Annotated in this window: 39 protein-coding genes and 1 pseudogene; 31 read left to right on the forward strand and 9 right to left on the reverse strand. The window is 56.0% G+C overall.

Going from position 1 to position 48,522, the window contains the following annotated elements; translation table 11 throughout:
• Nucleotides 1-317: 317 nt before the first annotated feature.
• From PEH01S_RS22695 to gyrA, 9 genes are all read left to right on the forward strand, one after another.
• Nucleotides 318-2,177 carry an ABC transporter ATP-binding protein gene (locus tag PEH01S_RS22695; RefSeq protein ID WP_127488181.1) on the forward strand — a complete coding sequence of 620 codons (1,860 nt, stop codon included), beginning with the start codon at nt 318-320 and terminating at the stop codon, nt 2,175-2,177.
• Nucleotides 2,174-4,024: an ABC transporter ATP-binding protein gene (locus tag PEH01S_RS22700; protein ID WP_127488183.1), complete on the forward strand. Its 1,851-nt coding sequence runs from the start codon at nt 2,174-2,176 to the stop codon at nt 4,022-4,024. Before PEH01S_RS22695 ends, PEH01S_RS22700 begins: the two co-directional genes overlap by 4 nt.
• 115 nt (nt 4,025-4,139) lie before the next feature.
• Entirely contained in the window at nt 4,140-4,907 is a 768-nt protein-coding gene (locus tag PEH01S_RS22705) for a sugar phosphate isomerase/epimerase family protein (protein WP_127488185.1), read from the forward strand.
• 157 nt (nt 4,908-5,064) lie between these two features.
• Nucleotides 5,065-6,474, forward strand: coding sequence for a M23 family metallopeptidase (locus tag PEH01S_RS22710; protein ID WP_127488187.1), 1,410 nt, complete (start codon nt 5,065-5,067; stop codon nt 6,472-6,474).
• A gap of 175 nt (nt 6,475-6,649) precedes the next feature.
• Nucleotides 6,650-7,606, forward strand: a complete 957-nt coding sequence (locus PEH01S_RS22715; RefSeq protein ID WP_246063038.1) for a GDSL-type esterase/lipase family protein — start codon at nt 6,650-6,652, stop codon at nt 7,604-7,606.
• 18 nt (nt 7,607-7,624) lie between these two features.
• Nucleotides 7,625-8,602, forward strand: coding sequence for an ABC transporter ATP-binding protein (locus tag PEH01S_RS22720; RefSeq protein WP_127488189.1), 978 nt, complete (start codon nt 7,625-7,627; stop codon nt 8,600-8,602).
• Nucleotides 8,595-9,587, forward strand: coding sequence for an ABC transporter permease subunit (locus tag PEH01S_RS22725; RefSeq protein WP_025852232.1), 993 nt, complete (start codon nt 8,595-8,597; stop codon nt 9,585-9,587). The genes PEH01S_RS22720 and PEH01S_RS22725 overlap by 8 nt, the downstream gene beginning before the upstream one ends.
• A gap of 54 nt (nt 9,588-9,641) precedes the next feature.
• Nucleotides 9,642-11,615 carry a DNA topoisomerase IV subunit B gene (gene parE, locus PEH01S_RS22730; protein ID WP_025852234.1) on the forward strand — a complete coding sequence of 658 codons (1,974 nt, stop codon included), beginning with the start codon at nt 9,642-9,644 and terminating at the stop codon, nt 11,613-11,615.
• Between the two features lie 14 nt (nt 11,616-11,629).
• Nucleotides 11,630-14,065 (forward strand): DNA gyrase subunit A, encoded by a 2,436-nt coding sequence (gene gyrA, locus PEH01S_RS22735; protein ID WP_127488191.1) that lies wholly within the window; start codon nt 11,630-11,632, stop codon nt 14,063-14,065.
• Here the strand turns inward: gyrA and PEH01S_RS34725 are convergent.
• Nucleotides 14,062-14,229: a hypothetical protein gene (locus tag PEH01S_RS34725; protein WP_164827989.1), complete on the reverse strand. Its 168-nt coding sequence runs from the start codon at nt 14,227-14,229 to the stop codon at nt 14,062-14,064. The two genes, gyrA and PEH01S_RS34725, sit on opposite strands and share 4 nt — an antisense overlap.
• A gap of 193 nt (nt 14,230-14,422) precedes the next feature.
• Here PEH01S_RS34725 and PEH01S_RS22740 point away from each other — a divergent pair, with 193 nt between their 5' ends.
• The 3 genes from PEH01S_RS22740 (at nt 14,423) to PEH01S_RS22745 (ending at nt 16,586) form a co-directional block, all read left to right on the forward strand.
• Complete coding sequence (locus PEH01S_RS22740) at nt 14,423-14,842, forward strand: MarR family transcriptional regulator (RefSeq protein WP_407669471.1); 420 nt, start codon at nt 14,423-14,425, stop codon at nt 14,840-14,842.
• A 151-nt stretch (nt 14,843-14,993) separates the two neighbouring features.
• Nucleotides 14,994-15,077: a putative holin-like toxin gene (locus tag PEH01S_RS35875; RefSeq protein ID WP_220389023.1), complete on the forward strand. Its 84-nt coding sequence runs from the start codon at nt 14,994-14,996 to the stop codon at nt 15,075-15,077.
• Nucleotides 15,078-15,407: 330 nt separating this feature from the next.
• Complete coding sequence (locus tag PEH01S_RS22745; RefSeq protein WP_127488195.1) at nt 15,408-16,586, forward strand: oxalate decarboxylase family bicupin; 1,179 nt, start codon at nt 15,408-15,410, stop codon at nt 16,584-16,586.
• Here the strand turns inward: PEH01S_RS22745 and PEH01S_RS22750 are convergent.
• Nucleotides 16,583-16,951: a VOC family protein gene (locus PEH01S_RS22750; protein WP_025852240.1), complete on the reverse strand. Its 369-nt coding sequence runs from the start codon at nt 16,949-16,951 to the stop codon at nt 16,583-16,585. The genes PEH01S_RS22745 and PEH01S_RS22750 overlap by 4 nt on opposite strands.
• A 274-nt stretch (nt 16,952-17,225) precedes the next feature.
• Here PEH01S_RS22750 and PEH01S_RS22755 point away from each other — a divergent pair, with 274 nt between their 5' ends.
• Nucleotides 17,226-18,497: a stalk domain-containing protein gene (locus tag PEH01S_RS22755; protein ID WP_127488197.1), complete on the forward strand. Its 1,272-nt coding sequence runs from the start codon at nt 17,226-17,228 to the stop codon at nt 18,495-18,497.
• Between the two features lie 77 nt (nt 18,498-18,574).
• Here PEH01S_RS22755 and PEH01S_RS22760 read toward each other — a convergent pair whose 3' ends face one another.
• The 3 genes from PEH01S_RS22760 to PEH01S_RS22770 form a co-directional block, all read right to left on the reverse strand.
• A complete protein-coding gene (locus PEH01S_RS22760; RefSeq protein WP_127488199.1) occupies nt 18,575-19,282 on the reverse strand; it encodes an RluA family pseudouridine synthase in 708 nt (235 codons plus the stop codon).
• Between the two features lie 3 nt (nt 19,283-19,285).
• Entirely contained in the window at nt 19,286-20,149 is an 864-nt protein-coding gene (locus PEH01S_RS22765) for a class I SAM-dependent methyltransferase (protein ID WP_127488202.1), read from the reverse strand.
• A 172-nt stretch (nt 20,150-20,321) separates the two neighbouring features.
• Nucleotides 20,322-21,449 carry a peptidylprolyl isomerase gene (locus tag PEH01S_RS22770; RefSeq protein ID WP_127488204.1) on the reverse strand — a complete coding sequence of 376 codons (1,128 nt, stop codon included), beginning with the start codon at nt 21,447-21,449 and terminating at the stop codon, nt 20,322-20,324.
• A 215-nt stretch (nt 21,450-21,664) separates the two neighbouring features.
• Between PEH01S_RS22770 and glgB the strand changes: the two genes are divergently transcribed.
• The 4 genes from glgB (at nt 21,665) to glgA (ending at nt 27,468) form a co-directional block, all read left to right on the forward strand.
• A complete protein-coding gene (gene glgB / locus PEH01S_RS22775) occupies nt 21,665-23,605 on the forward strand; it encodes a 1,4-alpha-glucan branching protein GlgB (protein ID WP_174807161.1) in 1,941 nt (646 codons plus the stop codon).
• Entirely contained in the window at nt 23,598-24,767 is a 1,170-nt protein-coding gene (locus PEH01S_RS22780; RefSeq protein WP_127488208.1) for a glucose-1-phosphate adenylyltransferase, read from the forward strand. The genes glgB and PEH01S_RS22780 overlap by 8 nt, the downstream gene beginning before the upstream one ends.
• Before the next feature lie 6 nt (nt 24,768-24,773).
• Nucleotides 24,774-25,883, forward strand: a complete 1,110-nt coding sequence (gene glgD, locus PEH01S_RS22785) for a glucose-1-phosphate adenylyltransferase subunit GlgD (protein WP_025852250.1) — start codon at nt 24,774-24,776, stop codon at nt 25,881-25,883.
• Nucleotides 25,884-26,022: 139 nt separating this feature from the next.
• Complete coding sequence (glgA, locus tag PEH01S_RS22790) at nt 26,023-27,468, forward strand: glycogen synthase GlgA (RefSeq protein WP_127488211.1); 1,446 nt, start codon at nt 26,023-26,025, stop codon at nt 27,466-27,468.
• A 78-nt stretch (nt 27,469-27,546) separates the two neighbouring features.
• Here glgA and PEH01S_RS22795 read toward each other — a convergent pair whose 3' ends face one another.
• Complete coding sequence (locus PEH01S_RS22795; RefSeq protein WP_051570582.1) at nt 27,547-27,768, reverse strand: hypothetical protein; 222 nt, start codon at nt 27,766-27,768, stop codon at nt 27,547-27,549.
• Nucleotides 27,769-28,195: 427 nt separating this feature from the next.
• On the opposite strand from PEH01S_RS22795, the gene PEH01S_RS22800 reads away from it, so the two are divergent.
• On the forward strand, nt 28,196-29,497 hold the full coding sequence (locus PEH01S_RS22800; RefSeq protein WP_127488238.1) for an Nramp family divalent metal transporter: 1,302 nt from the start codon (nt 28,196-28,198) through the stop codon (nt 29,495-29,497).
• A 122-nt stretch (nt 29,498-29,619) separates the two neighbouring features.
• The gene (locus tag PEH01S_RS22805; protein WP_127488214.1) at nt 29,620-30,297 is read left to right on the forward strand and encodes an MOSC domain-containing protein; all 678 of its coding nucleotides are present in this window, start codon (nt 29,620-29,622) and stop codon (nt 30,295-30,297) included.
• Between the two features lie 92 nt (nt 30,298-30,389).
• On the opposite strand, the gene PEH01S_RS22810 is transcribed toward PEH01S_RS22805, so the two are convergent.
• The gene (locus tag PEH01S_RS22810; protein ID WP_127488216.1) at nt 30,390-30,953 is read right to left on the reverse strand and encodes a nitroreductase family protein; all 564 of its coding nucleotides are present in this window, start codon (nt 30,951-30,953) and stop codon (nt 30,390-30,392) included.
• 188 nt (nt 30,954-31,141) lie between these two features.
• Between PEH01S_RS22810 and cls the strand changes: the two genes are divergently transcribed.
• From cls to nagA, 4 genes are all read left to right on the forward strand, one after another.
• A complete protein-coding gene (gene cls / locus PEH01S_RS22815) occupies nt 31,142-32,587 on the forward strand; it encodes a cardiolipin synthase (RefSeq protein WP_127488218.1) in 1,446 nt (481 codons plus the stop codon).
• Between the two features lie 326 nt (nt 32,588-32,913).
• Nucleotides 32,914-33,936 carry a S8 family peptidase gene (locus tag PEH01S_RS22820; protein ID WP_025852262.1) on the forward strand — a complete coding sequence of 341 codons (1,023 nt, stop codon included), beginning with the start codon at nt 32,914-32,916 and terminating at the stop codon, nt 33,934-33,936.
• 136 nt (nt 33,937-34,072) lie between these two features.
• Nucleotides 34,073-34,843 (forward strand): class I SAM-dependent methyltransferase, encoded by a 771-nt coding sequence (locus PEH01S_RS22825; RefSeq protein WP_127488220.1) that lies wholly within the window; start codon nt 34,073-34,075, stop codon nt 34,841-34,843.
• Nucleotides 34,844-34,877: 34 nt separating this feature from the next.
• Nucleotides 34,878-36,026 carry an N-acetylglucosamine-6-phosphate deacetylase gene (nagA, locus tag PEH01S_RS22830; protein WP_127488222.1) on the forward strand — a complete coding sequence of 383 codons (1,149 nt, stop codon included), beginning with the start codon at nt 34,878-34,880 and terminating at the stop codon, nt 36,024-36,026.
• Between the two features lie 39 nt (nt 36,027-36,065).
• On the opposite strand, the gene PEH01S_RS22835 is transcribed toward nagA, so the two are convergent.
• The gene (locus tag PEH01S_RS22835; RefSeq protein WP_127488224.1) at nt 36,066-37,121 is read right to left on the reverse strand and encodes a LacI family DNA-binding transcriptional regulator; all 1,056 of its coding nucleotides are present in this window, start codon (nt 37,119-37,121) and stop codon (nt 36,066-36,068) included.
• 240 nt (nt 37,122-37,361) lie between these two features.
• Between PEH01S_RS22835 and PEH01S_RS22840 the strand changes: the two genes are divergently transcribed.
• The 6 genes from PEH01S_RS22840 to PEH01S_RS22865 all read left to right on the forward strand — a co-directional run bounded on the left by PEH01S_RS22840 (nt 37,362) and on the right by PEH01S_RS22865 (nt 44,553).
• On the forward strand, nt 37,362-38,672 hold the full coding sequence (locus PEH01S_RS22840) for an ABC transporter substrate-binding protein (protein WP_127488226.1): 1,311 nt from the start codon (nt 37,362-37,364) through the stop codon (nt 38,670-38,672).
• 17 nt (nt 38,673-38,689) lie between these two features.
• Nucleotides 38,690-39,628, forward strand: a complete 939-nt coding sequence (locus PEH01S_RS22845; protein WP_127488228.1) for a carbohydrate ABC transporter permease — start codon at nt 38,690-38,692, stop codon at nt 39,626-39,628.
• A 16-nt stretch (nt 39,629-39,644) separates the two neighbouring features.
• Nucleotides 39,645-40,469: a carbohydrate ABC transporter permease gene (locus tag PEH01S_RS22850; protein WP_025852273.1), complete on the forward strand. Its 825-nt coding sequence runs from the start codon at nt 39,645-39,647 to the stop codon at nt 40,467-40,469.
• Nucleotides 40,470-40,508: 39 nt separating this feature from the next.
• Complete coding sequence (melA, locus tag PEH01S_RS22855; protein ID WP_127488230.1) at nt 40,509-41,810, forward strand: alpha-galactosidase; 1,302 nt, start codon at nt 40,509-40,511, stop codon at nt 41,808-41,810.
• Nucleotides 41,811-41,829: 19 nt separating this feature from the next.
• A complete protein-coding gene (locus tag PEH01S_RS22860; protein ID WP_127488232.1) occupies nt 41,830-42,765 on the forward strand; it encodes a carbohydrate kinase family protein in 936 nt (311 codons plus the stop codon).
• 276 nt (nt 42,766-43,041) lie between these two features.
• The gene (locus tag PEH01S_RS22865; protein ID WP_127488240.1) at nt 43,042-44,553 is read left to right on the forward strand and encodes a right-handed parallel beta-helix repeat-containing protein; all 1,512 of its coding nucleotides are present in this window, start codon (nt 43,042-43,044) and stop codon (nt 44,551-44,553) included.
• 167 nt (nt 44,554-44,720) lie between these two features.
• On the opposite strand, the gene PEH01S_RS22870 is transcribed toward PEH01S_RS22865, so the two are convergent.
• A complete protein-coding gene (locus tag PEH01S_RS22870; protein WP_246063039.1) occupies nt 44,721-46,487 on the reverse strand; it encodes a sigma-54-dependent Fis family transcriptional regulator in 1,767 nt (588 codons plus the stop codon).
• A 245-nt stretch (nt 46,488-46,732) separates the two neighbouring features.
• Between PEH01S_RS22870 and adhP the strand changes: the two genes are divergently transcribed.
• Nucleotides 46,733-47,746 carry an alcohol dehydrogenase AdhP gene (gene adhP / locus PEH01S_RS22875; protein WP_025852282.1) on the forward strand — a complete coding sequence of 338 codons (1,014 nt, stop codon included), beginning with the start codon at nt 46,733-46,735 and terminating at the stop codon, nt 47,744-47,746.
• 95 nt (nt 47,747-47,841) lie between these two features.
• Nucleotides 47,842-48,522 (forward strand): annotated as a pseudogene (adh, locus tag PEH01S_RS22880) (aldehyde dehydrogenase); the annotation flags it as partial.

The following is a 48,522-nucleotide window of genomic DNA, read 5'->3' on the forward strand; positions in this document are numbered from 1 at the left end:
TTTTGTGAAAGGGCTTTCATTTCGACGATTTCGTATTATTCGGGAGAAATAGTAGCGCTGTGCTTCCATATTGTGACGATTTGAAGGAATACTCTGGGAAAATCGAGATTATGGGGCAACCCGTATTTGCCGCCCCTTGGGGATGATGCTACACTTCTTCTCATAGCTGAAACGCTTTCGGAGCCATCATTCCGCTTCGAAAGCCATTTTTGCTTTTGCGGCCCTACAGCCGTATTCCATGAGAAAAAAATGTGTCGGCAGAGGCTTTGCGCGGAAAGGAAGCGCTCTCGCAGCAAAGCCGGAGAAGGAGGATCTCCATGGAAGTATTTAAGCAGCTGAAGGAGTTTTACTGGTCGGAACGAAGGTTTCTGTATGCCTCGATCGTTTGCTTGATGACGGCGACGGCGCTGGGACTCGTCTATCCGAATCTGCTTCGGTACTTGATCGACGAAGTGATTTCGAAAGGGCAGTTCTCGGCCGTCCCGTACTTGGCGCTTCTCGTCGCCGTCGTGATGATCGTCAAGGCGACCTTTCAGTTTCTGCACGGCGCGACCAGTGCGCGGCTCGGCAATCAGACCGCATTCAATCTGCGGGCCGCACTTTACCGGAAGCTGCAATATTTGTCGTTTCAGTATTACGACAAAGCGCGCACAGGAGATTTGATGTCGCGCCTTACAGCCGATCTGCAGGCCGTACGGGATTTTATCGGCTTCGGCTTCGTCCAGATTTTGAACGTGATCATGATGTTTGCTTTCGGCGTGATCATGATGATGTCGATCAATTGGCAGTTAACGCTTCTCACCATGATTTGCATGCCGTTCCTCGTCTACACGGCGATCCGGTTCGAGGGGAAAATTCATCCGGCGTTCCGGTCGATCCGTCAATCGATGAGCAGCATGACGACCTCCGTTCAGGAAAATATCACCGGGGTGCGGACGGTCAAATCGTTTGCGAGAGAGCCGCATGAAATTGACAAATTTGCCGAACGAAACGGAAATTACAAGGAAAACAACGTGTTGACCGCGGGCATTTGGGCCAAATATTTTCCTCTGATGGAGCTGTTCGCCAACCTGAGCGTAGTCATTCTGCTCGGAGTCGGCGGCTGGATGGTCATCAACGAAAACATTTCGCTCGGGGAGCTTGTCGCCTTTTTCAGCTTGATCTGGTACATCATCGGTCCGATGTGGGGGATCGGTTTTCATATCAACAACTTCACGCAATCGAAAGCGGCCGGCGAACGGCTGATCGAGGTGCTGCATCAATACGAACACGTGAAAAATAAAGAACATGCGCTTGTTTTGCAGCCGGATCTGGTACAGGGCCACGTCCGGTTCGACAACGTGACGTTTGCGTATACGGATAAGCAGCCGGCGCTCGCCGGCTTCAATCTCGATGCGCCCGCCGGTTCGGTCATCGGTTTGCTTGGCGGTACAGGCTCCGGGAAATCGACCGTCATTCAGCTCCTTCTGAGGGCCTACAATGTGAAGGACGGCCGGATCACGCTCGATGGAACGGACATCCGCGACATTTCGCTGGAAAGTCTGCGCAGTCAAATGGCAATCGTATTCCAGGAGACGTTTCTGTTTTCCTCGAGCATTAAAGGCAACATCGGTTACGGTGTCAGCGACGTGACGATGGAAGAGGTCATTCAGGCGGCCAAGCTGGCCAAAGCGCACGATTTCATCATGGAGCTGCCGATGGGCTATGATACGATCGTCGGCGAACGCGGCCTCGGGTTGTCCGGCGGACAAAAACAGCGGATTGCGATTGCGCGGGCGCTGTTGAAAAATCCGAAAATTTTAATTCTCGACGATGCCACAAGCGCCGTAGACATGGAAACCGAGCACGAGATTCAACGAGGCTTTGAAGAGGTGATGAAGGGCCGTACGACATTTATTATCGCGCACCGCATCTCTTCGCTGAAGCATGCGGATGAGATTTTGGTGCTGGATGAGGGCCGCATCGTGCAGCGAGGCACCCACGCCGAGCTCATGAAGCAGGAGGGGCCGTACCTCGAAACGTACAAAATTCAATTTGCCGATCAGCCGGACGATATCGATGCCGACACGGAGTCGGCACACAGCGCGGCCGCTTCTGCAGAACAAGTGAAGCACGACGAGGCAGCGGCGGAAATGGCTGCCGCCTCTCAAGTCAACGTAAGGGGGCTCGCACATTGAGCGGACAACGGAACAATCCATCCGGCGGTTCGAAGCCCGGGGGCGAGGAACTGCTGAAATCCCGGTTCGTCTATCAAGACGACGAGGAGCTTGACAAAGGGTTCGATTGGGTTCAGGTCAAGCGCGTCGGCAAATATATGAAGCCGTATGCGAAGCAAATGGCGCCGGTCATTCTGCTTATGATGGCCGTCGGCGCACTGACGAAGCTGCTGAATCCGCTTCTGATCGCCTTCGCGATCGACAACGCGCTGAAGCAGAAGGACGGCCGGCTGCTCGCGCTCTGCGTAGGGGCCATGTTCGTGCTGTATGTCATTCAGTGGCTGGCGAACAACTATCGGATCCGATATACGAACGAGATCGGCCAGCGGATCATCTACGATTTGCGCCACGATCTGTTCAGCCATATTCAGCGGCTGTCGTTCCGGTTTTTCGACAAACGTCCGGCCGGCTCCATTCTCGTTCGCGTGACGAACTATGTGAACTCGCTTCAAGACTTGCTGACGAACGGCGCCGTCAACCTGATGATCGACTGTGTGCAGCTGATCGGCATCATCTTCATCCTATTATTTTATAATGTCAAGCTGGGCGCAGCGATCATTGTCACGGTTCCGATCATGTTCCTGATTTCGACACGGCTGCGCGTGAAAATTCGCCGTGCCTGGCAGGTCGTCCAGACGAAGACGTCGCGCATTAACGCTCATTTGAACGAGTGCATCCAAGGCATCAAGGTGACACAGGCGTTCACGCAGGAAAAGCAGAACATCGCTTATTTCGAGCAAATGAATCAGGATAACCATAAATCGTGGAACCGCGCATCGACCTTGAACCAGTCGTTTAACCCGATCATCGAGGTCACCGGGGCGGTCGGCTACTTTATTTTGTTCCTGCTTGGCGCTTATTTCATCCAAAGCGGGGAAATGACCGTCGGCTTGTTCGTAGCCTTCGCCTCTTATATCGGCAGCTTCTGGGAGCCGATCAACCGGCTTGGCCAAATGTATTCGCAGATGCTCATTGCGATGGCTTCGTCGGAGCGAATCTTCGAATTTATCGATGAGCAGCCGAACGTGGCGGAGAAGGAAACGGCCCGGCCTCTGCCAACGATTCGCGGAGATATCGACTTCAAGCAGGTGGAATTCGAATATGAGCCCGGACGGCATGCGCTTCAACGGATCGACCTGAACGTGAAGGCGGGTCAATCGATCGCGCTCGTCGGCCATACCGGTTCGGGCAAAAGCACGATCATCAACCTGCTTTGCCGCTTTTATGATGTAACGGGCGGCAGCATTGTTATCGACGGACACGATATCCGCGACGTGACGATTCAAAGCTTGCGTTCGCAGATCGGAATCGTGCTTCAAGATACGTTCATTTTCTCCGGAACGATTCGTGGCAACATCCGATTCGGGCGACTCGATGCGACCGACGAGGAAGTGGAAGCGGCGGCCAAGGCTGTCCGCGCGCACGAGTTTATCGTGAATTTGCCGAACGGCTACGATACCGAGGTGCAGGAGAGAGGGAACGTGCTGTCGATGGGGCAGCGCCAGCTGCTCTCGTTTGCCCGGGCGCTTTTGGCGGACCCGCGCATTCTCATTCTGGATGAGGCGACGGCCAGCATCGATACGGAGACGGAGCTGAAAATTCAAGAAGCGCTCAAGACGCTGATGGCAGGACGGACGTCCTTCATTATCGCTCACCGGTTGTCGACGATTCGTCATGCCGATCATATTCTCGTATTGGATCACGGACGGATTATGGAGCAGGGCAATCATGAGGAGCTGATGCGCCACCAAGGCATTTATCACGGACTAATTCAAGCGCAGTACCGCTTTTTGAAAGAAACGGGTTAACAGATGTTGGCGGGTGTGATATGATTGTTAACGTGAACATAACTCATCGGAAGCGCATTTGGCTGGCATGATTCTGCTTCATGCGCTCTCTCCATCCAAAGGAGCTGACATCGTTTTGAAAAACAAGTTTGCGGCACAATTGTATACGTTGCGTAACGAGCTGGAGCAGGATTTTCCGGGCGTGCTGCGGGAATTGAAGCGTATGGGCTGGAGCGGCGTGCAAATTTCCGGACTGCGGGGCTATACCGCAGAAGAAATCGCCGCCGTGCTGAAGGAGACGGGGCTAGGCACCGCAGGAATGCATGTCAGCTACGAAGCGCTGCAAAACGAGCTTGAAACGATCGTCGAGCAGGCCAAGCTTTTTGGTACGCGCGACCTGATCTGCCCGGCCATCGCTGCCGACCTGCGCAACGAAGAAGGATATCGGGCGGTACGCGCCAAGCTGAACGAAGTGGCGGCCAAGCTCGCTCCGCTCGGCTTCCGGCTGAGCTATCATAACCATGCGTTCGAGTTCGAGACGACCGTTAACGGAGGTTCGGCGCTCGAATATTTGCTTGAGCCGTCCAAGGACAATGCCGTGCTGGCCGAAGTCGACGTGTATTGGGTGAAAAAGGGCGGCCTCGATCCGCTGTCGTTTATCAGACCTTATGCCGGCCGCATGCCGATCATTCACTTGAAGGATATGTCGAATGACGAGCGCCAGACGTTCGCCGAAGTGGGTACGGGCGTCATCGATTTTATCCCGATTCTGCAATGGGGCGAAGCGAGCGGTATCGAATGGTACGCGGTGGAGCAGGACGTTTGTCCGGGCAACCCGTTGGACAGTCTGCAAATCAGCTTAACCAACCTTCATCGCATGGCCGATCGACTGGCGTCCAAGTAAACGGATCGCGATACCCTCGTCGTTTTTGCGCAGGCAGAAACGTCGGGGGTTTTTTGTTTTTTTGTCTACTCGCCGTACCTTTGACATATACATGGGGAAGTGAACTTGTTCGCCGGTCCGAACAATCGAAACGATCCGTTACGGGGAGGGAAGGACGTTGAAAAAGCGCATCGTTACACCCGGCTTGCTGCTGGAGCTGGTGCAATGGGGAACGGCCTTTGCGGTCATCGTCGCCGTCTTGATCTCGGGCCGCTGGTTCGCGAAGGTACAGCCGGTCTATCGGTTTGACGTATTTTTGGACGATCAGCATGTCGGGACCGTCAGCGATCCGGAAATTATCAAGCAGTGGAAGGCGGCCCGGTACGAAGAAGTTGGCCGGCAGTACGAACATGCTCGCGTTACGTCCAATCTGGAGCGGCTTCGGTTCGAAGGAAACAAAACGTTCCAAGGCGCATTCGACAATGATGCGGTGATCGCCGCGCTGAACGATAAGCTAGTTTTTGCCTTGTTTGCCACCGAGATTCGGATCGACGGCACGACGGTCGGCATCGTCAAGGACGCAAATACGGCCGCAGCCCTTTTGGATCAGGTGAAGGCGCCTTTTTTGCACGAGTCCAAGGAGGTTGCGGTATTGTCTAATGCGGGCCCCGGAAACCCGCCGAAGGTAACCACGTCCGCCGAATTTACGCAGGACGTGCAGCTAGTCGACACAGCCGTCGCTCCGGGCAAGGTGGAGCCGGGCGAGGCCGTGCTGAACCGGATTTTAAGCGGCGCCGCCCAGCCTCTCACGTATACGGTGCAGAAAGGAGACTGTATCTCGCTCATCGCGCAGAAGTTTCAAGTCGCTGCCGATGTGATCCGGGCGAACAACCCGGGGATTAAGAAGGATTTGATCCGCGTCGGACAGACGCTTAAGCTTTCGGTCCAACAGCCGCTCTTATCGGTCAAGACCGTCGAGACGCGCACCGAGCAGGTCCGGATAGCGAGCGGCATCGTCTACGAGAAAGACAGCGGGCTGCAAGCGGGGGTCATCCAGATCGTCAGCAACGGCAAGCCCGGCTGGAAGCAGGTGACCTACGAGTCCGTCCGCGTGAACGGGGTGCCCGCAAGCCAGTCGGTAGTTGACGAAACGATAATTGAATTGCCGGTACGGACGGTTGTGAAGCAAGGGACGAAGGTGATTCCCGGCACAGGTACGGGCAAGTTCGCCCTGCCGGTGCTGCAGCCCAAAGTAACGAGCGAGTTCGGACGGCGCTGGGGGAAAAATCATAACGGTACGGATTTCGTTTCGGAGCAAAAGGCGATTATGGCCGCCGATCACGGGAAAGTAACGTTTGCCGGCTGGAAATCGGGTTACGGCAATTGCATCGTCATTGATCACCGGAACGGGTACGAGACGCTGTACGGGCATCTTAGCAAAGTCGGAGTCCGCGAAGGGGACGGCGTCAAAAAAGGCGATAACATCGGCGTGATGGGCAGCACGGGTAATTCGACCGGCGTCCATCTGCATTTCGAGATCATCAAGAACGGCCAACAGCAAAATCCGCTAAAATATTTAAGCGTCTGACTTGCCGTTTGACGCTTTTTCTTCGCGTGTCGCTTGCCTCTATTTAACCTCTCCTTCAATCCTCTCTTCTCCTCAAAGTTTGCAAATCGCGCGGCAAACCGCTACTCTAAAATGTATAGTTACTGAAGGGAACAGTCCTTGCAAGCTAAAGCTGCCGAAACTGGGGGGAGAACGCATGAAATCCACGCGATGGTTGTGGCGGACCGTCGGCATTGCCGCGCTGTTGTCGACAGTGCTGTGCGCTGTCGGATTCGCCTACGGCATCAATCAGATTATTTTTCCGAAGCCCGTTGCGCACGACGCAACAGAGACCCCGCAGCAGCCCGCTGCGAAACCGAAAACGGACAATTGGGAAGCAAAGGAGCAGATCCGCATCGTGGCGCTGGGAGATTCGCTGAGCGCAGGTACCGGCGATTTGTCGGGCAAAGGATATGTCGGCGGCGTAAGGGACAAGCTGGAGAAGCAGCTGGGCAAGCCGGTGTTCGTTTACAACAATTTTGCGATTCCGGGCTATCGGACGGCCGATGTGCTTAGAGATTGGGACCGGAAATCCGACATCGCCAAGTCGCTCGCCGACGCCGATCTGGTGCTGCTGACGATCGGCGGCAACGATTTGTTCCAGGGCGGCTCAGGCATCTTTGGTTCGGGCGACGGAACGAACGGGACGCCCGGCGCGGAAGGTACAGGCGACAGCACGACAGGCGCGGACCCTGCAAAAGGACAGCCGCCGCAAGGCACCGAGACGCCGAAAAGCACCCCCGGCTCGCCGGATCAGGAAGCCGGCGCGGGCTTCAATCCGAACGCGGCGGCGGAGCGTATCCCGGACGCAATGAAGCGTCTGGAGCAAATTTTCGACCGGGTCAGCAAAGCCAGTCCGCAGGCGCGGATTTTTTACGTCGGACTGTATCATCCGTTCCTCGATCTAGACCCTGAGCGCGAAGGAGCTCCGGTCATCCGGCAATGGAACGCGGCGGCGTTCGATTTGGCGAACCGGTACCCGAACATCACGCTGGTGCCCACGTATGATTTGTTCGAGTTGAATTTGAGCAAATATTTATATACGGACCATTTTCATCCGAACCAGGACGGCTACGACCGGATTGCGGATCGGATCGTCGATATTTTGAGGTAGCAGGGAGGACGGGAAAGCATGACTCAGGCCGGGGAACAGCATCGGAAAGGAAGAGACGCGGACATTGTTCTGGCGGTCGATAACGTAAAGAAAAGGATCGGCAAGCGGCTGATCATCAAAGGCATTTCGTTCGAGGTGCGAGCCGGGGAGATTTTCGGCTTTCTCGGACCGAACGGCTCGGGAAAAACGACGACGATCCGCATGCTGGTGGACTTGATCAAGCCGACGGAAGGCTCGATCCGCATCTGCGGCTACGACGTGCACAAGGAGCATAACGAAGCGCTGCAATATGTCGGTTGTATCGTGGAAAATCCGGAGCTGTATTCGTACCTCAGCGGATGGGAAAACCTGGAGCATTTTGCCCGGATGCTGCCGGGCGTGGGCGAGAAGCGAATCCGCGAAGTGGTGGACATCGTCGGCATGGATGCCCGCATCCACGACAAAGTTAAAACGTACTCGCTTGGGATGAGGCAGCGTTTGGGCATCGCCCAAGCGCTTCTGAACGATCCGAAACTGCTCATTTTGGACGAGCCTACCAACGGTCTCGATCCGCAAGGGATTAAGGAGCTGCGCGAATTTATACGCCAGCTGGCGGAAACCGGGCTCAGCCTGTTCATTTCCAGCCATCTGCTCAGCGAAATTCAGCAAATGTGCGACCGCGTCGCCATCATCAGCCACGGCGAGGTGATTACGGTCGGCGAGGTATCGTCGCTTGTGGACGAATCGGTCAGCACGGTGGTCTGGAGCGCGCTTCCGGCGGAGACTGCGCTAAACGTTCTGCAGTCGCATCCCGAGGTGCAGTCGGTATCGTTCACGGATGAGGCCGGGACGGAAGCCGGGGTGGCGAAGCTGGCTGCTCTGCAAAAGCCGGAGTCGATTCCGGAGCTGTCGAGGAAGCTTATGGAAGCGGGCGTTGCGCTCCACGGCATCGAAATCAAGCATCCGACCCTGGAAGATTTATTCCTGAAGCTGACGGAGGGTGAGCGCATTGGTTAGTTTGTATCCGCTGATCAAGAACGAATGCATCAAAATGATCAAGAAAAAGCGGCTGCTCGTCGTGCTGCTTATTTTGGCCGCGATCATTCCGATGTTCACCTATGCGCAAATGAAGGTGGCGGAGAACAACCGGAAGCAGTTCGGGACGACCGACTGGCGGGTCGAGCAGCGGCAGAAGATTGTCGACTATACCCGCAGTCTCAGCAGCGGACGCGTGCCCGAGGAATGGAAGCAGTGGCGCCGCGTCGAAGTGAAGCTGGCCCAGTACTATTTGGATAAAGATGTGAATCCGGCCGAGCCGAACGGGGTAACCTTTACTAGAGAGTTCGTCAAAAATGCCGTAAATCTGTTCATTCCTCTCATGGTTATGGTCGTTGCCGCCGATATGGTTTCCGGGGAGCATACGACGGGGACGATCAAGCTGCTGCTGACGCGTCCGGTCCAGCGCTGGAAAATTCTCCTGAGCAAGCTGCTAAGTTTGATCTTGTTCACCTCGTTCATCGTGATTGCGACAGGAATTTTATGTTATCTTATCTCCGGCGTCGTCTTCGGATACGGAGGCTGGGACATGCCGGTCTTCTTCGGGTTTCAGGTGAAGGGGACGGAGGTCGACTTCTCGTTCGTCCGTCCGGTAGACCAGTGGCTGTACCTGATCATGGAGTTCGGGCTGGTCTGGTATGCGGCGCTTATCGTCGCGGTGATGACGCTGATGATCTCGGTGCTCGTGCGCAGCACGGCGGCGGGAATGGGCATCATGCTGGCGCTGCTCATCTCGGGCACGATCTTGACAAATATGGTATCCTCGTGGGAAGCGGCCAAATATTTGTTTATGGTCAATTTGAACTTGACAACGTATCTCAGCGGGACGCTTCCGCCCATCAAAGGCATGGATTTGCCGTTCTCCTTGGCGGTGTTAACCGTATGGGGAATCGCTTCAGTGATCGTCTCGTTTGCGGTATTCACGAAAAAAGATGTATTGAACTAATCCGTTCAAATGTTATAATGTTGCGGAGACATAGGTGTTTTTAGGGAGGCTGCGATGGCGGATCAACTCGATTTGTTTGGAAAAACGACAGCAGCGCCGGCGGACTACGGTGCAGACGATATCCAGGTGCTCGAAGGACTGGTGGCGGTGCGCAAGCGGCCGGGGATGTATATCGGCAGTACCAGCACGTCCGGGCTTCACCATCTGATTTGGGAAATCGTCGATAATGCCGTGGATGAGCATCTGGCCAAGCATTGTACGCAAATCGACGTGACGATCCATAAGGATCAGTCCGTAACGGTGTACGACAACGGCCGCGGCATTCCGACCGGCATGCACAAAACGGGGATTCCCACACCGCAGGTGGTGTTTACGATGCTTCATGCCGGCGGCAAGTTCGGCGGCGGGGGATATAAAAAGTCCGGCGGCCTGCACGGCGTAGGCGCTTCCGTGACGAATGCGCTGTCTGAATGGCTTGAAGTGGAAATTTACCGCGAAGGCAAAACACACCGCCAGCGGTTTGAATATTGGGTGGACGAACAAGGCAGGGAGCACGTCGGAGAGCCGGTCACCGGTCTGGAAGTGATCGGTACGACGCGCAAAACCGGAACAAAGGTGACGTTTAAGCCCGACAAACGCGTTTTTCAGGGCGGAACGACCATCAATTTCGATACGCTCTACGAGCGGCTGCAGGAAATCGCCTTTTTGAACTCCGGGCTGAAGGTCACGCTGACCGATCAGCGCGCGGATAAGCAGGAGGAGTTTCAATACGAAGGCGGCGCCAGCCAGTTCGTGCAGTTTTTGAACGAGGAAAAGACGGTGCTGCACGACGTCATCCACTTCGTGGCGGAGAAGGACGAAATCGAAGTTGAAGTGGCGATGCAGTATAACGACGGCTACACGGAGACGCTCGTTTCCTTCGTCAACTCGATTCCGACGCGCGGCGGGGGAACGCACGAAACGGGCTTCAAAACCGCCTATACCCGCGTCATGAACGACTATGCGCGCAAGAACGGGATGCTCAAGGAGAAGGAAAAAAACTTGGACGGGCAGGACCTGCGCGAAGGCATGATGGCGGTCATCAATATCAAGATGGGCGAGGTCGAATTCGTCGGCCAGACGAAAGACCAGCTCGGCAGCGCTTCGGCGCGGAGCGCGGTCGATTCGGTCGTCTCCGATAAGATGGCGGTATTTCTCGAAGAAAATCCGCAGGTCGCGCAGATGATCATGAAGAAGGCGATCCAGTCGGCTAAAGCGCGCGAGGCGGCGAGAAAGGCGCGGGAAGAGGTGCGCAGCGGCAAGAAGGGCAAGAGCGAAAGCTCGAACCTCGGCGGCAAGCTGACGCCGGCGCAATCGAAGGATTACACCCGCAACGAGCTGTTCATCGTCGAAGGGGATTCCGCCGGCGGGTCGGCGAAGCAGGGGCGCGATTCGAAGCATCAGGCGATTTTGCCGCTCAAGGGCAAGCCGATGAACCCGGAGAAAGCCAAGCTGCTCGATATTATGAAAAACGACGAATATAAGGCGATCATCGCCGCGATCGGCGCCGGAGTCGGCCCGGAATTCGACGAGTCGGAAAGCAATTATGCGAAGATTATTATTATGACCGACGCCGATACCGACGGCGCGCATATTCAAGTGCTGCTTCTGACGTTCTTTTACCGGTACATGAAGCCGCTCATCGACGCGGGCAAGGTATATATCGCCCAGCCTCCGCTGTTCAAGGTGACGAAAAAAGCGGGCAAGAACACCGTAGTCCGCTACGCTTGGACCGACGAGCAGCTGCAGGCGCTAACCAAGGAGCTCGGCAAAAATATCGAGCTGCAGCGTTACAAAGGACTCGGAGAGATGAACCCCGACCAGCTCTGGGAAACGACGATGGACCCGGCGACGCGCACGCTGCTGCAGGTGCAGATCGAGGATGCGGCCAAAGCCGAGCGGCGAGTATCTACGCTGATGGGAGATAAAGTCGATCCGCGGAAGCGCTGGATCATCGAGAACGTGGACTTCACGGAATTTGAAGAATAAACGGGGGGCCTTTTGTGAGTATCCTGGAAAATTTTTTGCCGGCCTTTCTGGAAGAGGTTGTAGGCGACCGGTTCGGCCGGTATTCCAAATATATCATTCAAGACCGCGCGATCCCGGACGTGCGGGACGGGCTGAAGCCGGTGCAGCGGCGTATTCTGTACGCCATGTACGATTCGGGGAACACGCCGGATAAGCCGTACCGCAAATCGGCGAAGACGGTCGGGGACGTGATGGGCAATTATCATCCGCACGGCGACGCCTCGATTTACGAAGGCATGGTGCGGATGGCGCAGCCTTGGAAAATGAGCCATGTCCTGGTCGACGGACACGGCAACTGGGGCTCGATGGACGACGACCCGCCGGCTGCGATGCGGTATACCGAGGCGCGGCTGTCCGAAATCGCGATGGAGCTGCTGCGGGATATCGAGAAGCGGACGGTTCAGTTCAAGGACAACTTCGACAACACGACGAAGGAGCCGGTCGTGCTGCCCTCGCGGTTTCCGAATTTGCTCGTTAACGGCGTCAGCGGCATTTCGTCCGGCTTTGCGACGGAAATTCCGCCGCACAGCCTGCGCGAGGTGGTCAATGCCTGCATTGCGTTGATTGATAAGCCGGACAGCACGCTGGAGGATTTGATGGGCGTCATCAAGGGCCCGGATTTTCCGACCGGCGGCATTATTATGGGCTCGGAGGGAATACGCGACGCGTACCGGAGCGGCCGGGGCCGCATCTATGTGCGGGCGCGCACGGCGATCGAGGACCTGCGCGGCGGACGCCAGCAGATCGTCATCACCGAAATTCCTTATCAGGTTGTGAAATCCCGTCTGGTGACGGCGATGGAGAATATCCGTCTGGAGAAAAAGATCGAAGGCATTGCAGAGGTCCGCGACGAAAGCGGACGCGAGGGTCTTCGGATTGTCGTCGAGCTGAAAAAGGACGCGGATGCGCAGGGGATTTTGGCCTATTTGCTTAAGAAAACCGACCTGCAGGTAGCCTACAACTTCAACATGGTCGCCATCGTCAACAAGACGCCGAAGCAGCTCGGGCTGCGCGATATGCTGGAGGCCTACATCGACCATCAGAAAGAAGTGGTCACCCACCGCTCGCGATTCGAGCTGGAGAAGGCGGAAGACCGCGCCCATGTGCTCGAAGGGCTGGTCAAGGCGCTCAATATTCTGGACGAGGTTATCGCCGCGATCAAAGCGTCGAAAAACCGCCAGGACGCCCAGAACAACCTCGTCGCCAAGTTCGGCTTTACCGAGCGGCAAGCCGATGCGATTTTAACCTTGCAGCTGTATCGTTTGACGAATCTGGAGATTCATTCTTTGGAAAAAGAATGGAAGGACGTTCAGAAAACGATCGCGTACCTGAAAGGGATTCTTGGCAGCGAGAAGAAGCTTTTGGCTGTCATCAAGGATGAAATGTCGCAAATCCGCGACAAGTACGGCATCGACCGGCGGTCGGACATTCAGGACGAAGTGGAAGAGCTTAAAGTCAATCTGGAAGTCATGGTGACGGCCGAAGACGTATTCGTTACGCTTTCCAGCGAAGGCTATATCAAGCGTACGGGCAAGCTGTCGTTCATCCGCTCCGGCGGCGAAATTGACAAGACGGGACTGAAGGAAGGCGACTATCTCCGCTATCTGCTCGATGTCAATACGTTGGAGAGCCTGCTTATTTTCACGCAGAAAGGGCAGTACTTCCTGCTTCCGGTGCATCAAATTCCGGAGTACAAATGGAAGGAAAACGGCACGGCCATTGTCAACGTCATTCCGATATCCAAGGACGACCGCATTATACACGTGCTGCCGGTCAAGGATTTCGAGGAGCCGGGCAAGTCGCTTGTGTTTGTTACGCGCAAAGGGCAGGTCAAACGGACCGAGCTGAAGGAATATTTTACGAACCGTTCGACCGGTATCGTCGCTTGCAAGGTGGGCGATCAGGACGCGGTGATCGATGTATTGCTCAGCACGGGCTCAAAGGAGCTGCTGCTGGTGACGAAACAGGGGATGGCCATCCGCTTCAAGGAGGACGAAGTGAATCCGATGGGACGCGCCGCTGCCGGGGTTCGCGGCATTCAGCTGAAGGACGACGATGAGGTCGTTGCCGCCGATTGGATCGACGGGGACGAAGGAGAAGTCGTCGTCATGACGGAGCTTGGATATGCGAAGCGTTCGCTAGTCGCGGATTATCCCGTTCAGGGACGCGGGGGCAAAGGGATTATTACGTTCGAATTCAAGGAAGGCAAGCGGGTAAAGCCGAACGGATCGGAGCTGAAAGGCGCTTTTGTTGTTAAAGAGCCGTTCGACCTGACCGCCATCCTCAGTACGGGCGGAAGAGTGACGCTTTCGACCGAGCGGACGCCGATCGATGACCGCAAATCTACAGGGAAATGCGTCGTACCGGTCAATAAAAATGAAACGGTAACGGACATTTTGAAGATTACTTAATCATAGCTGGTGTACTGCGGCTCGAGCTTTTCGAGCAGCTCCAGCATCAATTGCAGAACGGCCCATACCGGCATCGAATCGTCCAGCTTTTCGAGCCAGTCTGGGTCGTTTATGATTCCTTTGAGCAATGCGGTTTCTCCGATTTTGCGCTTCCAGTCTTCCATTCCTTCCACTCCTTGTCTTCCATGGATTGACAAGCTCCGCGTATAGGCGAACGTCCCATGTGCAGTATATGTTGAACTCCGTCAAAAGGTACCCGATTTTATCGTTTTATGTCCTAAAATATTCATGGGGTTAACCTTTAAAAAGACGGAGGTCAATGCTATAATTAGGGAAAAGATTGGTCTTTCGGGAGTGATGATCGTGATAACTCAGGAATTTGCCAAGCTGTGGTGGAAATTGTCCAAAGATTTGCGTACGCATATGGAAACGGAGCTTGCTCCGACGCTGACGGAAGGGCAGCTTACGGTGCTCGAAAGGCTGCTCGCCTCCGAGCAGGACCGCATGAAGCCTTCGGATTTCATCGAGTTTTTGGCGACGACGCCCGCGGCGATTACGACGCTGCTTGACCGGATGGAAAAGAGCGGGTTAATCGCAAGAGAGCGGGACGAGAAGGACCGCCGGATCGTGTGGGTATTGGTAACGGAGAAAGGACGCTTCGAATGCGAACGCGGCGTGCAAATCCGCGAACGCTTTTTGCAGCAATATTTGAGCCGCATTTCCTCGCACAATCAGCAATTGCTTGTATATTTGCTGGGCAAGGTTGCCAATGCTTAACGGTTTGGCAACCTTAAAATACGAAAATATGTTCTCATTTATCGTGTCGTATGGTATAATGTGGATGCAATAGGAAAAGGCACTCAAGGACGGTTGGCACACCCCTGCCATGAATGGGTTCGCATCAGCGAATCCGGAAGGAGGTGATGCCATGGAAGTAAAGGATGCCGTAACGTTGATGTTCATGTTCGGCATGTTTATTCTCGCTTTACTTTCCTACTTAAAAAAGAAGTAGACCTCCCTTGAGCCTTGGAACCCGAGAGGTCTACCGCTTGGTTATTCCTTGCGCCGATCGCCTTGAGGGCAATCTATTGTAGCGAGGTCGCGGATGCTGGAACATTCGCGGCCTCTCTGGTTTGCAGGCAATAACTTTTTTGGTAAATCCATCATACCATATTCCCGCTTGCTTTGAAAAGACGTTCGGCGATTTTGTACAACCTTGTCGGATAGCGGCGCTTGGCCTTTTTCCAGCTTCGGCATATATGCGCGAACGCCGCTCATAGACTTATATACTGGGGCAAACGAACGTCGACGGATTCGATTCGGAAGCAAAGGAGTGTGTTCGATGGATAGACGAACTTCGGAGCATCGCGGCTATGCGTATGTGCCGCAGCCGATTAGGGAGGATGGGGCAGGCGCAACCGATCCTGGACCGCGGGATGTGCTGCGGGATCTGGAGAATCCGAACATGCTGGTTCCTCCGGTAACCGACGCCGGCACGGTTCCGAATCTGAAATTTTCATTCTCCGATACCCACATGCGGCTGGAGCATGGCGGATGGTCCCGGGAAGTGACGGTAAGAGAGCTGCCCGTATCGACAACGATCGCGGGGGTTAATATGCGGTTGACGCCGGGAGGCGTGCGGGAGCTGCATTGGCATAAAGAGGCGGAATGGGCGTTCGTCATCATCGGCAGAGCGCGCATCACTGCGGTCGATCAGAACGGGCGGAATTTTATTGCCGATGTGGGCGCCGGTGATCTGTGGTATTTTCCTCCCGGCATCCCGCATTCGATCCAGGGGCTGGAGGAAGGCTGCGAGTTTCTGCTCGTGTTCGATAACGGCAGCTTCTCCGAGAACGATACGTTCACCATCTCCGATTGGCTGGCGCATACGCCAAAGGACGTGCTGGCCGCGAACTTCGGCGTGCCCGAAGGCGCTTTTGCCCATATTCCGAAACAGCAGCGCTACATGTACCAGGCCCCGGTCCCGGGTCCGATCCCGACGCAGCAGGTTCCCGATCCGTACGGTACCGTCCCGCAGAGCTTCACGTACAGGCTGCTTGCGCAGGAGCCGATCCGGACGCCGGGCGGAACGGCGCGCATCGTGGATTCCAGCAATTTTCCGGTCTCCGTGGCTATTGCCGCCGCGCTGGTAGAGATTGAACCGGGAGGCATGCGGGAGCTGCACTGGCACCCGAATAGCGACGAATGGCAATATTATCTTACGGGTCAGGGCCGGATGACCGCATTCGCCGCGAACGGCACAGCCCGCACGTTCGATTACAGAGCCGGCGATGTAGGCTACGTGCCCGCCGCTTTCGGCCATTATATCCAGAATACCGGCAGCGACACGCTGTGGTTTCTGGAAATGTTCAAGAGCCCGCGCTTCGCCGATGTGTCGCTAAACCAGTGGATGGCGCTGACGCCGGGCGAGCTGATTCAGGACACTTTGCACGTCGGTCCCGAGCTGCTGGGAGCGTTGCGAAAGGAAAAGTGGCCGGTCGTCAAATACCCGAGGTTTTAAGCGTTTGGCTGTATGACGCCCCAGAGGTTTCCGCTCGGATCGTAAAATTTCAGTACCCACCCGAACCCTTCGTCCTTGTAAAAAGCAATTCGCGTGCCTGCAGCATGCAGCTTGTCGTAAAGAGTATGAATATCCGACGTACGATACAGCAGCACCGGCATCGTTTCTCCGCGGACTGTGAAATTGGCGTGCGTTTCCTCCGGCGTTTCCCACAGCATCAGCATCGGACCGGAATGCAAGGTTAGAAAGGCGTGCCTTCCTTCCGTCAGCTCCTCCAAGCGGAATCCGAGATGATGCGTATACCACTGAACCGCCTCTTTCACGTTGCGGACGGGAATTTGCATATGCTCTAAACGTTCTAGCATAGGATAATGAAGCCTCCTTAGGACCTGCGGTGCGGCTGGAAGCTACCCGGTCTTTATAGATTTGGAATACTATTCCACCATCATAACAAACATTTGTTCTTAGGTAAATGAGCTTTCTCTATTCAATCGAAGTGAAACTAACGTAGGATAAAGCGGCCGGCCGGATGGGTCGATCGATTCATTTTTTAAAAGAAAAGAAGGAAATGCATTCCATCTATCGAAGTTCATGCTCCTGTATGCCATACCTTACATACTTACAAGCAGGAGGAACTCTATGACAAAGAAAAACACCATGATGACGATGGCGCTGCTGGCCGGTTTTGCGGTTGCGAACGTCATCCCGGCAAGCACCGTGCCTCAGGCATATGCGGCAAGCTACGACAAGTCGTTCATCCAGGAGATCGAGGATCGGTATGAACGGCTGGAAGCGAAATACCGGGGGATGTACGAGGAAGACAAAAAGAAATCGACAGCGGCTTACGATGCGTTCTACGAGCAAATTCATAGAGAACAGCGCACGTTGGATAAGCTGCTCGAAGAGGATCTGGATTACTTGACGACGCTGCTGGATAAGGATCATAAAAGTTTGGCCGAGCAATACAGCGGCAGCAGCTATCGCGACGCGTTAAGCGCGTACAAGCGGGAAATCAACCCGAATTACTCGTCTGGGGCATTATGGAAATATGCGACGGGCAACAACGAGAACTATTCGTCGAGCACGCATTGGAACTTCGCTACGCAGATCAATGAAAATTACAGCTCCGCGCTCATGTGGAAATACCATAACGAGAACAATCCTAATTATTCGGGCAGCACCATGTGGGACTTTTCCAACGAAATGAACCCGAACTATTCCGGCAGCAAGATGTGGGAGCTTCATAACGAATCGAACGAGAATTACTCCGGCAGCACGATGTCGAAGTACCGCCTCGGAAATTTATCGCGGGCGGAAGCGGAGGAGAAAATCAATAAAATCTTGACCGATGGCGAAAAAGACCTGCAGGAGATCCGCGACAAGGCCGTCGCTTCTTTGGAAAAAACGCAAAAGAACACCATTCAAGAGCTGACGGCGCTTCGCGATACGACGGTGAAGAAGGTGCTGCGCCAGCGCGCCGATTCCCTGGAGGAAATTATGGCGCTCCGCAAGCGGCATTTCGGCGGGGCACTGGAGATCAAGCCGCTCTACATTAGCTTCGATGCCATCAAGGTGATGATTGACGGGGAGCTTCAAACCTTCGAGCAGCCTCCGGTCAACAAGGACGGCAGCGTACTGGTGCCGATGCGTGCGATTTTCGAGCGGCTCGGCGCGGTGATTTCCTGGAATGAGACCGAGCGCTCGGTAACGGCTACCAAAGGCGGCACGACGATCTACCTGCAAATCGGCAGCACTCAGCCGACGGTGAACGGGACCGTGAAGCCGCTGGAAGTTCCGGCGCAGCTGGTCAATTCCAGCACGATGGTGCCGGTGCGCTTCATCAGCGAAGCCCTTGGCAGCGAAGTAAGCTGGGACCAGGCGGCCCAGACGGTGTATATCAAGACAAAATAAAGACCTTCTATGGAAAAAGCAAAACCTCCGTCACCACCTGAGTCGTGGTTTCGGAGGTTTGTCGCATTTCACAACGCTTATACCGCCCCTGCGGCTTTGAGGTCCCAGAGCAGCCAAGGAAAGGCTCCAGGCGGCTCCGACGTAAAGCGGAGCGCTTCCTGCGTGACCGGATGCGTGAATTCGAGCAGGGTCGACCAAAGCGCGATCTGCTGCCCGGGCTTCGCCAGAGCACCGCCGTACCGCTGATCGCCAACGAGCGGGCAGCCGATGGCTGCAAACTGGACGCGGATTTGGTGCGGCCGTCCGGTGTGCAGCTCGACCTGCACGAGCGATAAGCCGTCCCGGCCGGACAGGACGCGGTAATCGAGTACCGCCTCCTTGGCGCCGGTCTTCGAAGCGGGAACGACGGATACCCTATTGGTTTTCGTATCTTTCAGCAAATGATGCCGCAGCGTTCCTTGGGGCTCTTTGGGCCTCCCGTTAACGACAGCTATGTACACCTTGCGGATCGCGCGCGTACGGACCGCATCGGAGAGCCGGGAGGCCGCCTTGGAGGTTTTGGCGAATACCATAACGCCTCCTACCGGCCGATCAAGCCGGTGGACCAAACCGAGATACACGTTGCCCGGCTTCCGGTGCCGCTCCTTCAGATCGGCTTTGATCAGCGTCAATAGGTCAGGGTCCCGGGACGCGTCCTCCTGCGTCGGAACGTTCGGCGGCTTAACGACGACGATCACGTGATTGTCCTCGTACAGCACCGGCACGTGCGGATGAGAGCCGCCCATACGTTAAGCCTCCCAGCGGCCGAGGATGCCGCACGGCAGCATCAGCTTCGACGCCGTAATCCGCAGGCCGATCTCGCCGCATGTGATCGTTCCGCCATGGCTCCGGCCGAGTGATAGCGCAAGTACGTTGTGGAGCACCGTGGCGGAGATGCCCGTCGTATACGAATTGATGAGAAAGAACAAAGGCTTGTCCGTCAAAATGCTCATGCACGTTTCCACAAACGGGTACAGGTTCGTCTCCAGCTTCCAGGTCTCGCCGTTCGGTCCGCGTCCGTACGATGGAGGGTCCATAATAATGGCATCATATTTGCTGCCGCGGCGCTGCTCGCGCTGGACGAATTTGAATACGTCGTCCGTAATGAAGCGCACCGGACGGTCCCCGAGACCGGACAGCTGCAGATTTTCTTTGGCCCACTGCACGACGCCCTTGGACGCATCGACATGGCATACCTCGGCGCCTGCCGAGGCGCAGGCGACGGAAGCGCCGCCGGTGTAAGCGAACAGATTCAGCACACGGATCGGCCGGCCGGCGCTGCGGATTTTATCCATCATCCAGCTCCAGTTGACGGCTTGCTCCGGGAACAGGCCGGTGTGCTTGAAGCCGGTCGGTTTAATATGAAACGACAGCCCGCGGTAAGAGATCGTCCAGCGCTCGGGAATATCCTTCCGGTATTCCCAGCTTCCGCCTCCGCTGGAGCTCCGGTGGTAATGGGCATCGGCTCCGCGCCATACGCCGGTCTCCTTGGGCAGCGGCCAAATAATTTGCGGATCGGGACGCCGCAGGACGATGCTGCCCCAGCGTTCCAGCTTCTCGCCGCCTCCGGTGTCGATCAGTTCGTAATCTTTCCAATCTTGTGCTGCAAACATAAGTAGCGACCATCCTTTAATTTGATTTCCAGTCTCAGCATTGCCCATTCGGCATCTTCAACATTTTACACGATTCCGGCGGACGAATCCAACGGGCGGACGCAAAAAACCGGAGACGCCCCGAAAGAGCGCTCCGGCTTGTGTGGAATGTGCGATTTTCCTACAGAATGGACTACTTCTGTTTAGGCAGGTCCAGCTTCTCGATGAGGCCCGGCAGCTCCTGATCTACGAACGTACCGTAGGCTTTGGTCATCGCGTCATTCTTCAGCTCGTCCTTCACTTCGTCAAAGGTTTGCGTGGAACGGGCTTCGACGCGCATGATGTGGTAGCCGTACTCCGTTTCGACCGGCTCGCTGATCTTGTTCAGCTCCAGCTCGACAGCCGCTTTCTTAAACGCTTCGGTCCAGTCCGTTACCGGCTGGTTCTCATACAGCCCGCCCGAATCTTTGGAGCCCGGGTCTTCGGTATACTGCTTGGCCAATGCGGCGAAATCCTCGCCGTTTTTCAGCTTCGCCGCAATTTCGAGCGCCAGCTTCTTGGCGTCGTCCTTCGAGCGCTCTTTGCCTGCGGAGTCCTCGAAGCCGATCAAAATATGCCGTACGGATGCTTTTACGAACTCGCCGTTTTTCGCTGCAATGGCCGCATCGTAGGCTTCTTTCAGCTTCGCGTCGGTCACTTGGGCGGAAAGCGCCTGGCCGGCGGCGATATAGAGGCCGAGATAGTCGCGGATATCCTGCTCGTTTAATCCTTCTTTGGCCAGCAAGGAGGTAAAGTCCTCGGTTTGCTGCCACTCGGACAAGTATTTTTTCATTTCTGTGTATTCTTTGTCGACTTCAGCAGGGAGGGCGGCTTTCTGCTCGGCGGTAATTCGTCCAGCCAATACTTTGTAGCCGATCATCAGCTTCAGGAAATCCTCGTCGACCTCTCCCGTATTGTTCAGCAAGCGCATGACCGCAGCGGACTTATTGAGCTCGCCCCATGTGATTTGCCCGCCCTTGTAGGTCGCGACGACGGCGTTCGGATCGCCTTTTTTGCCGACCCAGATCGTTCCGCTGTCTTCGTCCCAGCTTACTTCCTTGCCGAGCGCTTCGCTGACGAACCGGAGCGGCACGTAGGTGGTGCCGTTATAGATGAAACCTTGCCCCTGCTCGGCGGTCGGTTTTTTCTCCACACCGTCGAACATATATTTGAGCTGCTTAAAATATACCTCAATTTGAGTGCCGCTCGCATAGGCGACCGACCCCGTCAGCATGACGCCCAGCGATAGGCCCAGCGCCAAACCTTTCAGCTTGTCATTCATACGTTAATCCATCCTCTCCCTTGTGGTGTGCTTACTACTTCCACAAAGGGGAGCAAAATCCTTTTTTTCATCTTTTTTTCGGGTCGCCGCCGTTTTTGCCAAATTCTGAATTCATGAAGAATTTGCACTTTTCAGAAAGGAATTTATTCAAGCGCGTAGTATTTGTGTAAGTAGAGACAGAAACAATCGTCAAAAAGGGGGATGAACGGAACGTGATGAGCTTGATCCCCGGTCCGGAGGACTTGTATCTGTTCCATGAAGGCAATTTATTCCGAAGCTACCGGATGCTTGGCGCCCATCTGGCCGAGTCGGAGGGGGAACGCGGCGTCCGCTTCGCCGTCTGGGCCCCTCACGCCCGCGAGGTCCGGGTGGTCGGCGACTTCAATTGCTGGGACGGCTCGGGTCATACGATGCAAAAGGTCAGTACCTGGGGCGTCTGGTCGCTGTTCGTGCCCGGCGTCCGGGAAGGAGAGTATTACAAATACGAAATCGTCACCTCTGCCGGAACGCTGCTGTATAAAGCCGATCCGTATGCGTTCTGGTCCGAGCTCAAGCCGGGAACGGCTTCGCGTATCTGCTCTCTGGACGGCTACGAATGGACCGACCAGGAATGGCAGGCGCGCAAAGCGTCCCAATCCGTTTACCGCTCCCCGTTAAACATCTATGAAGTGCATCTGGGTACCTGGAAAAAAAAGCCTGACGGCGCCTGCTATTCCTACCGCGAACTCGCAAGCGAACTGGTCGATTACGTGAAAGAGATGGGGTATACCCATATCGAGCTGCTTCCGCTTGCCGAACATCCTTACGACCGGTCCTGGGGCTACCAGGCCACCGGCTATTATTCGGTCACCAGCCGCTTCGGCACGCCGAAAGATTTCATGTATTTCGTCGACTGCTGCCACCGGGCAGGGATCGGCGTCATTATGGACTGGGTGCCGGGCCATTTCGTCAAAGACGAGCACGGTCTGCGGCAGTTCGACGGCCAGCCGCTCTATGAGCACAGCGATCCCGCCTTGGCCGAGAAGCCCGAATGGGGCACGCTCGCTTTCGATTTTTCCAAGCCGGAAGTCGTCAGCTTTCTGATCTCGAACGCGCTGTTCTGGATGGATATGTATCATATTGACGGATTGCGCGTCGATGCGGTCGCGAGCCTCCTTTATTTGAATTTCGGCAAGCCGCGCGACCAATGGATCAAGAACGTCAATGGGGGAGACGAGAATCTCGAGGCGATCGCTTTCCTGAAAAAATTGAACCGTACGGTATTCGCTTGTTATCCGGATGCGCTGATGATGGCCGAAGATTCGACCGCCTGGCCGCTTGTGACGGCGCCGGTGGACGACGGGGGCCTCGGGTTCAACTACAAGTGGAACATGGGCTGGATGAACGACATGCTGAAGTATATGGAGACAGACCCGTATTTCCGCCCCGGAAGTCACGGTCTGCTGACGTTCAGCTTCATGTACGCCTTCTCCGAGAATTATGTGCTGCCGCTGTCGCACGACGAAGTGGTGCACGGCAAAAAATCGCTGCTCAACAAAATGCCCGGCGATTATTGGCGGAAGTTCGCGAATTTGCGGGTGCTCTTCGGCTATATGATGGGCCATCCGGGCAAAAAGCTGCTGTTCATGGGCGGCGAATTCGGACAGTTCGACGAATGGAAGGATCTGGAGGATCTGGATTGGGAGATGCTCGGCTACGACAGCCACCGCAGCATGCACCGGTACGTCCGCGACCTGAACCGACTGTATCTGCGCGAACCGGCGCTATGGGAGCTGGACCATCAGCCGGAGGGGTTCGCCTGGATCGATCCCCACGACCAGCGCCAGAGCGTGACGACCTTTATGCGCAGCTCCGGCAACCCGGAGGACGTGCTGGTGATCGTCTGCAACTTTACGCCTGTGTATCATGCAAAGTACCGGATCGGCGTTCCGTTCGCCGGAGAGTACGTGGAGCTGTTCAACAGCGACGCAGGCGAATACGGCGGTTCCGGCAAGCTGAACGAGGGCAGGCTGCGGACGGAAGATGTCCCGTGGCACGACCGGCAAGACAGCCTGCATATTTCGCTGCCTCCGCTGGCAGCCGTCATCTTCAAGCCGGTTAAAATCAAACGCAAGCGTCCCAAAGCGACGACGAGGAAGGGGAAAGCCGATGCGTAAAAAAGAGTGTGTGGCGATGCTGCTGGCCGGCGGGGAAGGAAGGCGTTTAGGCGTCTTGACCAGCAAGCTGGCGAAGCCGGCGGTACATTTTGGCGGAAAATACCGGATCATCGATTTTACCCTCAGCAACTGCACGAACTCCGGCATCGATACGGTCGGCGTCCTGACACAGTACCAGCCGCTGGTGCTGAACACGTATATCGGAATCGGCTCGCCGTGGGATTTGGACCGCAAGAGCGGCGGCGTGACGGTGCTGCCTCCCTATATGGAGCAAAGCGGCGGCGATTGGTATAAGGGAACGGCCAACGCGATCTACCGCAACATTTCGTTCATCGAACAGTTTGACCCGGAGTACGTGCTGGTCATCTCCGGCGACCATATTTACAAAATGGATTACGACCGGATGCTCGATTTCCATAAAAGCAAAGGGGCCGACTGCACGATCGCCGTCATCGAAGTGAAGTGGGAGGAAGCAAGCCGCTTCGGCCTGATGAGCACGGATGACGGGAACCGGATTACCGAATTCGCCGAAAAGCCGAAGGAGCCGAAGAGCAACCTGGCTTCGATGGGCATTTATATATTCAATTGGCAGGCGCTCAAGGAATATTTGATCAAGGATGAAGCCGACCCCGAATCGAGCAAGGATTTCGGCAAAGACGTCATTCCGCTAATGCTGCGCGACGGGCGGCCGCTCTTTGCGTACCCGTTTGAAGGTTACTGGAAGGACGTCGGAACGATCCAGAGCTTGTGGGAGGCCAATATGGATCTGCTGGAGGATGAGCCCGAATTTAATCTGAACGACCGGGAGTGGCGCATTTATTCGGTCAATCCGTGCCAGCCCGGGCAGTACGTGGCTCCGACGGCGCAGGTACGGCGATCGCTGATCAATGAAGGCTGCTGCGTGTTCGGCGAAGTCGATCATTCCGTGCTGTTCTACGGCGTGCAGGTCGGCGAGGGCACGGTCATCCGGGATTCCGTCATTATGCCGAACGTGACGATCGGCAGCAACGTGAGCATCCATAAAGCGATTATTGGCGAAGGTACGGTCGTGGAAGATGGGTGCGTTATCGGTCAGCCGGAGGGGGACGGCGGCGGGGATATCGTGTTGATCGGCAGCAACGAGCGTATCGGCAGGACCACTAGTGCCTCTGGGAAAGGGTGAAGCCGCATGAAGCGAATGATGGGCGTAATCAATCTGGTCAACGAGCGGGACGATTTGGAGGAGCTGACCTACTCCCGGTGCGTCGCGTCGGTGCCGTTCGGCGCGAGGTACCGGCTGATCGATTTTGCACTGTCTAATATGGTAAATTCGGGCATTGAGAATGTCGCCGTATTCACACAGCATAAGTACCGGTCCCTGATGGACCATCTCGGGTCCGGAAAAGAATGGGACCTGGACCGCAAACGCGGCGGATTGTTTATCCTGCCCGCCGTTCTGCACGGGGACACCGGACTGGCGCGGGGCGACCTGTTCCAGTTCTACAGCCACCGCGATTACTTTTACCGCGGCCGGCAGGATTATGTGGTCATCTCGCGCAGCCATATCGTCTGCAATATCGACTACAACGCCGTGCTGGATTACCATTTGGAGAAGGGCGCCGATGTCACGGTCGTCTACAAAAAGTCGGACAACGACGAATGCGCCTCCTTCCGCCGGATGGCCGTGAAGGAAGACGGCAAAGTGACGCTGATCGAAGACCATTCGGGGCGGCTGCGCACCGACAACGTGTCGATGGAAATGTACGTTATGAGCAAAGAGCTGCTGCTCGATATGGTTGAATCTTGCCTCGCCCAAGGCTACGATCATCTCGTCCGCGACGGGATTATGAAGAATGTCGACAAGCTGGGCGTTTACGGCTACCTTCACGAAGGCCATACTGGCATAGTGAACACGATCCAAAGCTATTACAAGCACAGCATGCAGCTGCTCAATCCGAAACTATGGCGCGAGCTGTTCTTCCAGAAGAACCTGATTTATACGAAGGTCAAAGACGAACCGCCGGCGCGCTACGCCGAGAACGCCCATGCCCGCAACTCGCTGATCGCCAACGGCTGCATCATTGAAGGCAAGGTGGAGAACAGTATCTTGTTCCGCGGGGTCAAAATCCGTAAAGGCGCGTACGTCAAAAACAGCATCATTCTGCAAAACTGCGAGATCGAAGAAAATGTCATTATCGAAAATGCCATATTGGATAAAGACGTATTTATCAGCCGCGGCCGCGTGCTGACCGGCGATAAGCAGGCACCGTTTATCGCTTCGAAGACGAAGGTGATTTAATCGTGTAGATACCGGTGAAAAACAAGCGGAGCGGGCGGAATCATTCCGGAGAAGCGTCAGGCCAGGATGGAAGGAGGATCGGCCCGCTCCCGAAGCGCTCTGTTGATTCACCGGATTTTAAAAGGAGGGAGAGGAAGCCATGAAAGTGTTATTTGCCGCGTCAGAAGCCGTACCTTTTGTCAAAACGGGAGGACTTGCCGATGTCATCGGCTCGCTGCCCAAGGAGCTGGCGAAGCAGGGGATCGACGTCCGGGTCATCCTGCCCAAGTACGAGGACATTCCGGCACGTTTCACCGAACGGATGGAAACCGTCACTTCCTTTACTCTCCGGATGGGCTGGAGAAACTTGTACTGCGGCATTCAAAAGCTGGAGCACGAGGGAATTACGTTTTATTTTATCGACAACGAGTATTATTTTCGGCGCAAGGGCTGCTACGGCTACGGTGACGATGCGGAGCGGTTCGCTTTCTACTGCCGCGCGGTCCTTGACGCGCTGCCGCATATCGAGTATATGCCGGACCTGCTTCACTGCCACGACTGGCAGGCCGGCATGATTCCGGTGCTGTACAGGGCGCATTTCAGCCATCAGCCGTTGTACTCCCATCTCAAAACGATCGTTACGATTCATAACCTGAAATACCAGGGCGTCTTCGGCAAGGAGCAGTTCCAGGACTATTTTGCTCTGGGCGAGGAGCATCTGCACGGGTATGCGCTGGAGATGCACGGCGGAGCGAGCTTCCTGAAGGGCGGCTTGCTGTACTCGGATTATATTACGACCGTCAGCCCGACGTATGCGGAAGAAATCCAGACGCCGTATTACGGGGAGCTTCTCGACGGGCTGCTGCGGAGCCAAAGCGGCCGGCTGCAAGGCATTTTGAACGGAATCGATTACGAGGAATTCGATCCGATGACGGACCCGCATCTGGAGGTCAACTACCGAGATTCTTATGCGAAAAAGCAGGCGAACAAGCTGAAGCTGCAGGAGCGGCTGGGCTTGCCGGCCGACAAGGACGTGCCGTTGATCGCGCTGGTGACGCGTCTGGTCGACCAGAAAGGGCTTGCGCTTATTGACCGGGTGATCGCCGAGCTGATGGCGCTTGATGCGCAGTGGGTCGTGCTGGGGACCGGAGAGCCGCGGTTCGAGGACCTGTTCCGCTGGGCCGCTGGCGCGTTTCCGGACAAGCTGTCGGCGCAAATTTTATTCGACGAAGCGCTGGCCCGCCAAATTTATGCCGGGTCGGATCTGTTCTTGATGCCCTCGTTGTTCGAGCCGTGCGGGATTGGCCAGCTGATCGCGATGCGGTACCGCTCCGTCCCGATCGTCCGCGAAACCGGCGGGCTGCGGGATACCGTGATGCCCTATAACGAAACGACCGGGGAAGGGACCGGCTTCAGCTTTGCGAATTATAACGCCCATGACATGCTGTATACGATCGAACGCGCCGTCCGGTTATACCGGGAGCCGGAAGTGTGGACGAATCTGATGAACAACATCAAGAAAAAAGATTTCAGCTGGCGCAGATCAGCTCAGCAATATGCCGACTTGTACCGTCAATTGGCGGTTACATCCGACGTTGGGCAGTGAACAAACCAGCATCTTCCCGAATAGAGCGAAGGCCGGGCAGCACCTTGTGTGCGTACCCGGCCTTCCTCTTTTTTTAAATCAGGCACCGTCCGGGCCTTCTTCATAGTACATGGTCTCCCGGTTAAAGGAGCGGTTAATCGCCAGAAAGGCGTGCATCAGTTCGAACAGCTCGGCCTGGTTCAGCACCAGCGCCGGCCTGCCTTCCGATCCCGCCGTGTCCGAAACCTGAAGCAGGATCGACTTGTACGCCGGATTCATCCGAATCTCGAACTGATCTTTTTTAAGCACGCTTTCCCACATTGTCTCATCCAACCCTTCGCTATCGATGGTCGCTCCGCGATGGAACGCCGTTCCTACGATATGCGCCGCTGCGCGGATGTATTCCCGCTAGATTCTCAGTTCAGGTTTTATTCCCGCCGCGCCATCTAAAAAATAATTCTTGACGAAAACGAATAGACGAGTAAAATTTTTAGTATAGAATTATTTTAATCTGAATATTATTTCAAAGACTATTTTTTTACCCTAAAAGTTGCGCTAGGACAACAAATTTAGCCCGGGACATGAATGTTAGATGATGACATCATTTTTTGACTGGGGCATCTTGTTGCTGGACTATAGACGGATTGAGGTGTGGATCATGAACGAAGAACTGGGTGTACAAACAAGAATCGAACAAAGCCCGAGAGCAAAAAGAAAAGAGCGTAAGGAGAACGGCAGCGGCTGGAGATTGGAAAGAACACAGCATTCGCTGCCTGAAGTATACCGTTCCTTGAAAATCCCGACGAGCGGAAGCTGGATCAAAAAGTTTCTTGCCTTTGCCGGACCCGGTTATTTGGTCGCCGTAGGGTACATGGACCCGGGAAACTGGGCGACGGATATTGCCGGAGGCTCCTTGTTCGGTTACTCGCTGCTGTCGGTTATTCTGATCTCGAATCTGATGGCGATCCTGCTGCAGGCGCTTGCCGGGAAGCTCGGCATCGTCACCGGACGGGATCTCGCTCAAGCGTGCCGCGACCATTACAGCAAGCCGGTATCGATGATGCTGTGGGTGCTGTGCGAGCTGGCCATTGCGGCGTGCGATCTGGCCGAAGTGATCGGCTCCGCCATTGCGCTGCAGCTGCTGTTCGGCATCCCACTGCTGTACGGCGTCATGATCACCGTGCTGGACGTGCTTCTCGTGCTGCTGCTGCAAAACAAAGGCTTCCGCTACATCGAAACGTTGGTAATTGTGCTGATTGCGACGATCGGCGCCTGCTTCGCGGTCGAAATCTTTTTGTCCAAGCCGGACATCGGCGGCATTGCCCGCGGATTCGTTCCGACGGCGGAGATTGTGACCAATCCGGCGATGCTGTACATTGCCATCGGCATTTTGGGAGCAACCGTGATGCCGCATAACTTGTACCTTCATTCGTCGGTCGTTCAGACGCGGCAATTCGAGCAGACGACGGCCGGGAAGCGGCAGGCAATCAAATACGCCACTTGGGACTCGACCATCGCCTTATTTTTCGCGCTTTTCATTAATGCGGCCATTCTGATCTTATCGGCTGCGACCTTTCACCGGGCGGGCTTAACCGAAGTGGCGGAAATCAACGACGCCTATCAGCTGCTGACGCCGCTGCTGGGAACTGCCCTCGGAAGCATTTTGTTCGGCGTAGCGCTGCTGGCTTCCGGACAAAACTCGACGTTAACCGGGACGCTGGCCGGACAGATCGTCATGGAAGGCTTCCTCAACTTCCGGATGCCATCATGGCTGCGCCGCTTGATCACGCGGCTGATTGCGATCATCCCTGCCGTCATCGTCACGGCGATTGCGGGAGAGAGCGGGACGGCGAAGCTGCTCATTCTCAGCCAGGTGATCTTATCTTTCCAATTGTCGTTCGCCGTCATCCCGCTCGTGAAGTTTACGAGCGACAAGAAGAAAATGGGCGAGTTCGTTAACGCTCCATGGTTGACGGTCTTATCCTGGATCGTCGCGATCTTTATCGCCGTTTTGAACATTTACCTGCTCTACGAAACGTTCGCGGGCTGACCGCTTGGGAGTGGGAATTGGATGCTCTACATTACGCTCTAATTGGTTCTTTTATACCGGCATATTTTCCTGTATAGTGGAAAGAATAATGCAATTTTCGATGGCAGGAGCTGGAATAAAAGATGAGCAAGATTGTTTCTCTCAATGTGGGCAAGCCGCAATCCGTTTCGTTTGAGAAAAAGGAAGTGTCCACGGGCATATATAAGCATCCGGTTGCGGGCGAGGTGTTCCTCTCTTCCTTGAATTTCGACGGGGACGGGCAGGCGGATCTTGTGCATCACGGGGGTATTGATAAAGCGGTGTGCGTCTATCCTTACGAGCATTATGCTTATTGGTCCAAGCAGCTCGGAAGAGAGCTGCACTACGGCGCATTCGGAGAAAATCTGACGACGCAGGGCTTGCTGGAAGACGATCTCTGTATCGGGGATACGTTTCGGGTGGGCGGCGCGGTTCTGCAAGTCAGCCAGCCGCGGCAGCCTTGCTTCAAGCTGTCGGTCAAATACGGCGAGCCCAAGCTGCCGCTCTGGGTGCAGAACACCGGCTATACCGGCTATTACTTCCGGGTGCTGCAGGAAGGAAACGTTGCCGCAGGAGACGAGCTAATCTTGCTGGAGCGTCATCCGCACGGCAGAACGGTGGCGTTCGCCAACCGCATTATGCATCATGAGAAGCACAACGCAGAAGGAATGCGTGCCATGCTGGCCGTTGATCAATTGTCCGACAGCTGGCGCAAAACGTTCGAGAAACGGCTGGGCGGCATCCAAACCGATACAAAGGAACGGTTGACCGGCCAAGCCTAATAAACCGGAATCCGGCGGCTTCGGCTCCATGAAAAAAGGACGTGTCCACATATGATAAACAGCATGGGACACGTCCTTTTTTGCGATTCGGCTCACAGCCACGTCGTTTTATCCGCGAACGGCGTCCGCTTCGTCGGAGCAGCTTCGCCTTCGGGGTAGCCGACGCATAGCGTGGCTATGATTTTTTGCCCTTCCGTCGCGCCTACAAAGCGGCGAAGCCGTTCGTCCCGGACCAAGCCGACGCCCCGGGTTCTCCAAACCATCCCCAGGCCAAGCTCGCCGGCGGCCAGCCACATGGAATGGATGGCGCAGGCGACGGCATATTCGTTGTCCTCGGACGCTTCCGCGTCGCCCGGCACAATATCCGACGCGACAACGATAAGAAGCGGCGTGTTCCGGACCGCCGTCATGGAAGCCTCGATCAGCTCGGGCTTCGTAGGGAAGCGCTCCTGCAGGAAGGTAAGCGCCAGCTCAGTGTAGCGTTCCTTGGCCTCGCCACGCACCACATAGAAGTGCCACGGCTCTCGAAGCCGGTCGTTCGGCGCCGAAGTCGCGGCCTCCAGCAGCTGTTCGATCTTTTCCGTTTCGACTTCGCGGGCTTGAAAATTGCGCACGGCTCTACGGCGGCGCAGCGCTTCCGCAATCGTATGATTCATGAGTTCCGTTCCTCCCAACCGGTCCGATTAATGATAGAATGAATGATGATCAACGCTTATTGTATGCTTTTTCCGATAGGTTTTCAATCCGCAGCGTCCGCTCCCTACCCGGTTGCCTATGTCAAGGTCCAATGCTACAATGAGAGAACCATAAGGTCCGCTGGGCAGCAAAAAAGGTGGCTGGCAGGTTGAACATCTTCGGAAATTTATACTTCGTGCTTTCGTTTATCAACATCATGTTTGCGTTTGCCGTCATCTTCCTGGAGCGACGAAATATCGGAGTCACGTGGGCGTGGCTGATGGTCCTGCTGTTTTTGCCGGGGATCGGATTCGTCGCCTATTTGCTATTCGGGCAAAACCTCAGCAAGCGCAAAATTTATAAAGCGCAGGAAGCGCAGCTGCACAACATGGCGCTGCTGGTCGAGAAGCAGATTGAAGCGGTCGCTAGGCGCAGGATCGAATACCACGATCCGGTTATGGCCGATTACCACGACATGATCTATATGAATTTGCAGAACGGCTACGCCTTTTTTACGCAGGATAACCGGATCGATATTTTTACGGAAGGCAACCGCAAATTCGATTCGCTCTTCGAGACGATCGCCGGGGCGAAGCATCACATTCATCTAATGTATTACATCGTCCGGGACGACGGACTGGGCCGGAGGCTGATCGCCGCGCTCAGCGACAAGGCGAAGGAAGGCGTGGAGGTTCGTTTTTTATACGACGATATCGGCTGCGCGGGACTATCCAAGCATTTCTTCAAGCCGCTTCTGGCGGCGGGCGGGCAGGCATCCGCCTTTTTCCCGTCCCGCATTCCGTATGTGAACATGCGGCTGAACTTCCGGAATCACAGGAAGCTGGCGATTATCGACGGAACGTGCGGATACATCGGCGGCTTTAACGTCGGGGACGAATATCTGGGGCTGGACTCGCGGTTCGGCCCGTGGCGGGATACGCATCTGCGCATCGAAGGAAGCTCCGTCCTCCAGATGCAGGCGCAGTTCATTATGGACTGGAACCTGGCTTCGCGGATTAAGCTGAACCCGATCGAGGAGTATTTCCCGCTGCCGCCTCACGAAGGGGATGCCGGGGTGCAAATCTTGTCGAGCGGGCCCAATAACGACCGGGAGCAGATCAAGAACGCATATATCAAAGTGATCAACTCCGCCAAGGAGTCCGTTTATTTGCAGACGCCGTACTTCATTCCCGACGAAAGCCTGCTTAACGCGATAAAAATGGCTGCGTTATCCGGAGTCGACATCAAAATTATGCTTCCCGCCGTGCCGGATCATAAAATCGTGTATTGGGCGTCGTTCTCGTATTTGGGCGACCTGCTCGATGTCGGCGTCAAGTGTTATTTGTATCACCGGGGCTTCATTCATGCGAAGACGATTGTAGCGGACGGCAAGGTCGGTTCCGTCGGAACGGCGAACATCGATATCCGCAGCTTTAAGCTTAATTTTGAAGTCAATGCTCTGATATACGGGGGGAATACCGCGTCCAAGCTGAAAAAAATATTTGAGCACGATTTGAAGCACTGCACGGAATTGACGCTGGAGCGGTATTACAGCCGTCCGCGATTTCATCGAGCGCGCGAGTCGGTCACCCGGCTGCTGTCGCCGATTTTATAGCTTGTTTGATCGCATACGCCGCAACCTTGCGCCTTGTCTTCCGGACAGGCACAGGGTTGTTTTTTTATGGCGGGAACAGCTTCATGAAAAATTTTACGCTAAGCGCCTCCTGAGTTGTAGAAACTAACGATTATAATCAGCCTCCCTACTGGGGAAAACGCTTGGTAAAATTATAGTGGGTATAGCTTTCTGCAATTCATGAGAAATTTATTAAAGAGTTAGCCAGTAATGAAATTTTCTGTAAAAAATAGGGATGTACAATGAGGACATTACAGCCCGGATTCCATACGAAAGTTAAACAAAAATGAAATGGAGGAAACCCAAAAATGCCAAATTTCAGCTTTATTCCGTTTACCGTCGAATCTACGTTTACTGCCGCCAATGAAATTCCGGAAGGCGTGAAAATGATCCAAGCCCCGGAAATTTGGGAGGAGAGCAGGAAAGGAACAGGCGTCGTCGTGGCTGTGATTGACAGTGGCTGCGATGTGAACCATCCCGATTTGAAAGACCGGATTATCGGCAAGCAAAATTTTGCTCAGGGCGAAGGCGGCGTGGACGATGTGACGGATTACAGCGGCCATGGCACGCATGTAGCCGGAACGATAGCCGCAGCAGAAAACAATAACGGAGTACTGGGCGTGGCTCCCGGGGCAAAATTGCTTATTTTAAAAGTGATGAAACGTTTTCAGAGGAACGGTCAAACCGTCTTTGGCGCAACCAATGAAAGCATTGCACAAGCTTTGCGATACTGCGTGACATGGAGAGGCCCCAACAACGAACGGGTCCGGGTCGTCAATATGTCCTTGGGCGGACCGGAACATGACCCTGAATTGCATAAGGCGGTCCAAGAAGCGGTACTGAGTGACATCTTGGTTGTTTGCGCGGCAGGAAACGAAGGGGATTTTAACAGGGGAGGCGATTGCAGCCCCGTTGGGGATGAATTTAGCTACCCGGGCGCTTACCCGGAAGTGGTGTCGGTAGGGGCCATCGGTTTGGACGGGAAATTCCCATGCTTTCCGAATACAAATTTGGAAGTTGATGTCGTGGCGCCGGGAGTTAATATTTTGTCCACGTATACCAATCCCCCATACGCCAAGCTTAGCGGGACGTCGATGGCTTCGCCGCATGTGGCCGGGGCCGCGGCTCTGCTCATCAATTGGTGCGAGCAAAAATTCGGAAGGCCCTTTACGGAACCGGAAATTTATGCGCAGTTGATTAAAAGAACCGATGCGCTTGGGAATGACCCGAAGCTTGAAGGGAATGGTTTACTTATTTTGACCGGTAGATGCTCAGCTTCTTCTGAACGTTCCGGCCTGATTGAGACACGTGAACCGGTTTTATCACGTTAGAGCGGAGAATATTTTTATAATCATTGAATAAAATGAAGATTTGCTCCATAATGAATAGCGAAGCCCGTCGTACGCTTTGGCGTTGCGGTGGCGCGGCGCTATTTTTTTGTTTCGTAACTTGACGGAGGTGAAAAACATGGCTCAATCTGCTCCAACCGAGTTCGAATATTACTTGAACGAGACCGAGCAGCCGTTTGCCGGATGGGATTTTTCGCATCTTACCGGTACGGGAAGAATGCGGGAGTTTCCGCTTCGGTGGAATTATTACGTTCACGTCCGGGAACGGCTGCCCGTCGTGCGGTCGCTGCTTGACATGGGTACGGGCGGGGGAGAGTTCCTCGCTTCGCTTGCGCCGCTTCCGGCCGATACGGTGGCAACCGAAGGCTACGAGCCGAACATTCCGATTGCCGCGGCTCGGCTAAAGCCGCTTGGCGTACCTGTCGTGCCTGTGAAAGACGACGAGCGTCTTGCTTTGGAGGACGCCCGATTTGAATTGGTCATTAACCGTCACGAGTCGTACGCTCCGCAGGAAGTCGCCCGCATCCTGAAGCCGGGCGGAACGTTCCTTACGCAGCAGGTCGGCGGAGACAACGACTGTGAAATCAACGATTGGCTCGGCGCACCGCCGTTCGAGCTTGCCGATTGGCGTCTTGAAGTGGCGGCGGAAGGACTGGAGCGCGCCGGGCTGCGCATCGTATTCCGCGATGAGGAACGGACGAAGACCAGGTTTTACGATATCGGAGCCATCCTTTATTACCTTCAAGCAATCCCTTGGCAGATTCCGGATTTTTCCGTACGGAAGTATGAGGCCCCCTTGAGAGAAATACATGCCCATATCCGCAAACACGGTTATATCGATGTGACGTGCAGCCGGTTTATTTTGACGGCCGTCAAAGTCATGGCATGATTGGAATACCATTATACTGGAGGTCGTACGTCCTATGACAAACCATTGGATAACGAATGTTCGAGTCGCGCTTGCCGATCAAGTGCTGCCGCTGGCTTCCGTGCTTGTCGAGAACGGGCGGATCGCCGAGGTGAAGGAAGGGCGGCATGAGGCTCCGAACGGCATCGACGGCCAAGGCGGGCTGCTGATTCCCGGGATGATCGACGTCCACATCCACGGGGCGGACGGGTTCGACATGATGGACGGCACGCCGGAGAGCGTCGAAGCGGTGTCCCTCGCCTGCGCGAGGACCGGCTGCACTTCGTTTCTGGCGACTTCGGTCAGTTCGACGATCGGGCAGCTTCTGGCGATGATCGAGAGCGTGCGGCGTGTGGCCGGTCATGAGTCTGGAGCGCGAATTGCCGGAATCCATATGGAAGGCCCTTATTTGCATCCGAAGCGGAAAGGCATGCAAAACGAGCGCTACCTGCGGCATCCCGATCTCGCGGAAATGGAGGAGATCCTCCGGCAGACGGGCGAACTGATGAAGATGGTGACGCTCGCTCCCGAGCTTCCCGGCGGCAAAGAGCTCGTGGCGCATTTGGCTGCCAAAGGAATCATCGTTGCCCTGGCGCACTCCGACGCGACGTACGAGGAAGCGAAGGAGGCGTTCGCACTGGGCGCCAGCCATATGACGCACTGCTTCAACGGGATGCGGCCGATTCATCACCGCGAGCCCGGCCTCATCGTCGCTGCGCTTGAGGACAAGCGCGTCAGCTTGCAAGCGATCGTCGACGGCGTCCATCTGCATCCGGCCATCGTCCGGCTCATGCACCGGGTGAAAGGCCCGGAAGGCATGGTGCTGATTACCGATGCGCTTCAGGCGATGGGGCTTGGCGACGGAACGTACTTGTTCGGCGGTCATCAGGTGGAAGTGAAGGACGGCGTCGCCCGGCTGCAGGACGGCTCGCTTGCCTCCAGCACGGTCACGATGAACATGGCGCTCCGCCAAACGGTAGAGCTGGGCATCCCGCTGCATGAAGCCGTGGCGATGGCTTCGACTACGCCGGCCCGCATTCTTGGCTTGAGCGGCAAGGGGAGAATCGAGCCGGGCGCCGACGCCGATTTGGCGCTGCTGGATGCGGACTATAACGTCCGGTGGACGATGATCGAAGGCGAGTTCGTGTACGGCCAAGCGATCTAAACAAGCGATTGATCCAAAAAGGACAGACCGAGCGGAAGTTCACTCGGCTGTCCTTTTGTTGTTGGCAGGGGCTTCTCCCGGCAAAATCCATTCGCTCGACTGACGGAACATCGGCTCGAACGGCACGAAAATTTTGATCGGCAGCGGGTACGGATCGCGGATGCATTGCAGCATCGTTTTTGCGGCAACGACGCCGATCTCGTACGTCGGAATGTGGATCGTGGACAGTGGCGGAATCGTGTATCGCGACGGCTCGTTATCGTCGAATCCGACGATCGCGAACTCGCTCGGAATGCGGTAGCCCTTCTCGGCAATCGCCCGCATCGCCGCCATCGCCATAATGTCGCTTGCGGCAAAAACCGCCGTCGGCAAATCTTCGACGTGCTCGTCCAAATACCGCAGCATAAGCTGATACGCGTTATTCGGCTCCCATCCGGCGTCGATGATCCGATGGGGGCGGATCGGCAGCCCCGCCTGCTCCAAAGCCGCCCGGTACCCCCGGTAGCGCTTCTCCTTCTCGAATTTCCCGGATCGTCCGGTGCCTCCGATGAACAAAATGTCGCGGTGGCCTTGCTCGATCAGATGATGAACGGCCTGCCGCGCCGCTTCGACCCGATCGTACGATATCGTAGGAATGTCGGGGTCCGATACGTCGATGCCGACGATATGGCGCATGTGCTTTTTCAGATGGTTGTATAATTTGGCCTCGATGCCCTCGATGACGATCATGCCCTCGACCTGGCTGTCCTGAACGGCATGCTTCAAAATTTCCGGCTTTTTCAGCTCTTCCTGCGTATAGGTGAAGGCGATTTTATAGCCGTGCCTGGTCAGCTCCTTCTCGATGCCGTCGCAGATGACCGAGAAGTAAGGGTGATAGTGGCGGTTTTGAAGCGTGGACACGACACACCCAATGCCTCGGGCGGCTCTGCCGTCGTCGCCTGACGATTTGATCTGATAGCCGAGCTCCCGGGCGACGTCCCATATTTTTTGCTTGGTTGCGGTATTCACGGTCCGGTTGGCGTCGTTGGCCAAGACGCGGGACACCGTGGAGACGGACACGCCGACGCGGTCCGCGATATCTTTCAGTGTTGGCATAACGTAACCCCGCTTCTTATCGGATATTGATGAAATTTTGCCGCAAATTCTACTTTTCATGTTACGCAAAACGATGCGTCAGGTCAACTGAAATGATCACTGCAAAACGAAATATATTTTTGCAAAAATTGCCGCAAATAAATGAAAAATATTTGTTGACTTTGCGCAATGAAAGCGGTACATTTTGGATAGGAAATCGATTCCAATCCACGATGACGATCATGAGAAAGGGGAAATCGAATGAAAGGCGCACAACGATTGACTAAGGCTTCGCTTTTGGCCGCTCTGGGCGTATCCGTGGCACTGTCCGGCTGCTCGCAAGAGCCGGCGTCGGGCGGAGGTGACGGCAATGCAGGCGGAGGAGACGGCCCAAAAGTGAAGCTGGTGTTTTGGAGCCATCAGGCGGAAGCATTCAACGATAATTACAAGAAGCTGATCGACAGCTACATGAAAGCGCATCCAAATGTGGAAATCAGCTATCAAAGCTTCCCGTACGACGTTTATAACCAAAAGCTGAAAGCTTCGTTCTCCGCGCAAAATCCGCCGGACATCGCCGAGGTGTTCGGCACGTGGGTGCCGGAATATTCCAAGAACGGCCTGCTGTCGGAGGTGCCCGGCGGCGAAGAGGCCGGCAAAGCGTACTACGAGGCCCCGCTTGGCGGGTTTAAGTGGAACGGCAAGCTGTACGGGCTTCCGCTCGAATTCAATATCGAGAACGGAGGTATGCTGGCGCATCCGCAAATGTTCAAGGACAAGGGACTCGCTTACCCGCCGAAGACATGGACAGAGCTGGTCGAGAGCGCCAAGGCATTGACGGTGCGCGACGGCAGCGGGATGAAGGTGAAAGGGTTCGATTTCATCTCGGGGGACAACATTACATTTACGTTCCTGTCGATGATTTTGCAGCAGAACGGCAAGTATTGGGCCAGCGACGGCCATGTCAATTTCCAGACGCCCGAGGCGGTCAAAGCGATGACGGCGCTAAAGGATTTGGTTGTGCGGGATCAAGTGACCGATCTGACGGCCTTCGGGGGACAGCTCGATTCGTCCGACTACTTCTTCAAGGGCGGGGCGGCGATGACCTACCGGGGACCGTGGACGATTGCCGCGGGTCTCGACAATTACAAGGCGAAAGATTTCGAATACGTGCCGGTGCCGTCCTTTACCGACAATCCGCCGTCCTTTGCGGCCGAGTCCGGGTGGGGGCTGGTCGTCTCGAAGAAAAGCAAGGCGTCCAAGGAAGCGTGGGACTTCATTCAATTCCTCTCGTCGAAAGAAAATCTGAAGGCGTGGAACCTCGGCACCTTTACGGTACCGGCCAAGAAGGAGGTCGCGGAGGACCCGGAGTTCGTGAGCAAAAACCCGTTCATGAGGACATCCGTCGGCCTGCTGCCGCACGGGCAATGGATCGGTCTCATTTGGGACCGGGACTATTTCTTTAAGCAAATCAACGATCATTTCCAGCTTATGGTCAGCGGGAAGGTAACGGTGGAAAACGGATTGAAAGCGATCGAGAAGGCTGTTAACGAAAATCAAGATCAACACAAGTAAACCGGGAGTGTTCAGGGATGGAAAACAGCTCTAGTATACCCAGCAAGCCCGGCGGCAGAGTACTCCGGAGCGGCGCAGCCGCCCAATACCGCAAGGAAAAACGGTTCGCCTTCGTTTCCTTGACGCCGATTCTGCTGCTGTTCGGCCTGTTCGCCTTCGCTCCGATCGTCTGGAGCCTGATCTTATCGTTCTACAAATTCAGCCCGCTGGCGGACCAGTCACCATTTGTCGGATTGGACAATTATGTTCGGCTGTTTCACGACGCCATCTTCTTGAAATCGCTATGGGTGACGTTCAAATTCGTCGCATTCACGGTCGTCGTCAACATTGCGATTACGCTGCTGATCGCGCTAGGCATTCACCGGGTCCGGTCGCGGCGGCTGCGCAGCGTGTTCCGCACCGTCTTTTTCCTGCCCGCGATCGCGCCGCTCTCCGGGTCGGCCGTCGTCTGGGGGACGATGTTCAGCGATCACGGCCTGTTCAACCTGGTGCTGAGCAAGCTGCACATCCCGCCGGTGCATTGGCTAAGCGATCCGAACTATGCGCTGCTGTCGGTCATTGTCATGACGCTGTGGGCCGACATCGGCTACAATATCGTGCTGTTTATGGCCGGGCTCGATTCGATCCCCGACATGTACTACGAAGCGGCGACGCTGGACGGCGCGAGCCGGTGGCACATGTTCCGGCATATCACGCTGCCGCTGCTGAGCCGCTCGACGCTGTTCGTGACGGTTACGACCGTCGTCTCGTATTTTCAGGCGTTCCCTCAATTCCAGGTCATGACCAAGGGGGAGCCGTTCAACGAAACCCGGGTGCTCGCGCTGAACATCTACGATCAGGCGTTCGGCAACTCGAATATGGGCTACGCTTCGGCGATGGCGGCGGTGTTTCTGTTGATTATTTTGCTGGTGACGCTGCTGCAGCTCAGGTGGGGGCGGTCCCAATGGGAGCATTGAGAGGAGGCTGCGGAACATGAAAACGAAAACGACTCTATTCGACGGCGTGCTGATCGCGGTTTTGACCGTGGCCGCCTGCATCATGCTGCTCCCTTACGTGTGGATGGTGCTCTCGTCGCTCAAAAGCAACATGGAAATCATTTCCGCGTCGCCGACGCTGCTGCCCGAGCAGCCGACCTTCGCCGGGTACGAGACGGTGTTCCGGGAGGCGCCGTTCTGGAGATGGCTTGCGAACAGCGCGGTCACCTCGGTTCTGGTCACGGCCGCGACGCTGTTCACGAGCGCGCTCGCCGGTTACATTTTCGCCAAGTACGAATTTCCGGGAAAAAAGGCACTGTTCGTTCTCGTGCTGGGCACGATGATGATTCCGTTCCAGGTCATCATGATCCCGACGTACCTGATCGTTTCCAAGCTGGGCCTGATCAACCATCTGGCGGCGGTCATCCTGCCCAATCTGGTCAGCTCGTACGGCGTGTTTCTGGCGAAGCAGTTTATCGAGGATATTCCGAAGGATCTGATGGAAGCGGCCCGGATCGACGGTGCGGGCGAGCTGAAGGTGATGTGGCGGATCATTACGCCGCTGATTATGCCGATGCTGTCGGCGCTGGGGATTTTTACGTTCATGGCGTCGTGGAACAATTATTTGTGGCCGCTGATCGTGCTTAACGATACCGACAACATGACGGTGCCGCTCGCGCTGGTCTTTTTCAACGGGGCGCATACGGTCAACTACAATGTGGTCATGTCCGCCGCCGTGCTGATTACCGTTCCGGTCATTATCGTGTTCCTGATTTTCCAGAAGCAGTTCATTAAGGGTCTGACGATGACGGGGATGAAGTGAGTTTTACCTAAGTAAACAAAAGGATGGGAGAAGAGAGCGATGACAAAGATTGCGATTATCGGGGCGGGTAGCGCGTTTACCCGGGAGATTGTGGTGGATATTTTTGGTATTGAAGGTATGGACGAGGGTATCATTGCCTTGGTCGATATCGATCCGGCCCGGCTCGCCATTGCGCGCAGATTGGTCGAGCGAATTGTTGAGATGACCGGCAAGCACTGGCAGGTGCTGGCGTCGACGGACCGCCGGGAGGTGCTCGCCGGTTCGCATTTTGTGATTAACCAGATCGAGGTCGTCGGATTGGAGACGGTCAAGTACGAATTCGAAATTCCGCTAAAATACGGCGTCAAGCAGTGCATCGGCGATACGCTCGGGCCGGGCGGCTTGTTCAAAACGCTGCGCACGCTGCCGAGCTGGATCGAGATCGTCCGGGACGTGGAGGAGCTGTGCCCGGAGACGATCATTTTGAACTATACGAATCCGATGTCGGCGGTGACGCTGCTGACGTCGCGCATTACGGATATTCCGGTCGTCGGGCTGTGCCATTCGATTCAAAACTCGTCGCGCCAGCTGGCGAAGTATGCGGGCGTTCCGTACGAGGAATTGAAGTGGAGAGCAGGCGGCATCAATCACATGTCCTGGTTCGTCGAATTGACGCATCAAGGGAAAGATTTGTACCCGGTGCTGCTCGACAAAATTCAGGACCCGGAGCTGCTGCGCAAGGACCCGGTCCGTTTCGACGCCATGAAGCATCTTGGCGCCTTCGTCTCCGAGTCGAGCGGCCATTTCTCGGAATACATTCCGTATTACCGCAAAAGGCAGGACTTGATCGACAAGCATTGCAGCACGGGGTATAACGGGGCCACCGGCTTTTACGCGAACAACTGGCCGATCTGGCGGAAGAAGAACGACGAGGAAATTTTACAGCAGCTGTCGGGCGAGCTGCCGCTCGAGATGAAGTCGAGCCACGAGTACGCGGCCGTCATCATCGAGGCGATGGTGAAGAACGAGCCGAAGGTCATTTACGGCAACGTCGTCAACGAAGGGCTGATCTCGAACCTGCCGCAGGACGGCGTCGTCGAAGTCGCCTGCATGGTGGACCGCAACGGCGTCAATCCGTGCCGCTTCGGCCGGCTGCCGGAGCATTTGGCCGCTTTGTGCCGCAGCAACATGGCGTTCTTCGAGCTGGCCGTATCGGCCGTGCTGGAGCGGGACAAGGACATGGCGCTGCACGCGCTGATGGTCGATCCGCTTACCTCCGCCGTATGCTCGCTCGACGAGATCAAGGCCATGTTCGAGGAGCTGTATGAGGCGGAGCGCGCGTTCGTGCCGGAGCTGAGATAGAAAAAGGGAGGAAGGAACCATGACTGTCGTCGTGCTTGGCGAATTAAACGTAGATATCATTATTTCGGGGAACGATCTGATGCCCGAGTGGAACCGGGAGAAGCTGATCGACTCGTTCGACATCGTGCTCGGCTCCTCCTCGGCCATTACGGCGTGCGCGCTGGCCGCACTCGGGCGGGACGTCCGGTTCGTCAGCGTCGTGGGCGATGACGATTTCGGCCGGTTCTGCATCCGCGAGCTGGAGCGAATGGGCGTCGACACGGCGCATGTGAAGCGCGATCCGGGGCTGAAAACCGGCGTGACCATGTCTTTCTCGACGCCGAGCGACCGCGGGCTGATGACGTATCCGGGCAGCATTCCGATGCTTCAGCCGCAGGGTGTGCCGGACGCGCTGCTGGAACAGGCGGCCCACGTCCATTTCGGCTCGTATTTCCTGCAGGACGGCATGCGCGCCCATTGGAAGCCATTGTTCGAAACCGCGCGCGGACAGGGAAGCAGCACGTCGTTCGACACGGGATGGGATGTGCGCCAGCAGTGGCACCGGGCCTCGATTCACGCGCTGCTCGGCGCGACGGATCTGTTTATCCCGAGCGAAGAGGAGCTGCTGCACATTTATGGTGCCGCGACGCTCGAAGCGGTGTGGGAGCTGCTGCCGCCGGACGCGCGGCTGGTGGCGGTCAAACGCGGCGCTGCCGGCGCTGCGCTGTTTCAACCGGGCGCGACGCCGCTGTCCGTCAAAGCCTACGATATCGTCCCGGTCGATACGACGGGAGCGGGAGACGCCTTTAACGCCGGGCTGATCCATGCCTATCTGGGCGGCTTGCAGGGCGAAGCGCTGCTCCGCTACGCCAGCGCCTGCGGAGCGATCGCCACGCAGGGCGTCGGCGGGACGGGACGGCTGCCGACCGAGGAAGCGGTGGAGCGGTTGCAGACTTCCGTGGCGATCCGAAGCTAAAGCATGCGGGTGCATCTGCCTGATTTGCGAGCGTCTTTCTTTCGAGGGGGACGTGCGCAGTAGATTTGTTATGGGTGGCCTGTTTTCGGGGCCTTGTTGGAGGAAACGGCCGCCCGAAGTTCAATAAAGGAGGTGATGTTCACCGGGTGACAATGGTGGGTTTAGGGAAGTCTGCATGCAGCAGGGAGTAACTATGCCAATATCCAATCTTAAAGGAGATGAACGTTCGTGATTCGTATTCGAAAACAGGCGACTGGCATCATCGCAGCCGCCGCTATGCTTTTCGGCATGCTGGCCGTTAGTGTGGAACCGCCTCAGGCGCAAGCCAATCCCGTGACGTACTACGTGTCAACGACCGGCAGCGACAGCAATCCCGGAACGAGCAGCAGCGCTCCGTGGAAGACGCTCCAATATGCAGCCGATCATGCCGTGCCGGGCAGCACCGTCTATGTGCTGGGCGGCGTGTACAATCAGAAGCTGAAAATTACAAGATCCGGATCGGCCGCTGCCGGCCCGATCACCTTCGAGAGCTCTCCGGCCCAAGCGGCGATTATTGACGGAACGGGGCTCTCCGTGTCGGGCAGCGAGGGACTCGTTGACATTGCCGATGCCAGCTACGTTACGCTGAAAGGCTTCGAGATCCGCAACTACGCGACATCGGCTAAAGGCAAAATGCCGGTCGGCATTTTCGTCCGCGGTACGGGCAGCCATATCGAGCTTCGCAACAACAACGTTCATCATATTAAAAACACGGCGACGCTCGGCTCGGATTTGGCCGGCCGGGATGCGCACGGCATCGCGGTGTACGGCACGAAGGCGCCGGTGGCGCTGGAGCATATCGTCATCGACGGCAACACGCTGAGCAATCTGGTGCTCGGTTCGAGCGAATCCCTGGTGGTGAACGGCAATGTCGATAAGTTCGAAATTACAAATAATCTCATTCACGATAACGACAATATCGGGATCGACGTCATCGGCTTCGAAGGAAAAGCGCCCGATCCGGCCTACGATCAAGCCCGGAACGGTCTGATTCGCGGCAATACCGTCTACAACATCACCTCCAACAATAACCCTTCCTACGGCAAGTCGATTCCGAACGATTCGAATGCGGCGGGCGGCATTTATGTGGACGGCGGAAAAGACACCGTGATCGAGCAAAACTCCAGCTACAACAACGACATCGGCATCGAAATCGCCAGCGAGCATAAGGGAAAAGCGACCAGCGGCGTCACGATCCGCAACAACCTGGTGTACGGCAACCGGTACACGGGCATTGCTATGGGCGGATACGACAAGGAGCGGGGATCGACGGTCAACTGCGTAATCGTCAACAATACGCTGTACAAAAACGATACGAAGGACCTCGGCGGCGGCCAATTGCTGCTTCAATACGACACGCAGAATAACATCGTTAAAAACAATATTATGGTGGCCGGCTCATCCAATATTTTGATATATAACGAATATGCGAAAAACAGCGGCAATGTCGTCGACTACAACTTGTACTATGCGCCCGGAGGCGCTTCGAATGCGACGTGGACGTGGAAAAACAACGAGTATACCGGCTTTGCCGCCTATAAGTCGGGGACGGGGAACGATGCGCACTCGCTGTTTGCCGATCCCCAATTCGTGAATGCATCGGCAAACAATTTTCATTTGAAAGCGACCTCGCCCGCGATCAACGCCGGTTCGACGGAGCCGGCCATCATCGGTGCGGCCGATATCGACGGGCAGCCAAGAGTGCAGGGGAGCGGCGTCGATATCGGTGCGGACGAAGCCACGCCTTAACTTGAAAAGCGTTCGAGCGTACCGTTGAATTGGTGATGAAGCCGAAAAAGGAATGTGGATTCGGGCAGAAGAGACGATGCGAGGTTCCAGCGGCTTGGTAACCGAATAAGTCCCGGGAGAGCAACCGTATAAATGCGGGAGCTCTCCCTTTTTTATGTTTCAGGCGGTTATGGCTCAATGCCGTACTGCTCGATCTTCCGGTACAGCGTCGTCCGGCCGATGTCAAGCAGGGCGGCGGATTTGCTCAGGTTCCAGCCGGTGGATTGCAGCGCCCGCTGGATCGCCCCGATCTCCGCATCCCGTAATGTCGGCACGGATGAGCTGCTGTCATTCCGGCATTCGATGGCGTCCGTTGGGTCGAGCTCGTCAAAGTGCAAATGCTCCGGACGGATCGGGCCTTCTCCCGCAAGAAACGAAGCTTGCGTCAGCACGCCGTGCAGCTCGCGGATATTGCCGGGCCAGCCGTAGCGCAGCAGCTTGCGCTTCGTTTCTTCCGGCAGCTGGCGGTGCGGGCAGCCGTTCTTATGAAGCCAATGCTCGACGAGCGTCAGCAGATCGGTCCGCTCCCGCAAGGAAGGCAGCGTGATCTGGATGCCCTTCAGCCGGTAATACAAGTCCGCGCGGAAGCGCCCTTCCTTGATTTCAAGGGGCAGATGCTTATGCGTGGCCGCGACGATCCGCACATCGATGCGTTTCGCTTTGGTGCTGCCGACAGGCGTGACGGTGCGCTCCTGCAGCACGCGCAGCAGCGCCGCCTGTGCGCGCAGCGACATATCCCCGATCTCGTCCAAAAAAATCGTCCCCGTATGCGCCGCCTCGAATTTTCCCGTACTGCCCTCCCGGTTCGCGCCGGTGAACGCTCCGCGCTCGTAGCCGAACCATTCGCTTTCCACCAGACTGTCGGGAATGGCGCCGCAGTTTACGGCAATGAAAGGGCGGTCCGCCCGCAGGCTTGCCGAGTGGATCGATTGGGCGAACAGCTCTTTGCCCGTTCCGCTTTCCCCGAGCAGAAGGACAGGAATATCGGTGAGCGCCGCTTTGGAGGCGAGCTCCTTCTTTTCCACAAAATTCGGGCATGTTCCGGCGATATCGGAGAAGCTGTAGAGGCCGTTCCGGCTTTCCTGCGGCTTGCGGACGGCTACGGAGCGCCAGACGGTACGGCTGCTGTCTTGAATGGTTTTGACGGAAAAGCCCTCGAGGCCGGCGAAAGGTTTGCCGATCGCATCTTTGCCAACGGCCCGCAGCGCCGCCTGGTTCGCCCGAATGATCCGGTTATCCCTGTCGAGCGACAGCAGGGGAAGCGGGTTATGGTTTGCGGTAAATTCAAGCTCTTGAAGCGTAACGAGATGATCCTGCTTCGCTTCCTCCAGCAGCAGCCGGTTTTGCAGCGATTCCGCAACCATGACGGCGAGCGTCAGGCTGTAGTGGTGGTAGCTCTCCCGCTTGCCGCTGAAATTGATAACGCCGATCAACTCGCCTGTCGGACCGAAGATCGGAGAAGATGCGCAGGTGAGAAAAGCGTTGGCCCGGCAGAAGTGCTCAGCCGCATGGACGCGGACGGGGATTTTTTCGGTGATGGCGACGCCGATCGCATTGGTTCCTTTGCGCTTCTCGTCCCATACGGCCCCGACCTGAAGCTGAACGGCTTCCGCCCGCTTCGAGAAGCCGGGGTCCCCGGCAGCGTGCAGAATGCAGCCTTGGGCATCGATGAGCAAGGCCGTTTGGCCGGACTGCTGAATAAAAGGTTTGATGGTGTCGAAAATTTGCGAGGCATGGCGAACGAGCGTTTCATTTTCTTTCAATCGCTCCTGAAAGAGTTTTCCGGTCAGTAGACGGTCATCAAAAGGGTCGGTCGGCTTCAGTCCGTACCGCTGGCAGCGCTTCCATGAGCTGGCTACAACCTCCGAATAAGTCTGAATGTCCAAGGATGACAAGAAAGACACCTCCGGAAACATCGATATATGTATAGAATATCACAACCTGCAAAGGTTCACCATTTGTTCACAGCAATTGTTCTGTTTTGAACCAGAAAGAACGGAGGGAGTGTTCCGGAATGAAACAACTTTCGATAAAACGCTTACAAAACTTCCTTGTGCGACGCGCCTCTCACGTATTGGCACGCTTTTTGCTTTATTTATGGCGAAGTCAAAAATAAATAACTCAGGGAGGAATTCGTCAGATGAAAGCGGCCGTAGTGAATGAGTTTCACCAACAATTGGAAATTAAAGACGTCCCCGTGCCGGAGATCGGGCACGGCGAAGTGCTCGTTAAGATTAAAGCGTGCGGGGTTTGTCATACCGATCTGCATGCCGCTCACGGAGACTGGCCGGTCAAGCCGAAGCTGCCGCTTATTCCCGGGCATGAAGGCGTCGGCGAAATCGTGGCGCTGGGCGAAGGTGTCACCTCGCTTAAGCTCGGCGACCGCGTCGGGATTCCTTGGCTCTATTCCGCGTGCGGCGAATGCGATTACTGCTTGACGGGATGGGAGACGCTCTGCAAAAACCAGCTCAACGCAGGCTATTCGGTGGACGGCGGATATGCGGAATACTGCAAAGCGCCGGCCGCTTATGTGGCGAAAATTCCGGATAGCTTAAGCTACGTCGACGCGGCCCCGATCTTCTGCGCAGGCGTGACGACCTATAAAGCGCTCAAAGTGACGGGGGCGAAGCCCGGCGAGTGGGTTGCCATTTACGGCATCGGCGGGCTCGGCCATGTCGCCCTCCAATATGCCAAGGCGATGGGCTACCATGTGGCCGCCGTCGATATTCATGACGATAAGCTGGAGCTTGCCATGGCCTTGGGAGCCGATTTGACCGTCAACGGGATGAAGGAAGACCCTGCCGAAGCGATCGAGCGGGAGATCGGGGGAGCGCACGCCGCCATCAGCGTCGCCGTGACGCCGAAGGCGTTCGAGCAGGCTTACCGTTCGGTTCGCCGCGGCGGCACGCTGGTCGTCGTCGGACTGCCGAATGCGGATTTGCCGATCCCGATTTTCGACACGGTATTGAACGGCGTAACGGTCAAGGGCTCGATTGTCGGCTCGCGGAAAGACTTGCAGGAAGCGCTGGATTTTGCCGCCCGGGGCAAGGTGAAGACGAATATCGAGACGCAGTCGCTGGACCGGATCAATGAAGTGTTCGACCGGCTGCAAAAAGGTCAGGTCAACGGACGTGTCGTCCTGACGCTCGATTAACGGTACAAGGCATACATTCGAATCCGCAGCATACATCTGTATCAACAGATGCCAATGTCATAATCTATCTAATCCAACCGTGGGAGGACGAAACGATGATCTATGCACAACCAGGACAAACCGGAGCCAAGGTGACGTTCAAGAAGCGCTACGAAAACTTTATCGGGGGGCAATGGGTCGCGCCGGTGAAAGGGCAGTATTTTGAAAATATTACGCCTGTGACGGGTCAAGCCTTCTGCGAGGTTCCCCGCTCTACGGCGGAAGACATCGAGCTGGCCCTGGACGCAGCCCATGCCGCCAAGGACGCCTGGGGCCGCACGTCGGTGGCTGCCCGCGCGCAAATTCTGAACAAAATCGCGGACCGCATGGAAGCGAATTTGGAGCTGCTCGCCGTTGCGGAGACGTGGGACAACGGCAAGCCGGTCCGGGAGACGCTCGCGGCCGACCTGCCGCTGGCCATCGACCATTTCCGGTATTTCGCAGGGTGCATCCGCGCGCAGGAGGGCACGCTCGGGGAAGTGGACAATGATACGGTTGCTTATCATTTCCACGAGCCGCTTGGCGTCGTCGGGCAGATCATTCCGTGGAACTTCCCGCTGCTGATGGCGACGTGGAAAATCGCGCCCGCGCTGGCGGCCGGCAACTGCGTCGTGCTTAAGCCCGCAGAGCAGACGCCCGCGTCGATCCTCGTGCTCGCGGAGCTGATTGCCGACCTGCTGCCGCCCGGCGTGCTGAATATCGTGAACGGCTTCGGTTTGGAAGCCGGCAAGCCGCTC

Origin of the sequence: Paenibacillus ehimensis NBRC 15659 (assembly GCF_004000785.1) — a bacterium.
GTDB lineage: Bacteria > Bacillota > Bacilli > Paenibacillales > NBRC-103111 > Paenibacillus_G > Paenibacillus_G ehimensis.

What these genes read in the sequence shown, in the direction of transcription:
- PEH01S_RS22695 (WP_127488181.1), top strand. Translation starts at nt 318, where the DNA reads ATGGAAGTATTTAAGCAGCTGAAGGAGTTTTACTGGTCGGAACGAAGG.
- PEH01S_RS22715 (WP_246063038.1), top strand. Translation starts at nt 6,650, where the DNA reads ATGAAATCCACGCGATGGTTGTGGCGGACCGTCGGCATTGCCGCGCTG.
- PEH01S_RS22720 (WP_127488189.1), top strand. Translation starts at nt 7,625, where the DNA reads ATGACTCAGGCCGGGGAACAGCATCGGAAAGGAAGAGACGCGGACATT.
- parE (WP_025852234.1), top strand. Translation starts at nt 9,642, where the DNA reads ATGGCGGATCAACTCGATTTGTTTGGAAAAACGACAGCAGCGCCGGCG.
- PEH01S_RS34725 (WP_164827989.1), bottom strand. Translation starts at nt 14,229, where the DNA reads ATGGAAGACTGGAAGCGCAAAATCGGAGAAACCGCATTGCTCAAAGGA.
- PEH01S_RS22740 (WP_407669471.1), top strand. Translation starts at nt 14,423, where the DNA reads ATGATCGTGATAACTCAGGAATTTGCCAAGCTGTGGTGGAAATTGTCC.
- PEH01S_RS35875 (WP_220389023.1), top strand. Translation starts at nt 14,994, where the DNA reads ATGGAAGTAAAGGATGCCGTAACGTTGATGTTCATGTTCGGCATGTTT.
- PEH01S_RS22745 (WP_127488195.1), top strand. Translation starts at nt 15,408, where the DNA reads ATGGATAGACGAACTTCGGAGCATCGCGGCTATGCGTATGTGCCGCAG.
- PEH01S_RS22750 (WP_025852240.1), bottom strand. Translation starts at nt 16,951, where the DNA reads ATGCTAGAACGTTTAGAGCATATGCAAATTCCCGTCCGCAACGTGAAA.
- PEH01S_RS22755 (WP_127488197.1), top strand. Translation starts at nt 17,226, where the DNA reads ATGACAAAGAAAAACACCATGATGACGATGGCGCTGCTGGCCGGTTTT.
- PEH01S_RS22760 (WP_127488199.1), bottom strand. Translation starts at nt 19,282, where the DNA reads ATGGGCGGCTCTCATCCGCACGTGCCGGTGCTGTACGAGGACAATCAC.
- PEH01S_RS22765 (WP_127488202.1), bottom strand. Translation starts at nt 20,149, where the DNA reads ATGTTTGCAGCACAAGATTGGAAAGATTACGAACTGATCGACACCGGA.
- PEH01S_RS22770 (WP_127488204.1), bottom strand. Translation starts at nt 21,449, where the DNA reads ATGAATGACAAGCTGAAAGGTTTGGCGCTGGGCCTATCGCTGGGCGTC.
- glgB (WP_174807161.1), top strand. Translation starts at nt 21,665, where the DNA reads ATGAGCTTGATCCCCGGTCCGGAGGACTTGTATCTGTTCCATGAAGGC.
- PEH01S_RS22780 (WP_127488208.1), top strand. Translation starts at nt 23,598, where the DNA reads ATGCGTAAAAAAGAGTGTGTGGCGATGCTGCTGGCCGGCGGGGAAGGA.
- glgD (WP_025852250.1), top strand. Translation starts at nt 24,774, where the DNA reads ATGAAGCGAATGATGGGCGTAATCAATCTGGTCAACGAGCGGGACGAT.
- glgA (WP_127488211.1), top strand. Translation starts at nt 26,023, where the DNA reads ATGAAAGTGTTATTTGCCGCGTCAGAAGCCGTACCTTTTGTCAAAACG.
- PEH01S_RS22795 (WP_051570582.1), bottom strand. Translation starts at nt 27,768, where the DNA reads ATGTGGGAAAGCGTGCTTAAAAAAGATCAGTTCGAGATTCGGATGAAT.
- PEH01S_RS22805 (WP_127488214.1), top strand. Translation starts at nt 29,620, where the DNA reads ATGAGCAAGATTGTTTCTCTCAATGTGGGCAAGCCGCAATCCGTTTCG.
- PEH01S_RS22810 (WP_127488216.1), bottom strand. Translation starts at nt 30,953, where the DNA reads ATGAATCATACGATTGCGGAAGCGCTGCGCCGCCGTAGAGCCGTGCGC.
- PEH01S_RS22820 (WP_025852262.1), top strand. Translation starts at nt 32,914, where the DNA reads ATGCCAAATTTCAGCTTTATTCCGTTTACCGTCGAATCTACGTTTACT.
- PEH01S_RS22825 (WP_127488220.1), top strand. Translation starts at nt 34,073, where the DNA reads ATGGCTCAATCTGCTCCAACCGAGTTCGAATATTACTTGAACGAGACC.
- nagA (WP_127488222.1), top strand. Translation starts at nt 34,878, where the DNA reads ATGACAAACCATTGGATAACGAATGTTCGAGTCGCGCTTGCCGATCAA.
- PEH01S_RS22835 (WP_127488224.1), bottom strand. Translation starts at nt 37,121, where the DNA reads ATGCCAACACTGAAAGATATCGCGGACCGCGTCGGCGTGTCCGTCTCC.
- PEH01S_RS22840 (WP_127488226.1), top strand. Translation starts at nt 37,362, where the DNA reads ATGAAAGGCGCACAACGATTGACTAAGGCTTCGCTTTTGGCCGCTCTG.
- PEH01S_RS22845 (WP_127488228.1), top strand. Translation starts at nt 38,690, where the DNA reads ATGGAAAACAGCTCTAGTATACCCAGCAAGCCCGGCGGCAGAGTACTC.
- PEH01S_RS22850 (WP_025852273.1), top strand. Translation starts at nt 39,645, where the DNA reads ATGAAAACGAAAACGACTCTATTCGACGGCGTGCTGATCGCGGTTTTG.
- melA (WP_127488230.1), top strand. Translation starts at nt 40,509, where the DNA reads ATGACAAAGATTGCGATTATCGGGGCGGGTAGCGCGTTTACCCGGGAG.
- PEH01S_RS22860 (WP_127488232.1), top strand. Translation starts at nt 41,830, where the DNA reads ATGACTGTCGTCGTGCTTGGCGAATTAAACGTAGATATCATTATTTCG.
- PEH01S_RS22865 (WP_127488240.1), top strand. Translation starts at nt 43,042, where the DNA reads ATGCTTTTCGGCATGCTGGCCGTTAGTGTGGAACCGCCTCAGGCGCAA.
- adhP (WP_025852282.1), top strand. Translation starts at nt 46,733, where the DNA reads ATGAAAGCGGCCGTAGTGAATGAGTTTCACCAACAATTGGAAATTAAA.